Annotated in this window: 53 protein-coding genes, 3 pseudogenes and 1 riboswitch (2 of these 57 only partly in view); of the genes and pseudogenes, 32 read left to right on the forward strand and 24 right to left on the reverse strand. The window is 66.9% G+C overall.

Going from position 1 to position 56,561, the window contains the following annotated elements; translation table 11 throughout:
* Window positions 1-521, reverse strand: partial view of a GAF domain-containing protein gene (locus CJ179_RS11565; protein ID WP_179377564.1) — the 5' end (the start) only. The gene continues 1,351 nt to the left of window position 1, outside the view; the window shows 521 of its 1,872 coding nt (coding positions 1-521); its start codon is at window positions 519-521; its stop codon lies beyond the left edge, outside the window.
* A gap of 105 nt (window positions 522-626) precedes the next feature.
* Between CJ179_RS11565 and CJ179_RS11570 the strand changes: the two genes are divergently transcribed.
* Window positions 627-2,003, forward strand: a complete 1,377-nt coding sequence (locus CJ179_RS11570; protein ID WP_095861699.1) for an FAD-binding oxidoreductase — start codon at window positions 627-629, stop codon at window positions 2,001-2,003.
* A 46-nt stretch (window positions 2,004-2,049) separates the two neighbouring features.
* Here CJ179_RS11570 and metE read toward each other — a convergent pair whose 3' ends face one another.
* Window positions 2,050-4,311 (reverse strand): 5-methyltetrahydropteroyltriglutamate--homocysteine S-methyltransferase, encoded by a 2,262-nt coding sequence (gene metE, locus CJ179_RS11575; RefSeq protein ID WP_095861574.1) that lies wholly within the window; start codon window positions 4,309-4,311, stop codon window positions 2,050-2,052.
* A gap of 135 nt (window positions 4,312-4,446) precedes the next feature.
* Window positions 4,447-4,643, reverse strand: a riboswitch (cobalamin riboswitch).
* A gap of 261 nt (window positions 4,644-4,904) precedes the next feature.
* Here metE and CJ179_RS11580 point away from each other — a divergent pair.
* Window positions 4,905-6,225: pseudogene (locus CJ179_RS11580) on the forward strand (MFS transporter).
* A 14-nt stretch (window positions 6,226-6,239) separates the two neighbouring features.
* On the opposite strand, the gene CJ179_RS11585 reads toward CJ179_RS11580, so the two are convergent.
* On the reverse strand, window positions 6,240-6,713 hold the full coding sequence (locus CJ179_RS11585; protein WP_072946680.1) for an Lrp/AsnC family transcriptional regulator: 474 nt from the start codon (window positions 6,711-6,713) through the stop codon (window positions 6,240-6,242).
* A 169-nt stretch (window positions 6,714-6,882) separates the two neighbouring features.
* On the opposite strand from CJ179_RS11585, the gene pdhA reads away from it, so the two are divergent.
* The 5 genes from pdhA to CJ179_RS11610 all read left to right on the forward strand — a co-directional run bounded on the left by pdhA (window position 6,883) and on the right by CJ179_RS11610 (window position 15,445).
* The gene (gene pdhA / locus CJ179_RS11590; protein ID WP_095861700.1) at window positions 6,883-7,968 is read left to right on the forward strand and encodes a pyruvate dehydrogenase (acetyl-transferring) E1 component subunit alpha; all 1,086 of its coding nucleotides are present in this window, start codon (window positions 6,883-6,885) and stop codon (window positions 7,966-7,968) included.
* The gene (locus CJ179_RS11595) at window positions 7,965-8,966 is read left to right on the forward strand and encodes an alpha-ketoacid dehydrogenase subunit beta (RefSeq protein ID WP_095861575.1); all 1,002 of its coding nucleotides are present in this window, start codon (window positions 7,965-7,967) and stop codon (window positions 8,964-8,966) included. Before pdhA ends, CJ179_RS11595 begins: the two co-directional genes overlap by 4 nt.
* 17 nt (window positions 8,967-8,983) lie before the next feature.
* The gene (locus CJ179_RS11600) at window positions 8,984-10,249 is read left to right on the forward strand and encodes a dihydrolipoamide acetyltransferase family protein (protein ID WP_095861576.1); all 1,266 of its coding nucleotides are present in this window, start codon (window positions 8,984-8,986) and stop codon (window positions 10,247-10,249) included.
* 62 nt (window positions 10,250-10,311) lie between these two features.
* On the forward strand, window positions 10,312-11,688 hold the full coding sequence (gene lpdA, locus CJ179_RS11605) for a dihydrolipoyl dehydrogenase (protein ID WP_072946684.1): 1,377 nt from the start codon (window positions 10,312-10,314) through the stop codon (window positions 11,686-11,688).
* 478 nt (window positions 11,689-12,166) lie between these two features.
* Window positions 12,167-15,445 carry a protein kinase gene (locus tag CJ179_RS11610; RefSeq protein WP_095861577.1) on the forward strand — a complete coding sequence of 1,093 codons (3,279 nt, stop codon included), beginning with the start codon at window positions 12,167-12,169 and terminating at the stop codon, window positions 15,443-15,445.
* A gap of 33 nt (window positions 15,446-15,478) precedes the next feature.
* Here CJ179_RS11610 and CJ179_RS11615 read toward each other — a convergent pair whose 3' ends face one another.
* The 5 genes and pseudogenes from CJ179_RS11615 to CJ179_RS51340 all read right to left on the reverse strand — a co-directional run bounded on the left by CJ179_RS11615 (window position 15,479) and on the right by CJ179_RS51340 (window position 19,221).
* Entirely contained in the window at window positions 15,479-15,784 is a 306-nt protein-coding gene (locus CJ179_RS11615) for a DUF1416 domain-containing protein (RefSeq protein ID WP_072946686.1), read from the reverse strand.
* A 21-nt stretch (window positions 15,785-15,805) separates the two neighbouring features.
* Window positions 15,806-16,639: a sulfurtransferase gene (locus CJ179_RS52670; protein ID WP_072946777.1), complete on the reverse strand. Its 834-nt coding sequence runs from the start codon at window positions 16,637-16,639 to the stop codon at window positions 15,806-15,808.
* A gap of 87 nt (window positions 16,640-16,726) precedes the next feature.
* Window positions 16,727-17,179: pseudogene (locus CJ179_RS52675) on the reverse strand (DUF4395 domain-containing protein); the annotation flags it as partial.
* 296 nt (window positions 17,180-17,475) lie between these two features.
* Entirely contained in the window at window positions 17,476-18,405 is a 930-nt protein-coding gene (locus CJ179_RS11625) for an NADP-dependent oxidoreductase (protein ID WP_095861579.1), read from the reverse strand.
* A 654-nt stretch (window positions 18,406-19,059) separates the two neighbouring features.
* Window positions 19,060-19,221 carry a hypothetical protein gene (locus tag CJ179_RS51340; RefSeq protein ID WP_179377565.1) on the reverse strand — a complete coding sequence of 54 codons (162 nt, stop codon included), beginning with the start codon at window positions 19,219-19,221 and terminating at the stop codon, window positions 19,060-19,062.
* A gap of 224 nt (window positions 19,222-19,445) precedes the next feature.
* Here CJ179_RS51340 and CJ179_RS11630 point away from each other — a divergent pair, with 224 nt between their 5' ends.
* A complete protein-coding gene (locus tag CJ179_RS11630) occupies window positions 19,446-19,715 on the forward strand; it encodes a nuclear transport factor 2 family protein (RefSeq protein WP_257015449.1) in 270 nt (89 codons plus the stop codon).
* Here the strand turns inward: CJ179_RS11630 and CJ179_RS52680 are convergent.
* A pseudogene (locus CJ179_RS52680) lies at window positions 19,640-19,800 on the reverse strand (heat-shock protein HtpX); the annotation flags it as partial. The gene CJ179_RS11630 and the pseudogene CJ179_RS52680 sit on opposite strands and share 76 nt — an antisense overlap.
* A gap of 1,045 nt (window positions 19,801-20,845) precedes the next feature.
* Between CJ179_RS52680 and CJ179_RS11640 the strand changes: the two are divergent.
* Entirely contained in the window at window positions 20,846-21,121 is a 276-nt protein-coding gene (locus CJ179_RS11640) for a response regulator transcription factor (protein ID WP_095861580.1), read from the forward strand.
* 59 nt (window positions 21,122-21,180) lie between these two features.
* Here CJ179_RS11640 and CJ179_RS11645 read toward each other — a convergent pair whose 3' ends face one another.
* Window positions 21,181-21,429 carry a hypothetical protein gene (locus tag CJ179_RS11645; RefSeq protein WP_095861581.1) on the reverse strand — a complete coding sequence of 83 codons (249 nt, stop codon included), beginning with the start codon at window positions 21,427-21,429 and terminating at the stop codon, window positions 21,181-21,183.
* Window positions 21,430-21,688: 259 nt separating this feature from the next.
* Window positions 21,689-22,015, reverse strand: coding sequence for a hypothetical protein (locus CJ179_RS11650; protein WP_072946690.1), 327 nt, complete (start codon window positions 22,013-22,015; stop codon window positions 21,689-21,691).
* A 309-nt stretch (window positions 22,016-22,324) separates the two neighbouring features.
* On the opposite strand from CJ179_RS11650, the gene CJ179_RS11655 reads away from it, so the two are divergent.
* From CJ179_RS11655 to CJ179_RS11665, 3 genes are all read left to right on the forward strand, one after another.
* Window positions 22,325-23,602: an APC family permease gene (locus tag CJ179_RS11655; protein ID WP_095861582.1), complete on the forward strand. Its 1,278-nt coding sequence runs from the start codon at window positions 22,325-22,327 to the stop codon at window positions 23,600-23,602.
* 223 nt (window positions 23,603-23,825) lie between these two features.
* Window positions 23,826-24,080 carry a WhiB family transcriptional regulator gene (locus CJ179_RS11660; RefSeq protein ID WP_095861583.1) on the forward strand — a complete coding sequence of 85 codons (255 nt, stop codon included), beginning with the start codon at window positions 23,826-23,828 and terminating at the stop codon, window positions 24,078-24,080.
* Window positions 24,081-24,087: 7 nt separating this feature from the next.
* A complete protein-coding gene (locus CJ179_RS11665; protein WP_095861584.1) occupies window positions 24,088-24,480 on the forward strand; it encodes a barstar family protein in 393 nt (130 codons plus the stop codon).
* 10 nt (window positions 24,481-24,490) lie between these two features.
* On the opposite strand, the gene CJ179_RS11670 is transcribed toward CJ179_RS11665, so the two are convergent.
* The 4 genes from CJ179_RS11670 to CJ179_RS11685 form a co-directional block, all read right to left on the reverse strand.
* Window positions 24,491-25,021 carry a hypothetical protein gene (locus CJ179_RS11670; RefSeq protein ID WP_095861585.1) on the reverse strand — a complete coding sequence of 177 codons (531 nt, stop codon included), beginning with the start codon at window positions 25,019-25,021 and terminating at the stop codon, window positions 24,491-24,493.
* Window positions 25,022-25,179: 158 nt separating this feature from the next.
* Entirely contained in the window at window positions 25,180-26,127 is a 948-nt protein-coding gene (locus CJ179_RS11675; protein ID WP_072946695.1) for a DUF808 domain-containing protein, read from the reverse strand.
* Window positions 26,128-26,306: 179 nt separating this feature from the next.
* Complete coding sequence (locus tag CJ179_RS11680) at window positions 26,307-26,555, reverse strand: hypothetical protein (protein WP_072946696.1); 249 nt, start codon at window positions 26,553-26,555, stop codon at window positions 26,307-26,309.
* A gap of 133 nt (window positions 26,556-26,688) precedes the next feature.
* Window positions 26,689-26,892, reverse strand: a complete 204-nt coding sequence (locus CJ179_RS11685; RefSeq protein ID WP_143051434.1) for a hypothetical protein — start codon at window positions 26,890-26,892, stop codon at window positions 26,689-26,691.
* Between the two features lie 225 nt (window positions 26,893-27,117).
* Here CJ179_RS11685 and CJ179_RS11690 point away from each other — a divergent pair, with 225 nt between their 5' ends.
* From CJ179_RS11690 to CJ179_RS11720, 7 genes are all read left to right on the forward strand, one after another.
* Window positions 27,118-28,545, forward strand: a complete 1,428-nt coding sequence (locus CJ179_RS11690; protein ID WP_095861586.1) for an MFS transporter — start codon at window positions 27,118-27,120, stop codon at window positions 28,543-28,545.
* Between the two features lie 58 nt (window positions 28,546-28,603).
* Window positions 28,604-29,263, forward strand: coding sequence for a response regulator transcription factor (locus CJ179_RS11695; RefSeq protein WP_095861587.1), 660 nt, complete (start codon window positions 28,604-28,606; stop codon window positions 29,261-29,263).
* Between the two features lie 17 nt (window positions 29,264-29,280).
* Window positions 29,281-30,717: a HAMP domain-containing sensor histidine kinase gene (locus tag CJ179_RS11700; protein ID WP_095861588.1), complete on the forward strand. Its 1,437-nt coding sequence runs from the start codon at window positions 29,281-29,283 to the stop codon at window positions 30,715-30,717.
* Window positions 30,710-31,636: a TAXI family TRAP transporter solute-binding subunit gene (locus CJ179_RS11705; protein WP_095861589.1), complete on the forward strand. Its 927-nt coding sequence runs from the start codon at window positions 30,710-30,712 to the stop codon at window positions 31,634-31,636. The genes CJ179_RS11700 and CJ179_RS11705 overlap by 8 nt, the downstream gene beginning before the upstream one ends.
* Window positions 31,637-31,783: 147 nt before the next feature.
* The gene (locus tag CJ179_RS11710; RefSeq protein WP_095861590.1) at window positions 31,784-32,974 is read left to right on the forward strand and encodes a CaiB/BaiF CoA-transferase family protein; all 1,191 of its coding nucleotides are present in this window, start codon (window positions 31,784-31,786) and stop codon (window positions 32,972-32,974) included.
* A gap of 8 nt (window positions 32,975-32,982) precedes the next feature.
* Complete coding sequence (locus tag CJ179_RS11715; protein WP_257015450.1) at window positions 32,983-33,762, forward strand: alpha/beta fold hydrolase; 780 nt, start codon at window positions 32,983-32,985, stop codon at window positions 33,760-33,762.
* Window positions 33,763-33,848: 86 nt separating this feature from the next.
* Complete coding sequence (locus CJ179_RS11720; RefSeq protein WP_257015451.1) at window positions 33,849-34,127, forward strand: LysR family transcriptional regulator; 279 nt, start codon at window positions 33,849-33,851, stop codon at window positions 34,125-34,127.
* 712 nt (window positions 34,128-34,839) lie between these two features.
* Here the strand turns inward: CJ179_RS11720 and CJ179_RS11725 are convergent.
* Window positions 34,840-36,057, reverse strand: coding sequence for an acyl-CoA desaturase (locus CJ179_RS11725; protein ID WP_095861592.1), 1,218 nt, complete (start codon window positions 36,055-36,057; stop codon window positions 34,840-34,842).
* A 120-nt stretch (window positions 36,058-36,177) separates the two neighbouring features.
* On the opposite strand from CJ179_RS11725, the gene CJ179_RS11730 reads away from it, so the two are divergent.
* Entirely contained in the window at window positions 36,178-36,885 is a 708-nt protein-coding gene (locus CJ179_RS11730; protein WP_095861593.1) for a TetR/AcrR family transcriptional regulator C-terminal domain-containing protein, read from the forward strand.
* A gap of 19 nt (window positions 36,886-36,904) precedes the next feature.
* Here CJ179_RS11730 and CJ179_RS11735 read toward each other — a convergent pair whose 3' ends face one another.
* Window positions 36,905-37,288 (reverse strand): PPOX class F420-dependent oxidoreductase, encoded by a 384-nt coding sequence (locus tag CJ179_RS11735; protein WP_095861594.1) that lies wholly within the window; start codon window positions 37,286-37,288, stop codon window positions 36,905-36,907.
* 180 nt (window positions 37,289-37,468) lie between these two features.
* Here CJ179_RS11735 and CJ179_RS11740 point away from each other — a divergent pair, with 180 nt between their 5' ends.
* Complete coding sequence (locus tag CJ179_RS11740; protein WP_095861595.1) at window positions 37,469-37,921, forward strand: helix-turn-helix domain-containing protein; 453 nt, start codon at window positions 37,469-37,471, stop codon at window positions 37,919-37,921.
* A 43-nt stretch (window positions 37,922-37,964) separates the two neighbouring features.
* On the opposite strand, the gene CJ179_RS11745 is transcribed toward CJ179_RS11740, so the two are convergent.
* The 6 genes from CJ179_RS11745 to CJ179_RS11770 form a co-directional block, all read right to left on the reverse strand.
* Window positions 37,965-39,473: a YdiU family protein gene (locus CJ179_RS11745; RefSeq protein WP_095861596.1), complete on the reverse strand. Its 1,509-nt coding sequence runs from the start codon at window positions 39,471-39,473 to the stop codon at window positions 37,965-37,967.
* Between the two features lie 117 nt (window positions 39,474-39,590).
* Complete coding sequence (locus CJ179_RS11750; protein WP_095861597.1) at window positions 39,591-40,196, reverse strand: TetR/AcrR family transcriptional regulator; 606 nt, start codon at window positions 40,194-40,196, stop codon at window positions 39,591-39,593.
* Window positions 40,189-41,058, reverse strand: a complete 870-nt coding sequence (locus CJ179_RS11755) for an ABC transporter ATP-binding protein (protein ID WP_072946709.1) — start codon at window positions 41,056-41,058, stop codon at window positions 40,189-40,191. The genes CJ179_RS11750 and CJ179_RS11755 overlap by 8 nt, the downstream gene beginning before the upstream one ends.
* Entirely contained in the window at window positions 41,055-41,879 is an 825-nt protein-coding gene (locus tag CJ179_RS11760; protein ID WP_095861598.1) for an ABC transporter ATP-binding protein, read from the reverse strand. The genes CJ179_RS11755 and CJ179_RS11760 overlap by 4 nt, the downstream gene beginning before the upstream one ends.
* Complete coding sequence (locus CJ179_RS11765) at window positions 41,876-42,955, reverse strand: ABC transporter permease (protein ID WP_095861599.1); 1,080 nt, start codon at window positions 42,953-42,955, stop codon at window positions 41,876-41,878. Before CJ179_RS11765 ends, CJ179_RS11760 begins: the two co-directional genes overlap by 4 nt.
* A 78-nt stretch (window positions 42,956-43,033) precedes the next feature.
* Window positions 43,034-43,567, reverse strand: a complete 534-nt coding sequence (locus CJ179_RS11770) for a putative immunity protein (protein ID WP_095861600.1) — start codon at window positions 43,565-43,567, stop codon at window positions 43,034-43,036.
* Window positions 43,568-43,758: 191 nt separating this feature from the next.
* Between CJ179_RS11770 and CJ179_RS11775 the strand changes: the two genes are divergently transcribed.
* The 4 genes from CJ179_RS11775 to CJ179_RS11790 are packed head-to-tail and all read left to right on the forward strand — an operon-like array spanning window position 43,759 to window position 48,127.
* Window positions 43,759-44,136, forward strand: coding sequence for a PEP-utilizing enzyme (locus tag CJ179_RS11775; protein ID WP_072946779.1), 378 nt, complete (start codon window positions 43,759-43,761; stop codon window positions 44,134-44,136).
* Window positions 44,133-45,329 carry a hypothetical protein gene (locus CJ179_RS11780; protein WP_257015452.1) on the forward strand — a complete coding sequence of 399 codons (1,197 nt, stop codon included), beginning with the start codon at window positions 44,133-44,135 and terminating at the stop codon, window positions 45,327-45,329. The genes CJ179_RS11775 and CJ179_RS11780 overlap by 4 nt, the downstream gene beginning before the upstream one ends.
* A gap of 3 nt (window positions 45,330-45,332) precedes the next feature.
* Window positions 45,333-46,958: a PEP-utilizing enzyme gene (locus CJ179_RS11785; RefSeq protein ID WP_095861601.1), complete on the forward strand. Its 1,626-nt coding sequence runs from the start codon at window positions 45,333-45,335 to the stop codon at window positions 46,956-46,958.
* A 23-nt stretch (window positions 46,959-46,981) separates the two neighbouring features.
* Window positions 46,982-48,127: a hypothetical protein gene (locus tag CJ179_RS11790; RefSeq protein ID WP_257015453.1), complete on the forward strand. Its 1,146-nt coding sequence runs from the start codon at window positions 46,982-46,984 to the stop codon at window positions 48,125-48,127.
* Window positions 48,128-48,172: 45 nt separating this feature from the next.
* Here CJ179_RS11790 and CJ179_RS11795 read toward each other — a convergent pair whose 3' ends face one another.
* A complete protein-coding gene (locus CJ179_RS11795; protein WP_095861602.1) occupies window positions 48,173-49,003 on the reverse strand; it encodes a helix-turn-helix transcriptional regulator in 831 nt (276 codons plus the stop codon).
* A gap of 165 nt (window positions 49,004-49,168) precedes the next feature.
* On the opposite strand from CJ179_RS11795, the gene CJ179_RS11800 reads away from it, so the two are divergent.
* The 7 genes in view from CJ179_RS11800 to CJ179_RS11830 are tightly spaced (at most 23 nt apart) and all read left to right on the forward strand, a layout consistent with a single transcriptional unit that may run on beyond the window.
* Complete coding sequence (locus CJ179_RS11800) at window positions 49,169-49,840, forward strand: PEP-utilizing enzyme (RefSeq protein WP_095861703.1); 672 nt, start codon at window positions 49,169-49,171, stop codon at window positions 49,838-49,840.
* Window positions 49,841-49,844: 4 nt separating this feature from the next.
* Window positions 49,845-51,422: a hypothetical protein gene (locus CJ179_RS11805; RefSeq protein ID WP_095861603.1), complete on the forward strand. Its 1,578-nt coding sequence runs from the start codon at window positions 49,845-49,847 to the stop codon at window positions 51,420-51,422.
* A complete protein-coding gene (locus CJ179_RS11810; protein ID WP_095861604.1) occupies window positions 51,409-52,878 on the forward strand; it encodes an AMP-binding protein in 1,470 nt (489 codons plus the stop codon). The genes CJ179_RS11805 and CJ179_RS11810 overlap by 14 nt, the downstream gene beginning before the upstream one ends.
* A 23-nt stretch (window positions 52,879-52,901) precedes the next feature.
* Window positions 52,902-53,510 (forward strand): hypothetical protein, encoded by a 609-nt coding sequence (locus CJ179_RS11815; protein ID WP_095861605.1) that lies wholly within the window; start codon window positions 52,902-52,904, stop codon window positions 53,508-53,510.
* Window positions 53,507-55,246, forward strand: coding sequence for a pyruvate, phosphate dikinase (locus CJ179_RS11820; protein WP_095861606.1), 1,740 nt, complete (start codon window positions 53,507-53,509; stop codon window positions 55,244-55,246). The genes CJ179_RS11815 and CJ179_RS11820 overlap by 4 nt, the downstream gene beginning before the upstream one ends.
* Window positions 55,243-55,746: a biotin/lipoyl-containing protein gene (locus CJ179_RS11825; RefSeq protein ID WP_095861607.1), complete on the forward strand. Its 504-nt coding sequence runs from the start codon at window positions 55,243-55,245 to the stop codon at window positions 55,744-55,746. Before CJ179_RS11820 ends, CJ179_RS11825 begins: the two co-directional genes overlap by 4 nt.
* Window positions 55,739-56,561, forward strand: the 5' portion of a protein-coding gene (locus CJ179_RS11830) for an acetyl/propionyl/methylcrotonyl-CoA carboxylase subunit alpha (RefSeq protein WP_095861608.1). Its footprint extends 587 nt past the window's final position; only the first 823 of its 1,410 coding nucleotides appear in the window; its start codon is at window positions 55,739-55,741; its stop codon lies beyond the right edge, outside the window. Before CJ179_RS11825 ends, CJ179_RS11830 begins: the two co-directional genes overlap by 8 nt.

A 56,561-nucleotide genomic window follows, 5' to 3' on the forward strand; every position in this document is an offset into this window, starting at 1 on the left:
TTCTCCGACCGCGCCGCGCTGTCGGCTCCCGTGATGTGCCGGAAGGCCGGTTCGCTCTGGTAGTCGGGGGTCCACTCCGGTGCGGACCGGCGGACGATCAGGCCCACGAGTCCTTCGTCCAGTGCCAGCCGGATGCCGACGAGATTCGGGGTCAGCGCCCCGCTGGTGACTTCGATGACGAATTCCTCGTCGTAGACCGATCCCATGTAGGCGAGATCCACCCCGAGCAGTTGCCGCGCCTGGTCGACCACCTCCTGCAGCAGCGCCCGGTCGTCGCGGACCGTCGTCAGCCGGACCGCGATGTCGTTGAGCGCCGCCAGTTCCCTGCTGCGCTGCCGGCGCTGGTCGAGCTGTGCCCGCAGCCGCAGCGCGGCGTTGGCCTCCCGTTCGACCGTCGCCCGGTCGGACGGGGTGGAGCCGTCGATCAGCGTGCGCCGGAGGGTCTCGAGTTCGTCGAGGGGTGCGTCGTCGAGCAGCAGTTCCATCCAGCCGCGATCGGCAGTGCTCACTGGCTTCTCCATCCATGGATTCCTGGATTTGATAGATGGAATCTACATTGGCCGAGATTCAGATCACAGCTACGTTTGAACCATCACCTTCTCGCCCGCAAAGGACTGGTTTTCGTCATGTTGATCGATGCATTGTTGGCAGTCCTTCCGGCGGATCGTGTCGTGCGCGACCCCGACGTCGTCGCCCGGTACCAGCACGACGAGGCGGAGTGGGCGCCGTACGCGGCGCCGCTCGCCGTCGTCCGGCCCCGAACGGCGCTCGAAGTCCAGGCCGTCGTGCGCGCCTGCCTCGAGCACGACACCGCCGTCGTCACGCGGGGCGCCGGCACCGGCCTGTCCGGCGGGGCGAACGCGACCGACGGCTGCGTCGTCCTCGCGCTCGAGGGTATGAACGCGATCAAGGAGATCGATCCCCTCGAGCGGTACGCCGTCGTCGAACCCGGCGTGGTGAACGATCATCTCCGGGCCGCCTGCGCCGAACACGGACTCTGGTATCCGCCGGACCCGGCCAGCGCGCCGTGGTCGACGATCGGAGGGAACGTCGCCACCAATGCGGGCGGACTGTGCTGCGTCAAGTACGGCGTCACCCGTGACTACGTGCTCGGAATGCAGATCGTCACCGGCACAGGTGAACTCGTGCGCCTCGGACGCAAGACCGCCAAGGGGGTGGCCGGCTACGACCTGGCGGGTCTGATGGTCGGGTCCGAAGGAACGCTCGGCGTCATCACCGAAATCACGGTCAAGTTGCGCCCGCTGCAAGACCCGCAGCGCACGGTGGCCGGCTACTTCGATTCCATCGTCGACGCGGGCCGGGCCGTCAGCGCGGTGGCCGCGGCGGGGCTCACCCCGTCGGCGCTCGAATTGGTGGACAGGCAGTGCCTCATCGCCGTCGATGCGTGGAAGAAGATGGGACTGTCGGTGGAGGCGAACGTCGTTCTCCTCGGCCGCATCGACACCGCGGGCGTCATCGGCGACCAGGAGGCGGAGAAGATGCTGTCGTGCTTCGACGAGGCCGGAGCCACGTGGTCTGCCGTGTCCACCGACCAGGAGGAGGCGGATGCGTTGTTCGCCGCGCGCCGCCTGGCCTACCCGGCGATGGAGCGGCTCGGACCGGTTCTCACCGAAGACGTGTGCATTCCGAAACGGGCTGTCCCCGAGATGCTTGCACGCATCGAGCAGATCGGCATCGCCCACGAGACCACGATCGCCAACATCGCACACGCCGGCGACGGAAACCTGCACCCGCTGCTCATCACACCCCGCGACGACGAGCCTGCCCGCGCCCGCGCGCAGGCGGCATTCGCGGAAATCATCGACGCCGCGCTCGAACTCGGCGGCACCGTCACCGGCGAACACGGTGTCGGTCTGCTGAAGATGGAAGGTCTTGCCCAGGAACTCGATCCGGTCGTGCTGGACATGCACCGATCGGTGAAGAACGCCCTCGATCCCCACGGAATCCTGAACCCGGGGAAGGTCTTTGCCCCGGGCCCGTGAGTACTTGTTAACCGCCGGCGGTTAACAAGTACTCACAGGGGGTGTGTCAGAGGCCGGCGCGGACCAGCTTCGCGGCGTCGACGAGGTTACGCAGCGACGCCTCCACCTCCACCGGACCGCGGGTCTTCAATCCGCAGTCCGGGTTGACCCACAACCGTTCCGCCGGAACCGCTTCGAGCGCCTCCTTCAGCGAGGCTGCGATCTCCTCCACGCTCGGCACGCGCGGGGAGTGGATGTCGTAGACACCCGGGCCGACGCCGAGATCGAACCCGACGGCGTTCAGGTCACCCAGGACCTCCATGTGCGAGCGGGCCGCCTCGATCGACGTCACATCCGCGTCCAGGTTCGCGATGGCGTCGATGACCTCACCGAACTCCGAGTAGCACAGGTGGGTGTGGATCTGCGTCGAGTCCGCGACCCCCGAGGTCGCGAGCCGGAACGCCCCCACGGACCAGTCCAGGTAGGCGGTCTGCTCGGCTGCCCGCAGCGGCAGGAGTTCGCGCAGTGCGGGCTCGTCGACCTGGACGATCCGGATCCCGGCGCCCTGCAGGTCCACCGTCTCGTCGCGGATGGCGAGCGCCACCTGGTTCGCCGAGTCCGCCAGCGGCTGGTCGTCGCGCACGAACGACCACGCCAGGATGGTCACCGGACCGGTGAGCATGCCTTTGACCGGGCGCTGGGTGAGGGACTGGGCGTAGGTGATCCAGCTGACGGTCATCGGGTTCGGACGGCGCACGTCGCCGTAGAGGATCGGCGGACGGACGCACCGGGACCCGTACGACTGCACCCAGCCGCTCTCGGTGGCGAAGAACCCGTCCAACTGCTCGGCGAAGTACTGCACCATGTCGTTGCGTTCCGGCTCGCCGTGCACGAGGACGTCGAGGCCCAGTTCCTCTTGCAGCGCAACGACATCGGCGATCTCGGCGCGCATCCGGGTCAGGTACTCGGCGTCGTCGATCTCACCCTTGCGCAGCGCGGCTCGCGCCACCCGGATCGCGGTGGTCTGCGGGTAGGAGCCGATGGTGGTGGTCGGCAGCAGCGGCAACTCCAGTGCGGCCTGGGCCGGGCGTCGCTGATCAGCCGGGGAGCGGCCGGGGTCGGAGGACAGGATCGTCTCCAGCCGGGCGCGGATTGCGTTGTCGCGCAGCCGCGGGTCGGTGGTGCGGGTCGAGGCCGCCGCCCGGGCCAGCGCGAACTCCTCGTCCACCGTCTCCCGGCCCTCGGTGAGCGCGGTGGCCAGCGTGACCACCTCGCGGACCTTCTCGGTGCCGAACGCCAGCCACGACCGCAGGGCCTTGTCCACGTTCTTCTCGGCACGCAGGGTGTACGGGACGTGCAGCAGCGAGCAGGAGGTGGACACCGCCAGCGATCCGGTGCTGCCGAGCAGGGTGCCGAGGGTGGTCAGGGCGTTCTCGAGGTCGGTGCGCCAGATGTTGCGCCCGTCCACGACACCGGCGACGACGTGCTTGCGGGTCAGCTCGGGAACCGCGGCGAGGGTGTCGGATCCGGCGACCAGATCGACGGCGATGCCCTCGACCCCGGTCGAAGCGATCGCGGGCAGGGCGTCGCCGAGGCTGCCGAAGTAGGACGCCAGCAGGATCGCGGGACGGGTTTCGACGGCGGACAGCTGGTCGTAGACGCGCTTGGCGGTGGCGATCTCCTCCGGGGTGTGGTCGGCGACCAGGGCCGGTTCGTCGATCTGCACCCACTCGGCGCCGGCGTCGTGGAGCTGGGTCAGCAGATCCGCATACAACGGCACCAGCTCGTCGATCCGGTCCAGCAGCGGCGCGTCCGAGCCGACGGCCTTCGACAGCAGCAGGAACGTCACCGGACCCACGATCACCGGGCGGGCCGCGATGCCGAGTTCGAGGGCCTCACCGAGTTCGTCGAGCACCTTCGACGCATGCAGGGTGAACGTGGTGGACGGGGTGATTTCGGGGACCAGGTAGTGGTAGTTGGTGTCGAACCACTTCGTCATCTCCAGCGGGGTGACGCTGTCGGTGCCGCGGGCAGCGGCGAAGTACCGGTCGAGGTGGTCGTCGATGCCGGCGACACGGTCGGGCAGGGCGCCGAGCAGGACGGCGGTGTCGAGGACCTGGTCGTAGTACGAGAACGTGTTGACCGGGATCGAATCGAGCCCGGCATCGCGCAGGTCGGTCCAGTTCTGCCGGCGCAGGTCGGCGCCGACCGCGGCCAGGGCGGCGGCGTCGGCGCGGCCTGCCCAGTACGCCTCGACGGCCTTCTTGAGTTCGCGGTTCCGACCGATACGCGGTGATCCCAGTACGGTCGCGGTGAAGAGGGTGGTCACGGTGTTTCTCCAGTTGCATGCAGGGAAGGACCACCACCGGCAGAAACGAGTACACCTCTCGAGCCCGAGACAAAGCATGCTGCGACACGAGAAGGCCTACACGCCCATTCCCCGAGGCGGTGGACCGTCGGGCACGGCGTGCCCGACACAGTCGGCAGGTCTTCGGACTCGCGGGCACCCGGTGGCATCCACCGGACCTAGTGGCCGTCGCTTCCCAGGCAAAATGCCCAGTGCATGATGACGGCGGTCGTTCCCACTCACCGCTGCGGGACAGTCCCGGATTCTCACCGGGTTCCCTCTCACACCCCGAGACCCCCGGAGGGATTCGCGGTGCTTCGACGCCTGGTGCGGTCTTCGGGGCTCCTCATGACCGTGCCGGGCGAACCAGCTGCACCGGTCAGCATAGGGGACAACCCCGTCCGGGTGGGACACCACACCGGCTTCCGGGGGAGACGTTCGGCTGAGGATCCCTCCATTCATCGCGGTGTCGCATGTGTGGTTTCTCCATAGTTTCGAGCCGATCCGGCTCATACAGTGGTCCACGTCACGTCGCCCGGTCGGGCGCGCCCACTCTTCAGGAAGCCGAGACATTCATGTCGCCTGTACTGCAGAAACCCGAGATCGAGGCGAGGGTGGTCCGGAAGGTCGCCCGGCGGCTCATCCCGTTCCTCGGCCTGGCCTATTTCGTCAACTACCTCGACCGGACCAATATCGGGCTGGCGAAGTTGACCATGAGCGCGGATGGCCTCCGGGCTGTTCTTCATCGGGTATCTCCTGTTCGAGGTGCCGAGCAATCTCGCGCTGCACAGGTTCGGGGCACGCCGCTGGATCGCCCGGATCATGCTCACGTGGGGGATCATCGCGGCCGCCATGGCCTTCGTGCCCAATGTCGGATCGTTGTACGGGTTGCGCATGCTGCTGGGTATCGCCGAGGCCGGCTTCTTCCCGGGCGTCCTGCTCTACCTGACCCTGTGGTTTCCCCGCGCCTACCGGGTCCGGCTGATGGGCCTGTTCCTTCTCGCGCTCCCGGTGTCGTCGGCGCTCGGGGCACCGTTGTCGAGCGCCATCATCCAATACTGGGACGGCCTGTTCGGACTGTCCGGCTGGCGCGTGATGTTCCTGATCGAGGGGATACCCGCCGTACTGCTCGCGGTGGTCACCTGGTTCTACCTCACGGACCGGCCGTCGCAGGCCACGTGGCTGGATGAGGACGAAAAGGTGTGGCTCACTCGCGAACTCGAATCCGAGGCTTTGGAATCCGGTTCCCACGGGTCGGTGCGCCGGGCGCTGACGGATTCCCGCGTGTGGATGCTGGGCCTCGTCTACTTCGGGATCACCTACGGGCTGTACTCGCTCAGTTTCTTCCTGCCCAGCATCGTCGCCGGTTTCAAGAAGACGTTCGCCACCGATTTCTCGCTGTTCACCACCGGGTTGATCGTCGCGGTTCCGTTCGCGGTCGGCGCCGTCGCAATGGTGTTGTGGAGCAGGCACTCCGACCGGACGGGTGAGCGGATCTGGCACGTCGCCGTCCCCACCCTGATTGGAGCCGTCTCCATCCCGGTCGCCCTGTACATGCAGTCGCCGCTCACGACGATGATCGCGGTCACCGTCAACGCGGTCGGTGTGTTCTGCGCACTGCCCGTGTTCTGGTACCTGCCCAGCACATTCCTGACCGGTGCCGGCGCCGCGGCAGGCATCGCCGTCGTGAACTCGGTGGGCAACCTGAGTGGTTTCGGGGCCCCGTACGTCACCGGGTGGCTGTTCGACGCCACCGGGAACTCGCGCGCCGGCCTGTGGGTCGTGGGGGCGGTCATGCTCGTCGCCGTGATGCTGGTTCTCATCCTCAGATCCCGGGTAAGTGCCACGCGCAGTACCGAAGACGCCGATACCCGCGTGGTCACCGCGAGTCGTTGAGCATGCGCCCGGGGTCAGCGCTCCTCGGCGATCCGCTCGAGCAGTGGGCGGGTCCGGTAGGGGATGGCGTCACGCATGGCGACGGACACCGTGGTGCGCTCGATCCCGGGCACGGCGAGGATGAGGCCGGCGACGCGGTACAGGTCGTCGGCATCGACGGCGACCACGCCGATGTGCAGGTCTGCCGCTCCGGAGATGCCGACGACCTCGACGACCTCGGCGATGTCCCGCAGGTGTTCGATGACGTCCTCGAGGCGGTGCTGGTCGACCACCGCGGTGACGAACGCCTGCAGGGGGTATCCCAGGTCGCGGGGTGACACGCAGCGGTCCACGGGCGCGAGCACGCGCTGCTCCTCCCAGCGAGACATTCGTGCCTGCACGGTATTCCGTGCCATCCCCAGCAGGGTCGCCAGTTGGACGCCGGTTGCGCGGGGGGCGTCGCACAGGGCGAGTAGCAGGCGGGCATCGGTTCGGTCGAGTCTCGTCATGTAGCGCAGTATCCCACACTCTCCGTTCAGGGAGTTGGGCATTCTGCTTAATTTGATAGACAGCACTTGCGCATGCTGGATCCTGATGTTTGCATAAGTGCATCATTCTGACCGAAACGGTCACACGTGGGCGGCGGTGTTTCCCGTTCCATCCCCATTCGGAGGTTTCGTGTTCGATAACGATGATGTGGTGCAGCTGGTCACCGAAACCGGTGCGCGAGTGGATCATCCCGACTACTCCCGGTACGTCGACGACGTGGACGTCGCCGCGGTGCGCGCGCTGTACGAGGACCTCGTCGTGGTGCGGCGCATCGACGCGGAGGCGACCGCGCTGCAGCGTCAGGGCGAACTGGGCCTGTGGGCGCCGCTGCTGGGGCAGGAAGCGGCGCAGGTCGGGTCGGCACGCGCCCTCGATCCCGGCGACTTCGTCTTCGCCAGCTACCGCGAACACGGGGTGGCGTACTGCCGCGGCGTCGATCCCACCCACATGCTCCGGTTCTGGCGGGGGTCGACGCACTCGGGCTGGAACCCGTTCGACTACAACATGACAACCCCGGCGATCATCGTCGGCGCGCAGGCACTGCACGCCACCGGGTATGCGATGGGCCTGCAGTTCGACGGCTCCGACAACGCCGCGATCACCTATTTCGGCGACGGCGCCACCAGTCAGGGCGACATCTCCGAGGCCTTCGGGTTCGCCGCGAGCTTCAACGCCCCGGTGGTGTTCTTCTGCCAGAACAACCAGTGGGCGATCTCCGAACCGGTCAGCCTGCAGTCGCGGGTGAGCATCGCCGCGCGGGGCCGCGGCTTCGGTGTCCCGAGCGTGCGCGTCGACGGCAACGACGTGATCGCCGTGATCGCCGTGACCCGGGCCGCGCTCGAACGGGCACGGGAAGGCAGCGGGCCGACCCTGATCGAGGCCGTCACGTACCGGATGGGCCCGCACACCACGTCCGACGACCCGACCCGGTACCGCCCGGCCGCGCTCGACGAGGAATGGAAACGCAAGGACCCCCTCGACCGCATCCGCGCCCTGCTCGAGTCGGCGGGCGCGATCGACGACGATTACCTCGCCACCGTGCAGCGGCGCGCCGACGACACCGCCGCGGCGCTGCGCCGCGGGTGCCTCGAGACCGTCGAGCCCGAACCGATGTCGTTGTTCGACAACGTCTACGCCGAACCCCATCCCCTCGTCGACGACGAGCGGCGCCAGTTCGCCGCCTACCTCGACAGTTTCGAAGGGACCGACGCATGAGCACAGCCATCGCCGCGGCCGCCCCGACCACGCTTCCGCTCGGCAAGGCCCTCAACGCCGGGTTGCGCCGCGCCCTCGAGAACGACCCGAAGGTCGTGCTCCTGGGTGAGGACATCGGCAAACTCGGCGGCGTCTTCCGCATCACAGACGGTCTGCAGAAGGACTTCGGCCCCAACCGCGTCATCGACACCCCGCTCGCCGAGTCCGGGATCATCGGCACCGCAGTCGGTCTCGCGATGCGCGGCTACCGGCCGGTGTGCGAAATCCAGTTCGACGGGTTCATCTACCCCGGCTTCGACCAGATCGTCTCGCAGGTCGCCAAACTGCACTACCGCACGGGCGGCAACGTCACGATGCCGATCACCATCCGCGTCCCGTACGGCGGCGGCATCGGCGCGATCGAGCATCACTCCGAGTCCCCGGAGGGCTATTTCGCCGCGACCGCGGGTCTTCGCGTCGTCACCTGCAGCACCGCCGCCGACGCGCACACGATGATTCAGCAGGCCATCGCCTCGGACGATCCGGTGCTGTTCTTCGAACCCAAGCGCCGCTACTGGGAGAAGGGGCAGATCGACCCCGCCGCCGAGACGGGGCCACTGCACAAGGCCCGGGTGGTCGCCCCGGGTACCGACGTCACCGTCGTCGCGTACGGGCCGCTCGTGACGACGGCCCTGCAGGCGGCGAAAGTCGCTGCGGATGAGGGTCGTTCGGTCGAAGTGATCGATCTGCGGTCCCTCTCCCCGCTCGACGTCGACACCGTCGCCGCGTCCGTGCAGCGCACCGGACGCCTGGTCGTCACCCACGAGGCGCCCGTGTTCCTCGGCATCGGCGCCGAGATCGCCGCCCGCATCAGCGAGCGCTGCTTCTACCACCTCGAGGCGCCGGTCGCCCGCGTCGGCGGCTTCACCGTCCCCTACCCGCCGGCGAAACTCGAACAGCACTTCCTGCCGGACGTCGACCGCATCCTCGACGCCGTCGACCGCACCTTCACCGCGTAGGACCAGGAGTTCCCCCCATGCCCACTGTCAAGACATTCCTGCTGCCCGACCTCGGCGAGGGCCTCACCGACGCCGAACTGCTGACCTGGCAGGTCGCGGTCGGTGACACCGTGACGCTGAACCAGAACATCGCCGAGGTCGAGACCGCGAAGGCCTCCGTCGAACTCCCATCCCCGTACGCCGGAACGGTGGTCGCGCTGCACGCGGCGGAAGGGAGCACTGTCGACGTCGGCAGTCCGTTCATCGACATCGAGATCGCCGGCGAGGAACCGAAGGCGGACCCCGCGCCCCCGGCCGAGCGGACCCCGGTCCTCGTCGGCTACGGCGTGGCCGAGGACTCGTCCAGCAAGCGCCGCCGCAGGCACACAACCGCCGCGGCCGCTCGCATCGGCGACCTTCCCGCCCCGCATTCGACGCGTCCGCTGGCCTCGCCGCCCGTGCGGTTCGCCGCGAAGCGATCCGGAGTCGACCTCACCGCGGTGGTTGCCACCGGGGTGCACGGTGAGGTCACCAGGGACGACCTCGAACGTCATCGCACCGCCACCCCGGTGACGACGCCGACGGCCACGCCCGTGCCCGACGCCGACGAGGAACGCATCCCGATCAAGGGCGTCCGCAAGCACACTGCGGCGGCGATGGTCCGCAGCGCGTTCACCGCCCCGCACGTCACCGAGTTCGTCACGGTCGACGTCACCCCGACCATCGAACTGCTGGCTCAGCTACGGGACACGAAGCACTTCACCGACGTACGCCTGACACCACTGACGTTGGTGGCCAAGGCCCTGCTCGTGGCGCTGCGCACCAACCCGACCCTGAATTCGTTCTGGGACGAAGGCGCGCAGGAGATCGTGGTCAAACGCTCCGTGAACCTCGGCATCGCGGCCGCCACGCCGCGCGGACTCATGGTTCCCAACATCAAGAACGCACACACCCTCGGTCTGCGCGACCTTGCGATCGCCCTGTCGGATCTGACGACCACCGCCAAGGAGGGGAAGACCGGACCGGCCGACCTGGCGGACGGCACCATCACGATCACCAACGTCGGTGTCTTCGGCATCGACTCGGGCACACCCATCCTCAACCCCGGCGAGGCGGCGATCCTGTGCTTCGGGGCGATCCGCAGGCAGCCGTGGGAATACCGGGGCGAGATCGCGTTGCGGTCGGTGACGACCTTGAGCCTGTCGTTCGACCATCGACTGGTCGACGGCGAGCAGGGATCGCGATTCCTCGCCGCCATCGGCCAGATCCTGTCCGACCCGATGACGTTGATCGCGCTGAGCTGAGCCTCCGTTCGATCCGACCTTCCGGCACGTCCGATGACGTGCCCGACCGAGGGAGATTCCCCATGTCTGACCAACCCGACGTCCTGATTCTCGGCGGAGGATCCGGCGGATACGCCTGCGCCTTCCGTGCCGCGCAATTGGGCAAATCCGTCACCCTGATAGAAGAGGACAAGGTCGGCGGCACCTGCCTGCACCGCGGGTGCATTCCCACCAAGGCGCTCGTGCACGCCGCCGAGGTCGCTGACACCGTCGCCCACGCGTCGGCCCTCGGGATCGGTGCGACACTCGACGGGATCGACCTCGACGGTGTCCACGCGTACAAGAACGCGATCGTCGAACGCCTCTACAAGGGTCTGCAGGGGTTGGTCCGCAGTCACCGGATCGAAGTGGTCCACGGCACCGGTCGCTACGCCGGAGGCCGCACCGTCCACGTCGGTGACCGCACGATCACCGGCGCGGCACTGGTCCTCGCGACCGGTTCGGAGGTCCGGAGTCTCCCCGGACTCGAGATCGGCGGCCGAATCCTCACCAGCGACCAAGCATTGACGTTCCCCGAGCTTCCGCGGCGCGTCGTCGTGCTCGGCGGCGGTGTCATCGGCGTCGAGTTCGCCGGCATCTGGGCGTCCCTGGGCGCGGACGTCACGATCGTCGAGGCGCTGCCCCGGCTGATCGCCGCCGAGGACGAATGGGCCTCGAAGCAACTCACCCGGGCCCTGCGCAAGCGCGCCATCACGGTCATGACCGGCACCCGATTCGCGAAAGCCGTTCAGGACGAGCGGACGGTCAGCGTCACCGTGGAATCGGGCGACACGCTCGAGGCCGACCTGCTGCTCGTCGCGGTCGGCCGCGGACCCCGCACCGCGGGCCTGGGACTCACCGAGCTGGGCGTCGACGTCGACCCCCGCGGATTCGTCACGGTCGACGATTCCCTGCGCACCTCGCAGCCGGACGTGTACGCGGTCGGCGACATCGTCGCCGGACCACAACTCGCGCACCGCGGATTCCAGCAGGGCATCTTCGTCGCCGAAACGATCGCCGGTCTGAGCCCGACCTTGTTGGAGGACAGCGCAATTCCGCGGGTGACGTACTCGAACCCCGAGGTCGCGTCAGTCGGGCTCACCGAAGAACAGGCACGCGAACGCCACGGCGACGTCGCCACCGTCGTCTACGATCTCGCCGGCAACGGCAGAAGCCAGATCCTCGGAACCAGCGGCGGCGTCAAACTCGTCCGCGCCGGAGCCACGGACGGACCGGTCGTCGGTATCCACATGGTCGGAGAACGCGTGGGTGAACTCATCGGCGAGGCGCAATTGATCGTCAACTGGGGTGCCTACCCGAACGAGGTCGCCGCACTCGTTCACGCGCACCCCACCCAGGCCGAGGCGCTCGGCGAGGCGCACCTCGCACTCGCGGGAACCCCGCTGCACAGCCACAGTTGATCGAGAGCATTCAGCTGTGTCCCTTTGGCAGGGTGGAGGAGAGGGGATGGCGTGTGACGGCATGGTGCCGCCCGCAGGCGAGGAAGAGGGGGGCTCCCCGGCCGCGGGCGGCTGTGGCCCTCCAGCCGAGGGGTGACCGGTCAGGGGGCCTCGCTGGTCCGTGGGGCCGCCGGGCCCGCGGATCAGCGTAGGTGGTGGGTACCCGATATGTGCGGGACTATTCACCGCGGGGAGCAACGATTCGTCCGGGTCGATCCTCGAAAACGACTGGGCGAGTGTCCAGTTGTAGCGGAAACCCGAAGTGCCGGCCGATCGAACCGACCGGCCGGTTATCGCGTGCGTCCCCGTCCCACACTCGGGTAGAACGCAAGTCGGCCATCGGAGGGGACGGTCGGCGATATCCTGGGGTACAACGTCGAGAGGTGGGCAGTGTGGCATGCGTCGACCGTGTTTCGAATGGGACGAATCGATGTAGTCGATGACTGATGTCGATCCGTTCGCCACCCAGCGCGACGTGTCCGGTTCGGTCACGGCGGAGTTGGCGGCGGCCGGATTCGAGGACGCTCAGGAGATCGGCCGCGGCGGATTCGGGGTCGTGTACCGCTGCATCCAGACTGCGCTCGACCGCACTGTGGCGGTGAAGGTCCTCACCGCCGACCTCGACGAGGAGAACCGAGCCCGATTCCTGCGGGAGCAGCGTGCTGCGGGCCGGCTGACCGGTCACCCCAACATCGTCAATGTCCTCCACGCCGGCGTCACCGAGAACGGCAGGCCCTACATCGTGATGCCGTACCAGGCGCAGGGCTCGCTCGACGAACGGATCCGCCGCCACGGGCCGCTCCCGCTGGACGAAGCGCTGCGTCTCGGGGTGAAGATGGCAGGCGCCCTGGAGACCGCCCACCGGCTCGGGATCCTCCATCGCGACGTCAAACCCGGGAACATCCTGATCACCGATTACGGCGAGCCCGCACTCACCGACTTCGGCATCGCCCACATCGCGGGCGGGTTCGAGACCAGCGCGGGCATCGTGACGGGGTCGCCGGCGTTCACCGCCCCCGAGGTCGTGGCCGGCGAGGCCCCCAGTCCTGCCGCCGACGTCTACGGGTTCGGCGCCACCTTGTTTGCGGCAATCACCGGTCACGCGGCGTTCGAACGCCGCAGCGGTGAACAGCTGGTGGCGCAGTTCCTGCGGATCGCGTCCGAGCCGGTCCCGAACCCGCGCGAGCACGGCGTATCCGAGGAGATCAGCGCGGTCGTCGAACGTGCCATGTCGTCCGAACCCGGGGCCCGCCCGTCCGCCGTGGAACTGGGCAGGCAACTCCGCGACGCGCAACTGCGTCACGGCTTCCCGGTCGACGAGATGGCGATGTATGCGGGAACAGTTGCAGTGCAAGGCAGCACGTCAGAACCGGGCGCCGGTCCCGGAGGAGAAGGTGCGTGGAGCCGGCCTGCCGGAGCGCCGGCGGACTCGGGCCGGACAGGTGGACTCCCGCTGGAGCTGACCAGCTTCGTCGACCGCCGCACGGAACTGGCGGAGGCGACGAACTTGCTGTCGACGTCGCGGCTGGTGACGTTGACCGGGATCGGAGGGGTGGGGAAGACCCGGCTCGCCATTCGTGCTGCCACCAAAGCGCAACGGAATTTCGCGGACGGCGTGACGCTGGTGGAACTGGGTGAACTACTGGATGATTCGCTGTTGGCGGGAGTGGTGGTCGCTGCCCTGGGGTTGCGGGGTCAGTCGACGCGACACCCCCACGAGATGCTCGTCGAGTTCCTCGCCCCGCGAGACCTGCTGCTCGTGCTGGACAACTGCGAGCAGGTGGTGGCCGCGGCCGCGAAGCTCGCCGAGATCCTGCTTCGCGCATGCCCGCAATTGCGGATTCTCGCGACGAGTCGCGAACCGCTCGGGATCGGCGGGGAAGCGGCGCTGCTGATCCCTCCGCTGCCTGTCCCGGATCCCGACCATCTCCCGAAAGGGCTGCCCCGCAACGACGCAGTCACCCTGTTCGTCGAACGCGGTGTCGCCGCCGTCCCCGGGTTCGAACTCACCGAGGACAACAAGGTCACCATCGCCCGTATCTGTCAGCGGCTGGACGGCTTGCCGCTGCCGATCGAGTTGGCTGCGGCCCGGCTCCGTGCGATGACACCCGACCAGATCCTGCAGCGCCTGACCGATCGGTACCTGCTGCTGACCCGCGGCAGCCGGGACGCGCCCTCGCGGCAGCAGACACTGCGGATGTGCATCGACTGGAGCTACGACCTGTGTACTCCTGTGGAACAACGGATGTGGGCGCAGCTGTCCGTGTTCGCGGGCACATTCGAACTCGAGGCGGCCGAACAGGTCTGCGACGGTGACGACGTCGACGATCTTCTCGACACGGTGACCTTCCTCGTCGACAAGTCGATCCTGACGCGAGAGGAGTCGGGCGCCGCGGTGCGGTTCCGGATGCTCGAGACCGTGCGAGCCTACGGGCGCGAAAAGGCGCAGGAGAGTGGCGTGTACACCGAACTGCGCTGTCGGCACCGGGACTGGTGTGACCGCCTCGCGGTCGAAGCGGAATCCGAATGGATCAGCTCCCGGCAACTTCCGTTGATCGCCAAATTGTCACGGGAACTGCCGAATATCCGTGAAGCGCTGGACTTCTGCGTGTCCGACAGCCCGGGCATCGGAGTTCGGATCGCGGCCGCACTGTACCCGTACTGGCTGGCCCGGGGGCTGTTCGTCGAGGGGCGACGGTGGCTCGATCGCCTCCTTGCGCGGCAGGTCTCCGAGCCCACGATCGATCGGGCCAAGGCGCTCTACGGCGCTGCCGTGCTGGCCGGAGTGCAGGGCGACATTTCGGTGTCGGACACCCTGGCGGAGGAAGCGCGGGCGCTCGCCGCCCGGACGCCCGACCCGGAGGTGCGCGCGCACCTCGACCACGCAATCGGATACGCAGCCTTGTTCGCGGGCCGCCTCCCCGAGGGGCGCGCGCATCTCGAGAAGGCCGTCCTTGTGTTCACGGCACGCAACGACGTCTTCGAGGTGGCCGCGGTCGTGGGTCTCGGCATGATGTACGACCTGTTGAACGACACGGAACGTGCCGTCGAATGCCACGAGCGCATCCTCGCGATCACCGAAGCTCAGGGCGAATCGGTGTACCGGTCGTATTCGATGTGGGCGCTGGCCGTCGCCGTGTGGCAGAAGGGGGAGAGAGCCCGAGCGGTGCGACTCCTCGGGCGAGCGCTCCAGGTGGATCGCCGGGTGAACGACCGGCTCAATTCCAGTGTGTGCCTGCAGGCCCTCGCGTGGATCGCCGCCGAGGAGCAGAACATGGAGCGGGCCGTCGTGTTGATGGGGGCGGCCGAGGCGCTCACCCGGTCGGTGGGCAGTTCGGCGGTGCTGGTGCCTGGACTGAGCGTGTACCAGGACGAGTGCGAACGCGCGACCCGGCAGGCGATGACCGAACCCGCGTTCGCCGCCGCCCGACGAAAGGGCGAGTCGCTCGGTTTCGACGCAGCCGTCGCCTACGCACTGGGCGAGCAGGTCTCGGCCTCGTCTACCTCCGCCGGCCAGTCCCCCAAACCGACGAAGCGGGAGCGTGAAGTTGCCGCCCTGATCGTCGAGGGACTGACCAACAAGGAGATCGCCGCCCGGCTCGTCATCTCGCCCCGCACCGCGCAGGGGCACGTGGAGCACCTCCTGACGAAACTGGGGTTCAACTCACGCGCGCAGATCGCGGCGTGGGTCGTGGAATCGCAGGGTGAGGGCTCTTGAGCTGGGCTTGTTGGGGTGTTCGGAGGCGAAATGCTATGCGGTCAAGGTGATGTCCACGGTGTGGATGCCGCTGGTCGTGGGCTTCACCGATGCCGTGCCGTTGCCGACCGGCGAGAGAGCCCGCACGGTCCAGTCGCCCGGTGCGACGAAGAAACGGAAGTCTCCGCTGCCGGAGGCGACGATCTCGGCGGTGAACGTGCCTGTGCCGTCGAGGAGTCGAACGAAGGCGCCACCGACAGGTTCTCCGTCGCCCGTGACGACCTTGCCGGTGATGGCCGTTTCCCTGCCGAGGTCGACGCCGGCGGGGATGGTGTGGGTTTGCGTTGATGCTGCGCTCATGTGCTTGTTCCCCGCGGTCCGCTACTTGCCCAGCTCGATCGGCACGCCGACGAGCGAGCCGTATTCGGTCCAGCTGCCGTCGTAGTTCTTGACATTCTTGTGGCCGAGCAGTTCCTTGAGGACGAACCAGGTGTGGCTGGAGCGCTCGCCGATCCGGCAGTAGGCGATGGTGTCCCGGGAGCCGTCGAGACCGGCTGCGCCGTAGATCGCGGTGAGTTCCTCGTCGGACTTGAACGTGCCGTCCTCGTTCGCCGCCTTGCTCCACGGAACGTTGAGTGCACCCGGGATGTGGCCGGGACGCTGGCTCTGCTCCTGCGGCAGGTGCGCCGGCGCGAGGATCTTGCCCGTGAACTCGTCGGGCGATCGGACGTCGACGAGGTTCAGCACACCGATCGCGTCGACGGCCTCGTCGCGGAACGCGCGGATCGACAGGTCGGGCTCGGCCGCCCGGTAGGTGGTGGACGGGCGGGTGACGGTGTCCTCGGAGAGGGGGCGTTGCTCGAGTTCCCACTTCTTGCGCCCGCCGTCGAGCAGCTTGACGTTGTCGTGGCCGTAGAGCTTGAAGTACCAGTAGGCGTACGCCGCGAACCAGTTGTTGTTGCCTCCGTAGAGGACGACCTCGTCGTCGTTGGCGACGCCGCGTGTCGACAGCAGATCGGAGAACTGCTCACGGTCGAGGAAGTCACGGCGGACCTGATCTTGCAGATCCTTCTTCCAGTCGAGCTTGATGGCGCCCTCGATGTGGCCGCCGTCGTAGGCGGACGTGTCTTCGTCGACTTCGACGAACACGATGGTGGGCGCGTTCAGATTCTGCTGAGCCCAGTCGGTGGAGACCAGGACGTCGGAGCGAGCCATGTTCTTTCCTTCACTGAGAACTTGCCGGGGTTTTCCATTGGGGGTCGGGTGGTCGGCGGAGGCGGACGATCGGAATCGGGCGACCAACGGATAGATCTGGCAGCCGAGGCAGATTCCGAAGGCCGCGTTGAGGAACGCCGCGAACAGTGCGAAGCCGGTGAAGACGGCACCGACGACGGGCGCGCTCAACGCGAATCCGACCAGACCTGCCGCCGCGAAGATGAAGCCGACCAGTTGGGCGAAGCGCAGCGGCGCGGTTGGTTCACGCTCGCTCGGCGGGCTGATGTGTGGGGCGACCAGCTTTCCGAAGATCTGGCCGTACGGGCTGCGCCGCGGCCCGACGACGGCGGCGACGGCGAACACGACGGTCTGAACCGCCAGGATCACACCGGCGACGACGGTCGAGAAGGACGCCGAGAGCAGGACGGCGACGAGAACCGCCGTAGTGATCCAGGCGGCGAACCGGGGACCGCGGACGTCGACCTGGTCGACGGCCGCGGTCGGGGTGGTGGTGTGTGTTGTTGCTGGTGTGGTGGACATTGACTGTGCTCCACAGAATGTGTCGGATGGCCGAGGGAATGCGATGGAACGCGATCGAGTCGATCACCGAAAAGGCAGGGAAGTCAGCACGTGACCGCAGGGCGAATCGAAAATGACACAGAAGCGCGGTCAGCGACGCCAAAGGCAACAGCAACCGCCGACGCGACACAGGTCGACTGTGCGGCGACGGGTGAGCAGCAGCTCGCGGCAGGTCTGCACCCGCCAAATTCTACGCGCCGCACCCTGCGCTGAAGACGGACAATTCGAGTCTCCGCGCAGGGGCGTGGTCCCGCGTCTCATGGGATCAGGATGAACTTCCCCGCGGGGTGGGGTTGCGCGAGTTCGCTGTGGGCCTGCGCGGCATCGATCAGGGGAAACGTCTTGGCGATGGTGACCGTCAGATGTCCGGCGCCGGCTTGCTCGACCAGTTCGGCGCGCGCCTTCAGCCGGGCTTCGGCGCTTGCCGGGTTGCCGCCGCCGACCGACGCAAAGCCGTCCTCTTGCGCCCGACCGAAAGCGGCGATGGTCACGATCCGGGTCTTGTCCTTGACCAATGCCAGCGACACGTCGACGGCCTCGTCGGTTCCGACGGTGTCGAGGGCCGCGTCGATGCCCTGGGGTGCGACCTCCAGCACCCGCTCCTCGAGTCCGTCTCCGTAGACGACGGGAGTTGCTCCGAGGTTCCGGACGTAGTCCTGATTCGCCGCTCCCGCGGTGCCGACGACCGTCGCGCCGCGGGCGACGGCGAGTTGCACGGCGAGGGCACCGACGCCGCCGGAGGCGCCGTGGATCAGGACGGTGTCGCCGGAACCGACCCCAATGGTGTCCAGGGCGTCGACCGCGGTGCCGCCCACCAGCAGCAGACCGGCGGCCTGTTCCCAGCCGAGGCTGGCAGGTTTGGGGGTGATTGCGGAGACGGGAACGACCACTTTCTCGGCGTAGAGACCGGTGCCGGGGCTGACAATCACCTCGTCGCCCACCGCGATCTCCGTGATTCCGGCCCCGACGGCCGCGACCACGCCGGCGGCCTCGCCGCCGACCCTGACCGGCAGCTTGTCGGGATCGTCACCGAAGGCGCCGCTGTAGAGCTTGTAGTCGATGGGATTGACGCCGATCGCCTTGACGTCGACGAGCACCTCCCCCGATGCGGGCGGCGGAACCTCCGCATCGACCACGGTCAGGGCCTCGGGTGTTCCGTATGATTGCGCAACAACAGATTTGGTCATGTGTGACGCAACCTCCCTCGAAGAGCTGCTATTCCTGTTGTGCGAGATTTACTCTCACGGATCCGAACACTTGCTCGGTGGAGTACCGATGTCACGCTCTCCCACAGGATCAGGAGGGCCCGGCGTGTGTGCAGTGCGCCGAGCAACAGGTAGAAGGCGACACCGAAGTGGGTCCCCTCCCGTATGCAGGCGATGAGGCCGAAAGCGCAAAGAACGAAGGGTGCCCACGGCATCGTTGCTCGAAACCACCGATACACGATCGCCGGAACCATCGTTTGTCGGCGGGGGCCGCGCCCACGCGCGAGGGTCGGCGCTTGCCTGGGCGGCGAAGAGTTTCGGGCGAGCATGATGGGAGGTCCGTCCTCGAGGGTCCACAATCGCGAATGTTGCAATGGCCGGCCGAGGCGCGGCTGGTGCGCAGGTTATCGGTCGCATCGACGTGCGCCCAAGGGTTGCGATCCGACTGCGTCGAAGCAGAAATCGCTCCACCCACCGCGACCCTCCGGCAGAGGTAGCGGGGTGACCACAACGAGGGCATCGGCCGGGCCGCTCCGCAACCAGCTCGCCGACATCTGACCAGTGCACGGATGCCAGACTGCTGAGCCGCCGGCGGATCGACAACACTTTGGCGCACACAGAATCGTGGGTGGGGACCTATTCCGATGTGGGTGACAGTCGATCGATGTGTTCGAGCAATTCGATGAGTTCGCCGATGGTGAGTTCAACGGTGCCGAACATTGGATCACCGTTCTTGGCGGCGCGGGCGACGGCCTGTCCGATGCGGTCGGTGAGCTGTTCGATCAGTGGGTCGGCCATGACTGCGAATTCTCCTGGAAAGCGGGAACGTTGTCTTCCGGATCTGAAGGTTCTCGTTCGCCCCTGACCTGGCCGTCGGCGGTGAGGGAATCCTGCGGGCAGTCGCGAACGCCAAGCATTTCCGGCCGCGGGCGGGAGAAGGTGTGTCACTGTTGTGAGTGACCGACGCTCGCGGCCACGTGGAGGCGGAATGAACGCCGGTGTGACAAAGAGAATCCTCGGCGTTGCCGCCGCCCGGTGACCGCGACACGATCGAATCGATCCTCGGTCCCGACTTCAAACACATCACCAGCGAGGGCCAACTCCTCGGTCGCGACGAGGAGATCGCGAGCATCGTCCCGGTGGCGTTCACGATGAACGCCACCGAGCAGACCGTCGACATCGTCGACGACACCGCCGAGATCCACGGTGTCAACACCCTTACCGAGTCCGGCATCGGTCGTACGGCGTCGACGCCTTTGCTTGCCGGATCGTCGAGCGCCCAGTCCCGGTAGCTTTGACAGTCTCGGCCGGGGCGGACCTGGCGGAGCGGACCTCGATCCGGTCACCGGCGAGGTGGGTGAGGAATCCGGCGGCCATCTAGGAGCGGCCGATGTAGCCGCAAGCCTCTGATTCGACATGTATCGCGATATTGACAGATGTCGAATCAAGCTGCCATGCGGAACACGGCCGCGAGGGCCGCCTGCCGAGCATAGGACGGGTATCGATCGACGAAATACGTTGTGCTACTTCCCTGGCTCGCGCGCATCACTCACGTCGGACAGATAAACGCTGACGTGGTCGGCAAGGCTGGGTGGGTCTCCGACAGGTCGCGTTCGCGGTAAATCGAAATATCGTCGGTGCCCCGCATCGTGTTCGGCCGCGACCTGCTCTTGCCAGTACACGCCCGATCGACTCTGCGAAAACCCCGATATATTCATGCTGAAACGACCCCTTCGACCCATGGGGAGCGCACTCCCTCACGCGGTCACACCCGTTTGTGGCTCGTGGTGCCCTGCGGCGACGAGCCCTGACCTCCATTTCCGTTTTAGCGGATCAGCTCGCAGGTGTCACGGACCGACCAGTCCCTATGAAACAGCGGTTCAGCTGCGTTGATCCCGAATCACGAAACCCGCGTACGAATTCGGGTCGCTCGAGAATGCTGATTTACAACGTATTTGTTCCACCCTGGAAGCGGCGTGTGCCTGGTATCGAATCGACCGTTGAGGTCCGTCCGGCGACGCCTTAATCTGGAAGGTGCGGGCCGTATCCCGTCGGGTCGAGATTTGACAGTCCGGGATACGACTCGCCGGAGGGGCTTGTCGCGGACACTTCCGGCTCGGACTGCGGTCCCGGTCGGAGCAGTGTCGGGAGGGTCGCTGCCACATTTTCGCCGGTGACCTGGCTTTGTCTGCGCGCTGTCGCAACAACGTCGCCTACCAGGCGCCGGTCGACGACTTCCTCGAGCGAGCCCATGAGCAATGGCGGCGCAACCAATCTCCACCACGTGCGTTCGCGACGGCACGTCCACAAACCGGCTTCAGGTACGGTTTGTTCACCGCGGTAAACAGCGTGCGTGCTGCGTCGGACGACAGGTGTGTGGCGTCAGGTAGCACCCACTGCGACTGGAGAAGGTGAGATGGCTATGACTTCCGGCACGGGCCCGCTGCCCGACTCCATCGCTGGGCCGCAGCGGATGCCCGCGCTGTCGCCGCGGGAGCTGGAAATCCTTCGCCTGTGGCTGCGGAGTGAATCGAAAACGGCTGCCGCATCCGACCTGGGAATCAGCATGGGCACGATCAACACCCACCTGGCCCGGATCCGAGCGAAGTACGCCGCCGTCGGACGCCCCATCACCGACAAGTCCGGACTGTTGGTCCGGGCACTTCAGGACGGTCTGGTGTCTCTCGCCGAGCTCTGACGGGCGGGTTGACACTTCCCCCGTGGGACCGCCCGGTACTGCGGTCGGCGGTGTCTCGTCTACGAGAGCCGGGACCGGGGCAGATCGTCGAGCCGGGCCGCGCGGGCATTCTCGTGGGCGACGATTGCCTCCTGCCAGTCCCGATCGGTCACGCCGAGCCCGTCGCGGAAGGCTGGAGGTGGAACCGCGAGATCCGTGGCGATGTGCGCCCACGACCTGCCCGCCTGGAGGGCCTCGATCACCGCGCGGGCGAGGCGATCGTCGGTCTGGTCGCCATCAAAGAACGCATCAGCGCTGTCAGCGGCCACGGGAAGGTTGTCCGGTCTGGTGCGCTCGATGAGCGCGGAGTCGCATTTGCATCCATGCGACTCTATCGGTTGCAGTGAAATGATGATATGGCGCTCCGGTGAGTTCGATGGTGGCGCGAAGACGTCCCTGACCGTGCAGGTGCGGCACGGTCACCATCGGACGAGTTCATCACCCGACTCGATAGCAGTGATGTGCTCGCCTACGGAACCCGGGGCCCTGCCGCTTATCCTCCTCGGGCGGCCTCAGGCCGGGTCCTTACTACTCGGAGCGTCCGGACGGGAAATGCACCGACCCGTCGTTGCCGATGCAACCCCCCTGCACCGGGCCGCTGCCGAAGAAGACGCCATTGAGTTGCCCGCTGCCTCCAGGAGAGTTCGATCCGACACCGGCACCCCCGACGCCGATCGCCCCGCACTGGTAGCTGTTCATGTCGTTCGGGGTGTCGTTGTGGACGTGGAGTTGCGTACCGGGTGTGTTCGGGTCTCCATGAAATGCCGGTGCCGACGCCGCGATGCCGGAGCCGAGTGCAAAAGCGGTGGCGATCGCGGCCGATGTAACCGCCGTGCGCAATGCGAACGTGTTCATCTGATGTCACCTTTGATTCGATTGTCGCCCGGCTTTCACCGGCCGATGATTCTCGGGTTACAAGCAATCTTCGGGCTATCTATCCCGATGGAACAATTATGGTCCGAGCCGTCGGCGAAAATCACCCCTTCGCGTGGTTACCGGCAATTCGAATGCGCAGTCCACACCGGCCGTCGCGGCCCTGCTCGCAGCCCCGAGCGTGCCGCAGTGTCGAAACCGTGTGACCCCGTGGAGTTCACGTCTGTGTACCGGAGGGCGCTAGCGTTGGGCTGCCCGACATCCGCACGTTCGAAGGAGAAACTGCCTCGCATGGCCGGTGACGAGATTTCGGACGGCGAGAACGCGCACCCGGACGCGACGCCGCAGTTGCGCCGGCGGCTGGGGGTGTTCGACTCGGTGATGATCGGCCTCGGGTCCATGATCGGGGCGGGGATCTTCGCCGCGCTGGGGCCTGCCGCGTCCGCCGCGGGCGGTGCATTGCTCGTCGGGTTGGCCGTGGCCGCGGTGATCGCTTACTGCAATGCCAACTCCTCCGCCCGGCTCGCCGCGTTGTATCCGCAATCCGGTGGCACCTATGTCTACGGGCGTGAACGCCTGGGACCGTTCTTCGGGTATCTGGCGGGCTGGGGCTTCGTGGTCGGCAAGACCGCCTCGTGTGGCGCGATGGCCCTAACGGTCGGCGCCTACGCCTGGCCCGGCCGCGAGCATCTCGTCGCGGTGGTCGCCGTCGTCGCCATCACCGCCGTGAACTACTTCGGTGTGCAGAAGTCGGCCCTGGTCACCCGGGTCATCGTGTTCACGGTCCTCGCCGTCCTCGCCGTGGTCGTCATCGTGTGCCTGAACGGACCCGATACCGGGTTCGGTGGCCTGGAGATCGCCTCCGGCCACGGCGTGACCGGGGTCCTGCAGGCCGCCGGTCTGCTGTTCTTCGCGTTCGCCGGGTACGCCAGGATCGCCACGCTCGGCGAGGAGGTGAAGGATCCGGCCCGGACAATCTCCCGGGCGATTCCCCTCGCCCTGGCCATCACCCTCGTCGTGTACCTGTGCGTCGCGGTCGCAGTCCTGAACGCGCTCGGTGCCGACACTCTCGCGGCCGCGACGGATCCGCTCGCGCAGGCGGTGGCCGCTGCGGGATTCGAGGGTCTCGAGCCGGTCGTCCGGGTGGCCGCGGTGATCGCCGCACTCGGCTCGTTGCTCGCCCTGATCCTCGGGGTCTCGCGGACGACATTCGCGATGGCGCGCGACGGCCACCTGCCACGTCTGCTCGACGCCGTCCACCCCCGGTTCGCGGTGCCCTACCGGGCCGAGTTGGCGGTGGGGGTGGTGGTGGCGCTCCTCGCCGCGACGGCGGACCTGCGCGGCGTCATCGGGTTCTCCTCGTTCGCGGTGCTGTTCTATTACCTGATCGCCAACGCGTCCGCCTGGACCCTGTCCGCGAAACCGTGGCCGCGCCTGGTGGCGGTCGTCGGCGCCATCGGTTGCATCGTCCTCGCCGCATTCCTTCCCCTGGCCTCGGTGATTCCGGGTGTGATCGTCCTCGGGCTCGGGGCCGTGATCTACGCGATCCGCTCGTCCCGTCGTCCCTGATCCGCGAGGAGGGGTACCTCTGTCCACCCGGGCGGGCTTCGACGCGCGATCGGCACGGGGTGCAGCTAATCTGTCATCGGTGCGATTGTCTCGTGCCTCGTCGCCGGAGCCGTTGTGTTGCGAAAACCTGTCCGCAGCTGGATCTTTCACATGCTTCATCGGGCTGTGCCCGCATTCCCAGTGCCCTGACCGTGTTCGGTGTTCGAGAGGGGAATGACTCCACATGTCGGAACTCCACTGGATCACGCGAGGTCGGTGCCGAGACGGTGATCCGGATCAGCTGTTCGTGAGCGGCGCCGCGCAGCGCAAGGCCGCCGCGCTGTGCCGGCACTGCCCGGTGCTGATGGAATGCGGCGCGTATGCGCTCGACAATCGCGTCGAATTCGGCATCTGGGGTGGGATGACCGAACGTCAGCGCCGGGCACTGCTCGAAGCGCACCCCCGAGTCCGCTGGTCCGATCTCTTCGAGGGGAAATGATCAAACCATGACCGGAGAACCCGTGACGTACGTGATCGACGGTGCACGTATTCGCACGCTCGACGACGTCTTCACGTTGGCGGGAGAAGCAGTGCGCGGCGAAGGCGGCTATTTCGGGCGCAACCTGGATGCCTTCGCCGATTGCCTCACGGGCGGATACGGCACGCCCGAGGACGGTCGTTTCTACTTCGTGTGGGAGAACAGCAGTAAATCCCGCGAGGCACTCGGTTACACGGAGACTGCGCGGCAACTGGGGCGGAGGCTCGAGCGGTGCCACCCGACGAACCGGGACAGGGTGCGCGCCGATCTCGAACGCGCTGTGCGGAAGGACGGTCCCACGGCGTTCGACTGGGTCGTCGACATCTTCGAATTCCGGGAAGTGCGACTCAACCTCCGGTAGGTGGTGGCGCTCACTCGGTGAGGTAGAGAACCACCCGGAAGTACCGGGAATCCCGACGGAAGGTCGGTGTGGCGACACCGTACCGCTCGAAGAATTCGTGCTGCTCGATGAACCGGAGGTCGCCGGTGGTGCCGGGTACCGAACATTGCAGATTCGGCATGCGCCACGTGCCCGTGTCGGGCACGCACCACATCTGCACGGTGCCGGGCAACAATTTCCAGCCGTCGTCCGTGCTCAGTGCGAGGTTCGCGACGACCTCGATCGACGCGACCACTCCGCGCACGGACGCTACGTGCGCGGTCGATGACCCCGGGTACCTGTCGACGTAGAAGGCTCCTCTGCCGTAACCGTTCGGTCCCTCTTCGGCTAGTGATCGGATCTCGGCGGGAAGATGCTGTTCGTCGAGCCACGAGAGTGTGGTGGTCACGGTGTCAGCGGGGTGCCAGAGACGGTGCGCGGGGACGGGTTCGTCGTCGACGAAGACCGTGAGTGTCTGCTGCGAGCCGGGTTCGGGTGTGCGTCGTTGTTGGTCGGCGAGCATTGTCGTACCCCGCGCAGTAGGCGGGCCGATGGACGAAGCGATCGGGCGCGGGGTTACCTTGCCGCAGACGATACGCCGCTGCCACAGTGATTGCGGCAGCGGCGTTGTGTCCGGGGGGTCAGTACGGCAGCGAGGAGCAGCTGGGGCGGCCACCTCGGTCAGGCGGCGCGCTTCTTCCGTTTCGGGATCAGGTGCATGATCAGGACGACGATCGCGCCGACGACGAGCCCGACGAGTGCGGATACCACGGTCCCGGCAGTCCAGGACAGAACACCGCCGAGGCCGCCGTGGACGAGATCGCCGAACCAGTGTTCGAGATCGTGGAGGCGATCGGCCGGCCAGTGGAATCCGGCCTCGCCGATGTTGACGAGCAGGATGTGGCCGCCGACCCAGAGCATCGCGGCGATCCCGACCACGGTGAGCACTGCCATGACCTTCGGCATCGCCGCGACGAGTCCTCGACCGATCCGCTGACTGAACGCGGACTCGCGTTGGGCGAGCGCCAGGCCTACGTCGTCCATCTTCACGATCAGGGCGACCACTCCGTACACCAGGACGGTGATGAGGATCGCGACGACGACGAGCACCAGCAGCCGGGTGAGGAACGGTTCGTCCTCGACCGAGGACAGTGAGATCACCATGATCTCGGCGGACAGGATCAGGTCGGTGCGGATCGCGCCGCTGACCATGGTCTTCTCGAATTCGGGTCCGCTCTGCCCTTCGGTTGCGCCCGCGGCCTCGTGGTGATTCCCGGTGAGTGCTTCGTAGACCTTCTCGGCTCCCTCGAAGCACAGGAACAGACCACCGGCGATCAGCAGGTACGGCAGTGCCTGGGGCAGGAACTCGCTCAGGATCATCGCCACCGGCAGGATGATCAGGAGTTTGTTGCGGATCGACCCGATTGCGATTTTGCGGATGATGGGCAGTTCGCGATTGGGGGAGAACCCGTGCACGTAGCGGGGGGTGACGGCGGTGTCGTCGACGACCACTCCCGCTGCCTTGACGCTGGCCTTGCCGGCCGCGGCTCCGATGTCGTCGATGGATGCCGCGGCCGCTTTCGCGAGTGCCGCGACGTCGTCCAACAGGGCGACGAGTCCACCAGCCACGAAAAACCTCCCACAGTTCGGATGTGTGCCGATCCAATGACCCGCGGTCGCGGGTCGACACGAACGGTACCGAATCGGTGGCCCTGCACAACCGGTAGTGCCGTGGGGTTACCTTGCCGCAGACGATACGCCGCCGCCGCAGTGACTGCGGCAGCGGCGTTGTGTCACCTCGATCGGGGTCAGTACGGCAGCGAGGAGCAGCTGGGGTGGTTTACGACGGCTTGACCCTCACACATTGCGCCCTGCGCGTCGTCGTCGAAACGGTCGCGCCGATCCCGGTCGCGGTTGTCGCGGTCCGACTGCGAGGTGACGGCGACGTCACCGCCCGTCGAGGCGGGCATGGCGTGCGCGATTCCGGCCGCGCCGGTGACGGAGAATGCGACTGCGGCGAACATCAGGCCGGCGCGAATGGCGGTGTGGCGAAACATGCGGAGTCCTTGCTGGTGTGGGGTCGAGTGTTCCTTGACCACACCAACATTGCCCCCGGAACGAGCCGGTCGACAGCCACCCAAGGGTGCTCATTACCCACCCCCTGTTCGGAAGCTCACCGGCTGGTCGACGTCAGCGCATGACGAACGGGGTGCCGGACGGGGCACCGGTGTTGACCCACACGGTTCCCGACTGGATCGCCTCGGTCATGCGGAATGCCCGGGCCGAGCCACCGAGCACCGCGCGGGCGCCGTCCTGCTCGGCCAGGTCGATGTATTCGAGTACCTTCGCGAACTGCTGCCGGGTGGTGATCGGGCTGTTTTGTGATGGGATCATGACGATCCGGCATGCGCCCTCGGGCCGTGGCATTTTGCTCGGTCCTCGGCCGGGAAACGGCCGCGACCGGGGCGAATGCGCGCGCGGCACCGTTCTGCGGCACGCGCCGCGGTGTCGTCTAAAGCGAATGTAAGGAAAGCCGCTCATCCCTTCCCTCGCGCTGTGGTGACGGCCACATTGGTTCCAGTGGCTACGCACGATCACAGCATTCGAGGAAGGGACATCATGCGACACACGACTTCGAACCCAGCGTCGTCGACCGGCGAGAGGCGGGTTGTAGCGAATGTGGTTCGCGGCTGCATCGGCAACCTCGTGGAGTGGTACGACTGGTTCGTCTATGCAGCGTTCAGTGTGTTCTTCGCGGCATCGTTCTTCCCGAAGAGCAGCACGACCGCCCAGCTGCTTTCCACGGCACTGGTTTTCGCCGTCGGATTCCTGATGCGCCCGATCGGTGGCTATATCCTGGGCCGGTACGCGGACCGCTACGGGCGCAAGAACGCGCTGACGCTGTCGGTGCTCATGATGGCAGCAGGCTCGCTGATCATCGCCGCGACACCGAGTTTCGAGGCGATCGGGATGCTCGCCCCGGCGCTGCTGGTGACGGCGCGACTGATCCAGGGACTGTCCGTGGGAGGCGAATTCGCCTCAAGCGCCACGTATCTGTCCGAGGTCGCGACTCCCGGCCGCCGCGGCTTCTACTCGAGCTTCCAATACGTGTCGATCATCCTGGGTCAGCTCGCCGCACTCGGCGTCCAGATCATTCTGCTGCAGCTTCTCACCCTCGATCAGATGCACTCCTGGGGCTGGCGTGTTCCGTTCGTGATCGGCGCCATCGCCGCCGTGACTGTGATGCTGTTCCGGCGCGGCATGGACGAGTCGGACCAGTACAAGGACGAGGCGGCCCGGATCGCGGCCGAGAAGGCGTCCGGCACGACGCCGTCGGCCAAGCGTGGCACCCTGCGTCTGCTGCTGCAGTACCCGAAGCAGCTCGCGATGGTCTTCGGCCTCGCGATCGGCGGCACGGTCGCGTTCTACACGTACACCACGTACCTGCAGAAGTACATGATCAACACCTCGGGCATCGCCCCGGAAACGGTGGCGTGGATCAACTTTGCCGCACTGTTCGTGTACATGCTGCTGCAGCCCGTGGCCGGCCTCGTCTCCGACCGCATCGGCCGCCGCAAGGTCATGCTGTTCTTCGGTATCGGCTCGACCGTGCTGACCGTGCCGATCCTCACTCTTCTCGGCAACACCACCAACGCGTTCGTCGCGTTCGGCCTGATGATGACCGGATTGGTCATCGTGACCGCCTACAGCGCGCTGAGCGCGATCGTCAAGGCGGAACTGTTCCCGACGAAGGTGCGCGCACTCGGTGTCGGCCTGCCGCACGCGATCACCGCAGCCCTGTTCAGCGGTACCGCCGAGCCGCTCGCGCTCGCTCTCAAGCAGGCCGGACACGAGTCGGCGTTCTTCTACTACGTCGTCGGCTGCTCCGCGCTGACCCTCGTCGCGGCACTGTTCATGCCCAAGGGCAAGGGCGGCACCACCCTCGATCCCGCGACGGACAGCCCCACCCTCGATCCCGCGACGGACAGCCCCGCCCGCGACGGCCGCGAGGACGACCGCGACGGCCGCGAACTCGAGCGTGTCTGATCCCTCCGCCTCCGGCATTGTTCCCCCGGCCCACCGTGGCCGGGGGACAATGCCGGTTATGCGCATCGCGGTGGTCGAGGACGACGACGGCGTCGGCAACGCACTCGTCGCGGGGCTGACCCGGCAGGCGCACCAGCCTGTGCGGATGAAGTTCGGGTCGGAACTGCTGCTGCACCACGGCGAGGTGGACTTCGTGCTGCTCGATCTCGGGTTACCGGACCGCGACGGCCTCGAGGTGCTGCGCCAGCTGCGCCAGGTCAGCGGCGTCCCCGTCATCATCCTCACCGCACGCGACGACGAGCGGTCGGTGGTGCGCGGGCTGCGCGGCGGCGCCGACGACTACCTGGTCAAGCCGGCCCGGATGTCGGAGCTCTTCGCGCGCATCGAGGTGGTGCGCCGGCGAAGCCTGGCCGTCGAAGGCGGCGCACCGCGGGAAGTGGCCACCGGGGATGTGCGCGTCGACCTCGATTCCCGCACCGTCACCGTGGCGGGCACCGAAGTGGACCTGACGTCGAAGGAGTTCTCCCTCCTGGAGATTCTGCTCGAGAACCCGGGTGCCGCGGTCAGTCGTCAGCAATTGATGGATCGGGTCTGGGGTGACGCGTTCGTCGCGGTCTCACGCTCGCTCGACGTCCACATCGGTACCCTGCGGGCCAAGCTGGACCGGCCCGGGCTGATCAGCACCATCCGTGGTTTCGGCTACCGCTGGGTGTGCTGACCGGAGGTCGAAACGATATGCGCCGACGGCTACTGCTCATCCTCGCGATCCTCGGATCCTGCGCGGTCGCGAGTTTCGCGATCCCCCTGGCGATCGCGACCGCCGACTCACGGACACAGGAGTTCACCCTCGGCCGCGAGGGCGACATCCAACGGTTCGCCGTCCTCGCCGAGGAATACGTCCGGACCGGCGACCCCGCCAGGATCGAAGGCGAGGTGGACGCGTACGACGACGTGTACGGCGAGGGCGTTCTGGTGGTCTCCACCCGCGGTGTGCCCACCCTCGGTGTGGGCCTCGACGGCAGCGAACCCGGAATCGAGGCCGCGATTCGCAGCGGACTGCGCAACGAGCGGGTCTCCACCGTCGACCGGCTGTTCCCGTGGAGCGACGACGACGCCCTGTTCGTCAAACCCGTGGGGTCGGGCGCTCAGGTGAACGGCACCATCGTGCTGCGCGCCTCGACGGCCGAGGCGCGCTCCGACATCCTCCGGCAGTGGGCCGTGATCGCGGCAGGCGCGGTGCTGGCGTTGGTCGCGTTCGGTGTGCTCGCGATCGCCTTGAGCCGGTGGGTACTCGGACCGCTCGCGAACCTGTCCACCGGAATCGTGCAACTCATCCGCCGCATGCCCGACGCGAGGACGCCGCCGGCGTCCGAGCCTCCGCCGTCCGTCCTGCCCGCCACGGCCGCGGGCGGACCTCCCGAGGTGCGCAGGCTCGCGCATTCGTTCGACGTGATGTCCTCGGCGGTGCTGCGGGCGGCGGACGCGCAGCAGCGTCTCATCGCGGATACCGCGCACCAGCTGCGGAACCCGCTTGCGGCGTTGCAGTTTCGCCTCGACCTCCTCGACGACGGGATACCGGACGACGCGCGCGAGGACTATTACAGCGTCACCGAGGAGGCCAAACGTCTGCAGACGATCCTCGACAGCCTGCTCTCCCTCGCCTCCGCCGAAACGCCGCGCTTCGGAGCCGAGACCGTCTGCGACGCCCTTTCGGTGGTCGCCGACCGGGTCGACTTCTGGTCGGTGACGGCCCGGGAACGTGGTGCGCGACTGACGACCGTCGCGGCACCCGGCGTCGACCGTGTACCGGTCGCGATCGCCGAGAACGATCTGTCCCAGGTGCTCGACGTGCTGATCGACAACGCCTCCCGGTACGCGGGCCCCCACCCCACCATCGAGATCGGCGTCGGGGTGGAGCGCCCACAGGACCACCCGCAGGTGTGCGTGTGGGTGGCCGACGACGGCCCGGGCGTCCCGGCGGAACTGCGCGGCAAACTCACCGACCGCTTCTTCCGGGCCAGCGATCAGGCCGGGACGGGACTCGGCCTGTCCATCGTCGAGGTGGTCGCCGCCGCGTACGGCGGCCGACTCGCCATCGACGAGGCCCCGGCCGGTGGTCTGCGCGTACGCTTGTGGCTCGAACCGCACGTGGAGACGCCCGACGATGATTAACCGGCGACAGTTCCTCGGCGGTGTGGCCGCGGCGGTCGCACTGTCCGGGTGTGCCCGGACCCAGCCGTCGGGGACGTACGAGATCGCGTCCGGTGAACGCGACGGTTTCCAGTCCGAATTCGCCGAGTTGCTTGCGGACGCGCCGTCCGCCTCGGGTGGCGATCTCCGGTTCACGGTGCGGTACACCACCGGTTCGCTGGAGAATCTGTCGCTGCTGGCGTCGGGGGAGGTCCTGATCGGGCTCACGTTGGCCGATTCGGCCGTGCTGTCGGACACCCCGATGCTGGCCATCGGCCGGGTGTACGAGAACTATCTCCAGTGCGCGGTGCCCGCGCGCTCACCGGTCCGGTCGATGAAAGATCTTCGCGGGCAGACGATCAGCCTCGGTTCCCCGGGTTCGGGTACCGCGCAGACCGGGCGGCGGGTGCTCGAGGCGAGCGGACTGTCCGTCGACGACGTGACGGTGCGCCCGGTCTCGCTCACCACCGTCCTCGACTCCCTCGCCGACGGCACGATCGCGGCCGCGCTGTGGGCCGGGGGTGTGCCGACTCCGGCGGCGGTGCCGCGGCCCGGGCACGGTCCGGACGGCGGGATCCGGCTACTCGACCTGTCCGCCGAGTACGCGGAGATGCGCAGGGTCTACGGGCCGATGTACGAACCGGTTTCGGTGCCGGCCCGGACGTACGGTGACACCGCCGAGACCGCGACGGTGGGCGTCCCCAGCCTGCTCGTCGCGTCCCCCCAACTGCCGGACGCCGTGGCCGGTGCGCTCGTGGACCTTCTCGTCGACCGGGCGCAGGACCTCATCCCTCCCGACACCGTCGGAGCCCAGTTCCTCGACGTCCGGTCGCTGATCCAGACGGCGGGCGTCCCGCGTCATCCGGGGGCGGTCGCGGCATACCGGCGCCACCACGGCTGACGGCCATCATGTACGGCCATAACGGCCGGGCGTCGCGGGTCGGCACCGCCGCCAACCTCAACTGCATGTAAAACTCCGGGCCCACGCGGTTGACTACTGCCCGCATCGGCTGCAAAATGGCCGTACATTTCCAGGAAGGCTGGCTCCATGGCATCGCAGACCGCCCTACCGCTCGCAGGGATTACCGTCGTGAGCATCGAACAAGCCGTCGCCGCGCCCTTCGCGACCCGGCAACTGGCCGACCTCGGTGCCCGGGTGATCAAGGTGGAACGTCCCGATGCCGGCGACTTCGCACGACGGTACGACGAGACCGTGCACGGCGAATCGAGCTACTTCGTCTGGCTCAACCGCTCCAAGGAGTCCCTGACACTGGACCTGAAATCCGACGAGGGCCGCGGCATCCTCGAAAAGCTGTTGTCCACAGCGGACGTCTTCGTGCAGAATCTGGCCCCCGGCGCCGCGGCCCGGATGAACCTCGACGCGCAGTCACTCCAGCAGCGGTACCCCACGCTGATTCCGTGCGACGTGTCCGGCTACGGCAACACCGGCCCCTGGTCGGGCCGCAAGGCCTACGACATGCTCGTCCAGGGCGAATCCGGCCTGATGTCGCTGACCGGCCCCGACGAGTGCCCGTCCAAGGTCGGAGTGTCGATCGCCGACATCGCGGCCGGCATGTACGCGTACAGCGGAATCCTGTCCGCGCTGTACACGCGCGCCACCACCGGCACGGCCCACGCCGTCGAGGTCGCCCTGTTCGAGGCGCTCGGCGAATGGATGGGCTCACCCGCCTACTACACCGAATACGGGGGCCGGCAGCCGAGCCGCGTCGGAGCGGAACACGCGACGATCGCCCCGTACGGTCCGTTCCCCACCGCCGACGGCACGGTCCTGCTGTCGATCCAGAACGACCGCGAATGGTCCGCGTTCTGCGCGGAGGTGCTCGGCGACGCGTCGATCGCCACCGACCCGCGCTTCTGCCGCAACTCCTCGCGGGTGGAGCACCGCGAGGAGTGCAACGCGATGATCTCCGAGCGGACGCGTGTGCTCAGCACCGACGACGCCCTCGCGCTGCTCGACAAGGTGTCGATCGCCAACGGGCGGCTGGGCACGGTGTCGGACTTCCTGTCCCACCCGTCCCTGGCCGGCCGCGATCGTTGGCGGGAGGTGCAGACCCCGGGTGGCCCGGCGCGGGCGCTGCTGCCGCCGGCGAACCTCGGTGGTGTGGAACCGCGATTCGATCCGGTCCCGGCCCTGGGCGCGCACACCGATGCCATCCTGGGAGAACTCGGCTACACCGATGCCGCGATCTCCGAACTCCGCACGGCAGAGACGGTCTGAGGTCCGCAGTGCCCCATGCTGTGGCGTCCGACGGAACACCGATCGCGTACCAGGAGTCCGGCACCGGGCCGTCGCTGCTGCTGCTCGCCGGTCAGGCCAACAACCATCACTGGTGGGACCGCGTTCGCATGGACTTCGACAGGCATTTCCACACCGTCACGATCGACTACCGCGGAACCGGATCCAGCGGAAAACCCGAGACCGATTACAGCACAGAACTGTTCGCCGAGGACGCGATGTTCGTGCTGGACGCGCTCGGCATCGAGACGGCGCACGTCTACGGCACCTCGATGGGAGGCCGGGTGGCGCAGTGGTTCGCGGTGCGTCATCCCCGGCGCGTCCGCGCCCTGATCCTCGGCTGCACCTCCCCGGGCGGAACCCATGCGGTGGAGCGAAGCCGCGAAGTGCGCGCGAACTTGGCACACCCCGATCCCGAACGGTCGCGGAGCGCCCTGCTGGAGTTGATGTATACCCGGGAGTGGCTCGGTCGAAATCCAGCCCCCTACAACACCCTCGGGGATGCAGGCATGCCCGCGCACGCCCGGCTCGCACACCTGCGGGCAAGCAACGGGCACGACGCGTGGGATGCGTTGCCGTCGATCAGCGCGCCGACCCTCGTTCTGCACGGGACCGACGACCTGCTCTCCCCGGTCGACAACGCGCCACTACTCGCCGAACGGATCCCGGACGCGCGCGTGCAATTGCTTCCCGGCGCACGGCACGCCTACTTCGAGGAAGAACGCGAAGTCGCGAGCACCGCGGCGATCAGCTTCCTCGCCGGGCACTGACATTCTTCCTTGTTATCGAAGTCGCCGTCAGATGTCGCGTGCTGATGGTGCGGGGCGGCGAGTAGCCCGGGAAGGTGGGTCGTCCAGTGGACGTCAAGCAGTTGACTGCACTCGTTGCGGTGGCCGACGCCGGGAGCGTGACCCGCGCAGCCGAACTCCTCCATCTCGTTCAGCCGACGGTGACACGCCAAATCCACACGCTGGAGCAGGAACTGGGTGTTTCCCGTTTCGAGCGCAGCCGTCCCGGAATGGAATTGACCGAGCCCGGCCGGCTCATGCTCGAACGCGCGCGGAGAGTGCTGGCCGAACTCGAGCGTGCCCGGGCCGAGATCCGCCCGAATCCGGAGTGCTGCAGGGAATCGTGACGGTCGGGCTGCTGGCATCCACGTCCGAACTGCTCGCCGAACAACTGGTCGCGGCGGTATTGCGGGAGCATCCCGCGGTCCGGTTGCGGATTGTGTCGGCCGGTCCCGGCTCGTCGTCGGCACCGGAGCTTCGGTTCTCGGTCCGATTGGTGGGAGAGGACTTTCTCCTCTACCCGCCCCGATGCCTGAATAGGCACACTGGGGATGACCGGGAGGGGTGCCGCCGCCGTGGCCGCTCCGCTCGGTCCACCGACGTGCGACTGAGAGTATTCACATGACCCGCCTGCAAGCTTCGTCCGTGAGCGCACCGCATCACTCGATTCCCACCCGCCGGGTACTGAGCACACCGGAGATCTTGCATCGGATTCAGGCGATGTTTGCCGATCGCGATGACCCCGGTTCCGCCGCCCCCGAAGAGAACCCGTCGTCCACCTGACATGCACTATTCCTGCCCGCCGCCGCGACCCGACACGCAGGTGTCGCCGGTGCACGCCACCGAATCCGACGAACGTCCCTCGACCACAGCCTCGCCCCAGAGCCACTCTCGCGGCCACGCCGACGATGAGCCGATCCGGTGGCCCGATCCCAGTCCGCTCGACTCGTGGTGGCGGCGGGTGATGTCCGACCGACACGGGCAGGCGCGCACGAGGTCAGAACGTACGCCTGAGGCTGATGGGCCGCGATGACGGCCAGCGCGCGTAGCCGATGGGCCTCAATGCCTTTTCGTTCGAGAGCGGGCCTCGCGCAACGCGGTGCGCAGTCCCGTTCGGCGTCCGGTGCCTGCGTCGGATGGCGCGGTGAGGGGAATGCGGAATTTCAGTTCGGACGCGGTCTCGGGAGCGTCGTCGGCGGTCGCGGACAGAAACCGGTCCGGGAACGCCAGCTTGTGGATGGTGCGCAGGGTCAGGAAGTATTGCTTGGCAAGCGAACCCGTGGTGTAGGGCAGATCGTATTTCTCACACAGGGCGCGGACCCTCGTTGCGATTTCCGCGTAGCGGTTGCTGGGAAGGTCGGGGAAGAGGTGGTGCTCGATCTGGTAGCAGAGGTTGCCGCTCAGGAATGCCAGCACCGCACCGGCCCGGAAGTTGGCGGTGCCCAGCATCTGGCGTAGATACCACTCCGCCCGGGTCTCGTGTTCCAGTTCCGCGGGCGTGAACTTCTCTGCGCCGTCGGGAAAGTGTCCACAGAAGATCACGACGTACGCCCACAGGTTTCGCAGCAGGTTTGCCGAGAGGTTCGCCGTCAGCGTCCGTCGCCACCGCCGCCCGCTGACGGCGGGGAAGAGTACGTAGTCCTTGCCGGCCTGGCGAACGATCTTGCCGAGCAGTGCCCGGGTGTGGGCACTCTTCTCGGCGGCGGTGTCGACGCGGTCCCGTTCGGAATACAGGCCGTGCAGGGCGATGCCCCATTCGAATGTGGACGCCAACAACAGGTTCCGCAGCGGCTGCAGCAGATTGTCGGGTTTCCATGGCTGGTCGCGGGTGATGCGGATGACGCCGAACCCGAGGTCGTCGTCCATCCCGACCACGTTGCTGAACACGTGGTGACGATAATTGTGCGAGTACTGCCACTGGGACGACACCCCCGCCATGTCCCACTCCCACGTGCTGGAGTGGATTTCCGGGTCGTTCATCCAGTCCCACTGCCCGTGAGACACGTTGTGCCCGATCTCCATGTTCTCCACGCTCTTGGCCACGGCCAGGGCCGCCGTCCCGAGGATCCACCCGATCCGTGTCCGGCTGCAGTGGATCACCAGGCGTGCAGCGGCGTCCAGCACACGCTGGAACGCGATCGTGCGACGGATGTACTTGGCGTCGCGCTCACCGAGCGAATCGGTGACGTCCCGCCGGATGGCGTCGAGTTCGGAGCGGAGCGACTCGACATCCTCTTCGGTGAGATGTGCGTATTCCTTGATGTCGGATATCGCCATTCTCAACTCCCGATTTCCCGACGTGCTCCGTGCCTCACCCTGAAGTGAACGCCGCATTTTGCAGACTGTCAACACTGTAGATCTACAGTTCAGGCCTACAGTGTTGGTGGAGGTGTCGTGATGGCCGATGAGCCCGAACGTCGTTCGACCCACTCCGACGGCGGCCCGATCACCCGGGAGCGGATACTCGAAGCAGCGCTCGCGATCGTCGACCGGGACGGAATCGACGGGCTGTCCATGCGTCGCCTCGGTAAGGCGCTCGGCCGCGACCCGATGGCGCTGTACCGCCACGCCCCGAACAAGGCCGCGTTGCTCGACGGTCTCGCCGAGCGAGTACTCGACGAACTGGAGGTCGATACCGGCGACGGCGACTGGGCCACCCAACTGCGGGAGGTCGCGCGGGGCTTCCGCCGACTGGCCCTCGCCCATCCACAGGTGGTGCCGCTCCTGGTCACCCGGCCGCTGTCGACGCCGCTCGGGCTCAGGCCGCTCGGCACCCTGCGCCCCCTCGAGGACATCCTGACCCTGCTGACCCGGGCGGGTTTCACCGACGCCGACGCCCTGCACGTCTATCGGGCGTTGTTCGGTTTCCTCTATGGCCACATCCTCAACGAACTGCAGGAAGTCGTCGAGCGGCCCGACGAATCCGACGACCTCCTGCGCCTCGGACTGCACCGTCTGCCGATCGGTGAATTCCCGCTCCTGCGAGGTCTGGCGCCGGTGCTGGCGTCCTACGACGGCGCCGCCGAACTCGAACGCGGGGTCGACATTCTTCTGGCGGGCCTGAAGGCGACGCTGAAGCGCCGGGACGGCTCACCACCGGAATGAGCGAGCATCGGTGATCGGCTCAGCCGACGCCGACGGTCTGTCGCTCGGGCTCGATCACGGCCACGACGCGCTCTTCCTCTCGGGGGTACGGCGCACCCGTGTACTTCGTGGACAGCTCGTCGATGATCTCCCACGCGGCATCGCCGTCGAGCCATTCGACCACCCGCCCGCGGACGACGACGGGCTTGAACGGGTTGTCCACGGGCGCGATGGACAGCGCCGCCCGCGGGTCGCGGCGCAGGTTGCGTGCCTTGCGTGAGCCGGGACCGGTGAGGAAGACGATTCGGTCGCCGTGCGCGCCGATCCAGACGGGAACGGTATGAGGCGAGCCGTCGGGGAGGGTGGTGGCGAGGTGAGCGATCGAGGTGCCGTCGAGGATGCGGCGCACGTCGGGGTCAAGCATGGATCTACTCCTTCATCTGAGGTTGCCGGCGCGAGGCCGACGTCGTGGGGGCGCGCAGGTTGCGAGGCCGGCTTCCCCGTCTGCGGCCAGGACTCCGTTCCTTTCGGGGTTCCTTCAGGAGACTCCATGAGCGTAGCAGTGTGAGTTCCTTGAGGGAACCCCGATTGATAGACTGGTTCCATGCAACGCACAGATTTCGGTGGGATGGCGTGCTCGATCGCGCGAACGCTCGACGTCATCGGGGAGCCCTGGTCGCCGCTGATCCTGCGTGACGTGTGGGCCGGATTCACCCGATTCGAGCAGATTCAGGCCGACCTCGGCATCTCGCGCAAGGTCCTGACCGAACGACTCAACTACCTCGTGGAGCGCGGAGTGCTCGAGCGCCGGCCCTACGACCGACGGCCGCGGTACGAATACGTCCTGACGGAGAAGGGCATCCAACTCCTCGACGTTCTGATGGCAATGGCCACCTGGGGCGACACCTGGCTCGCGGGGGAGGCGGGCCCGCCGGTCCTCTATCGCCACCACGCGTGCGGCGAGATCAGCACAGCCGACCTGCGCTGCGCACACTGCGGCGAGTCGATGCACGCCGGCGACGTCGACCTACTTCAAGGGCCCGGCGCCGCCGTGTGAACGGTGCGGTCCTGTCGGATTGCGAGTGTATTCGTTCTAGTGGTTATGTGCCGCAGAAGGTTTGGAATGTTTGGCTGAATGACGGCGGGGCGGGTGTGGTGTAGCCGGACCATTCGTCGCGGCGGTCGAACGGATGGGTGACGACCTCCAGTAGCTTCTCGAATGGGGCGAGTTCACCGTCGGTCGCGGCCCGCAAGGCAGCGTCGAGTTGATGGTTGCGTGGGATGTAGAGCGGGTTGACGCGGTCCATCGCGTCCGCGGTCTCCGCTGCCCCGCGCCCGTGGTGTGTCAGGGCGCTGCGCCAGCGTTGCAACCACGGCTCGGTGTGCTCGCGCGGTGCGAGGCTGTCGAGAGGTGCCGAATTTCCGCGTAGTTCGTCCGCGAGGGCACGGAAACCGCTTGTCCAGTCGACGCCGTGATCTTTCATCATCGTCAATAGGTCGTCGATCAGTGCCGGGTCGAGGGGTGTGCCGGCCATACCGAGCTTGGCCGCCATGCCGGCAGCGTAATGGCCGTCGTAACGCTCGTCGAAGGTGTCGAGGACTGCCGATGCCGCGGTGATCGCGTCATCGGGCGCCTGGTCGATCAGCGTGAGCAGCGTTTCGGCGAAGCGCGCCAGATTCCATTTCAGGACGGCGGGTTGGTTGCCGAACGCATAGCGGCCGCTGTGGTCGATCGAACTGAACACTGCCGTCGGGTCGTAGGTGTCGAGGAAGGCGCACGGACCGTAGTCGATGGTCTCCCCGGAGATGGTCGTGTTGTCGGTGTTGATCACCCCGTGCACGAAACCGGTGAGCATCCACCGTGCCACCAGTGACGCTTGCGCCTCGACGACGGCCTCGAGGAATGTCAGGTAGCGGTTGCCGTCACCGTTCGCCGGCAGTTCGATCAGCTTCGGGTAGTGGCGGGCGATCGCGTAGTCGGCGAGCGGTTGCAGCAGATCGCCTTGCCGCGCTGCGTATTCGAACGTGCCCACCCGTAGGTGGCTGGCCGCGACTCGGGCGAGCACGGCGCCGGGCTCGGTACCGTTTCTGTGAACGGGCCGGCCCGTCGCGATCACCGACAGTGCGCGGGTGGTGGGGATGCCGAGGGCGTACATGGCCTCGCTGACGAGGTATTCACGCAGCATGGGGCCGATGACCGCGAAGCCGTCGCCGCCCCGGGAGAACGGTGTTCGCCCCGAGCCCTTGAGGTGCAGATCCACGTGCTGACCGTCACTAGTGGTCAGTTCGCCGAGCAGCAACGCCCGACCATCTCCGAGGAGCGGTACGTATCCGCCGAACTGATGGCCCGCATATGCCATCGCTACCGGTTTTGCCCCGGTCGGTGCCGCCGATCCGGACAGGACGCCGACCCCGTCCTCGCTTCGCAGTGCGTGGATGTCCAACCTCAACGCCGCCGCGAGCTGCTCGTTGAGCACGAGCATGGTGGGGTCCGGCACAGGGGCGCCCTGCCACGGCACCGTCAGGGCGCCCAGCTCGTCGGCGAACGTGCTCGCGAGGCCGGGCACCGCGGTGTTCGTGCGCACGGTGGAATCGGGGATTGCAGCCATCAGCTCAGGGTAATCGCCGCATGACCGGCGGTTGCCTCGCCCAGGGCACAGCCAGTTGGCGCCGGACTCGAGCGAGCGCCGGGGAGCTCGATCGAACACCCCGGCAGCCGCGAACAGTTACCCGTCGAAGTCGCTGAATAGGTAGTTGTCGATGTTCGGCCCCACTCGCCGAGCCAGAATTTCTATGGAGGCATTTGCGACGTCGGGGAGCAGGAGGATGTACTTCGATATCGCCAGCCCGGCGGTTTGGCTGACCACCAGTGCGTAGCGCTCGTCCTGGTGATCGCTGCGGACGACATCGCCGAGTGCGCGCTGCACGAGTCCGAGGAAGAAATCTCGTACTCGCATGGCGATCTCGTCGTGCGTGACGGCGACTCGCAGCAGCGCGATTGCCCGTGCTCGCTGCTGTGGGTTCGTCTCCCAGAATTCGAGTACGCGTCGGACGAAGATCTCACCGGGCGCGTCGGTCTCGGGGGTGATTCCGGAGAATACGGTCTTCGCGTCGACCTCCGGCTGCAGGGCGGCCACCAGCAGCGCGTTCTTGTTGCCGAAGTAGTGATGGATGAGCGCCGGGTCGACTCCGGCCTCTTTGGCGATGGCGCGCATGGTCGTTCGGTCGAAGCCGCGATCGGAGAACAGCTCTCGTGCCGACCGCAGAATGGTGTCGCGCTTGTCGGCGGAGTCGGCGACGACCTTCGGCCGGCCGGGAGCGCGACTATCCATGTGCTCCGGCACGCGCGAGGACCAGCATGCGCTCTTCGATGGTGGCGCGCACGGGCCGGATGTCGGCGGCGATGCCGGCTGAGTCCAGTACGGAATCGATCGTCGCCGGATCGGTGTCCGGGACTCGGATCGCACGGCCGTCCAGGATCACGGGGATTCCGGCATCGTTCAGTGCCGCGAATGCCTGCGCCCATTCCGGAGTGTGCACCGCGACCGCGCGGGTGTCGCCGATGATGTCGTCCTCGCTGCCGGCGCCGACGAGTTGCCCGGACGACATCAGCAACAGGCGATCACACTGCTGCGCTTCTTCCATGTAATGGGTGGTCACCAGGACGCCGACGCCGTTGTCGGCCTGCTGCCGGATCGTGTCCCACAGTCTTGCCCGGGACAGTGCGTCCACGCCGGAGGTCGGCTCGTCCAACACCAGCACGTTGGGTTCGTGTGCCAGGGCCACGACGAACGCCACCTGTCGTTGCGAGCCCAGGGCCAGTTCGCGGACGAGGGTGTTGCGCGCGTCGTGGAGTTCGGCAGGAACACCGGGCACGGGGACACCGTAGGCCTCCGCGCTGAAGGCCAGGTTCTCTTCGACGGTCAGATCGCGGTAGAGACCGAGGTTCTGGGGCACGTAACCCATGCGCGCCCTCCGTGTTCGGTCCGGCGGACCGCCGAGCAACTCGACCGCACCTTCCGTCGCGGCGAGCAGACCCAGGAGCATCCGGATCAGCGTGGTCTTCCCGGCCCCGTTGGCGCCGAGAAGACCGACCACCTCGCCGGGGGCGACGGTCATCGACATCGAGTCGACGGCCGTGAAGTCACCGAACTTCCGGGTCACCGAGCGTGCCCGTAGTACCTCACCGGTCATGATGCCCCGACCTCCCGCCGACGTGTCAGCGACAACGCGATGACGATGTCTTCGAGGTCGGGCGTCACGGTCTCCGCGTCGGTGCCGGGGTGTCCGTCCTCCCAGTACTCGTGACGTTCCCGGCCGCGGCGCCACGACCACTCCGGTCGTACCGGTTCCGCTGCCGAGGTGATGGCGCCGGTGAATCCGGCGCGCACCTCGTCGTAGGAGCCCTGGGTCAGGATCCGGCCGGAGTCGAGAACGACGAGATGCCCGGCTCGCTCGGCCTCATCGAGGTACGTCGTCGACATCACCACGGCTGCCCCGTCAGCGGCGGCTTCCGAGATCAATCGCCACAGGTCGATGCGGCTCACGGGGTCGACGCCGGTGCTCGGTTCGTCGAGGATCAGCATCTTGGGTCGGTGCAGCATGGCCATCGCCGTGCCCAGTTTGCGCCGCATCCCTCCGGACAACGCCGAGGCGAGTCGGTCCGCCGCGTCACCCAGCCCAGCCCGGTCGATGAGTTCCTCGCGCCGCTCGGCCAATTCGTTGCCGCTCAGGCCATAGATGCCGCCGACGAAATCCATGTTCTGCCGGACCGTCAGGGCCGCCCAGCTCCCCGGGCCCGCGCAGAGGAACCCGATTTCGTGCTTGCCGGGGGCGTGAACGGTCCCACTGTCGGGGCGGACCTCCCCTACGAACGTCCGCAACAGGGTCGACTTTCCCGCCCCGTCTCCTCCGACCAAGGCCACCACCTGGCCGGCAGGCACGTCGATGCTCACTCCGTCGAGGGCTGTCCGGTCGCCGAACCGGACGACGACGGACTCGGTCGCGGCGATCACGAGGCGTCCGCACCGGTCGGATCGACCGATTTCGACCCCTCGGGCTTACTCGCCTTCGAGACGTCCGGCGCGAGATCTCGCCGGAAACGAAGCGTCGACCCGGTGAAGACCACGATCGCCATCACGGCCAACACGACCAGCGGCAACCACAACGACGAGATCGGCGCATCACGCAACATCACGCCCTGCGAGATCATCGTGAAATAGGTCAGCGGAAGCAGATAGCCGATCCAGCGAACCCCTGCCGCCATTGCATCGAGCGGAAAAATCATGCCGGACAACAAAATCTGTGGCATCAGAAACAGGAATGCCGTTTGGATCGCCTGTCCGGTGGTCTGCGAGATCGTCGATATCAGCACACCGAGACCGAGGACGACGAACAGGAAGAGCGCGGCGCCCAGCGCGAACACCAGTACGTTGCCGTTGAACGGCACCCCGAACAGCACCATGCCCAGCACCGTCACGACGGTCATGTCCAGTGCGGCGAGCAGAAAATAGGGCACGATCTTGCCCAGGATCACTTGACTCGGCCGGATCGGCATGACCGCGAGTTGTTCGAGGGTCCCGGCCTCGCGTTCCCGGACCAGACCGATGCTGGTGACGATCGTGCCGATGAAAGTGAGGATCAGGCCGATGATCGCCGGCACCATCACCCACGACGTCTTCAGGTCGGGATTGAACAACACCTCGGTGCGGACCTGGTCGCCGAGTTTGTTCAGGATCGACACCGTCGACTGGGCAGCGAACAGATTCGAGCCGTCCACCAGTGCCGTCGACTGCTCGGTCGGGGTCGAGCCGGTCACCACGACGACGTCGACCTTGTTCTCCCGCAACAGATCTGTCGCCTGGGCGGTCGAACCGTCGACGTCTGTCTGCGTCACGTCGAAGAACGGCGGCAACGACGTGCTCACCTGCTGAGCCGAGGGGCCCATGACTGCCGTCTCGACCGAGGACACATAGAAGTTGGCCGCGTAGCCGAAGATGACGAGCAGGAGAAGCGGCAGCGCGATCAACATCGCCAATGTGCGGGGGTCCCGCCGAAGTTCGCGAAATTCCTTGAGAATCATGGCGCGCATATTCGATGCTAGGCACGCCGAGCGACCTGGGTCAACGGTTGATGAATTACACGCTTTGTCGGGGATCCGCCGCGTCTGTCACTGGCGAAGGGCGGCGTCCAGCATGCGGATCAACTCGCCGACCCGTCCGCCGCCACCCGGTGCCGCCGGAAAGCGTCCGAGTACGTCGACGACGACTGGTGCCGCACGCTGGACCGCCAGCCCGACGTGTTCGGCCCCGAGGGTCCGATCGTCCCCGGCGACGAGTTCGGTCGCTCTCGCCGCGTACGCGGCCGCTCCGAGAATGTGCTTGACCTGGGTGGCCTTCGCCAAGGGATGCAGGTAGGCGGCACCCGCCGCAGCCATCGCAGCCCACGCCGCCTCGCGCGCCGCCTCGGTGTCCGTGCCCTTGGCAGCCGCGAGCGCCGCCCACGCCGCGTCGCGCAGAGGTTTCCCGCGCTCACCACCCCGAGCGAAATCCCACGCGGTAGTGATCGCGTCGCGAGGGCGTGCGTCGTCCGGCTGATCGTCCTCGAATATCTCGAGTACCCCCTCCGCGCACCCCGCGGCGAACGCGGTGACCTCACGAAGATCCTGAATAGTCAGAACGATTTCCGTTGCTTCCCCTGCCATGGATCCATTTTCGACCATCGGCCACAGCTGCGAGGAATTCGGTGGGCGTACCGCCGCTGTGACCGGTATCGAGACTGTCCCCCAAAGTGGACTGTGGCGCACGACACAGCCACTCGTAGCCTTCCTGACACCGACGAAAGTGCGTGTTCAAGACAATCCCACGCCCACGAATGGGCCGAACGGAGTATGTGATGAGCGGAGACCTGAACGAGGTCGGGACCGGTGTCAACCTATTCACCGCAGGGGAGGTTCGCGGTACCGCGAGGTGGTTCAACGACACGGCCGACGTGCTGTCGATCGACGACGACGATCTCGAGGACACGATCGCGTTCGTCAGCAAGGGTGGGATGACCTTCCTGTCGCCGATCCTGCCCGATCTGCGCGCGATCGTCTGTACAGCCGGTAGCCGGGAATCGCACCTCGCGATCCTGTCGCGAGAGTCCGACGTGCCCTGCGTGCTCGCCGCCGAACTGACCGGAACCATCGCAGACGGCGACACTGTGGTGCTGGACCTGTCCGATACCGAGACCGCCCGCGTGGCCGTCGCTGCAGGGGCGGTGACGGCGTGACCGCGCAACTGACCACTCCCGTGAACGTGGAGGCTCTGTACACAGACCCGGCCTACGAGCCCACACTCGAGGAGTGGAACTGGCTCGTGCACGCCGCGGGTGCGGCCTACAAGTCCGAACTGTCCGCGCGGACCGTGTTCGAGTCGGAACTGTTCGGCATGAACACCTACATCCTGATGTCGATGATGGAGGACTACCTCAGGGTGCCGGAGCGCATCCGCACCATCCGGCAGCACGCCACCCCCACCGAACTGGTGCGCAAGGCTCTGCCCATCGGCAACAAGCGCAGCTTCATCAACCTCGCGGCCACCCCGCTGCACTATCTCACCGGTCGTGAGCTGTTCGTCGACCTCGGAGAGAACACCCTGTCGGACGGTCTGGAGGATCAGCTCGAGGTTCTCCGATTCTGGCGCGAGGCGACCATCGCGATGCGCACCGACAACGTCCTGTTCAACATGGACGCGGAGCCGGAGAACAGTTCTCATGTCATCGACGACGACGTGCTGGCGGAGATCCGGTCCCATCTGGTCCCCGCCGACGACGAGGTCAAGGCGGGGATTCGCAAATTCGGTGCGCGGCTGACCGCGTACGCATTCCTGGAGAACTGCGACGCACGCACCGCGGTGTGCGACACCGGGCCCTATCAACTCGAGGACGGCACGTTCCTTGCGCTGCGCGAGACCTGCACGGACGGTGACGGAGACTTCCCCTGGGTCGACGGCATCCGCGAAACGCTGCCCTACCATCATTTCGTCATCGCCTACCGACTGCCTGCCACGGTGAAGATGGACAACAACGTCTGGGGCACTGCCTGGTTCACACCCAGCGACTATCAGGCCGACATCATCGAAACCCGAGTGTTCTGCACCGACGACGGCACCCTCCGCCCACTCGGTGCCGACGAGGTCGAGGAGGCCACCAAAGCGATCCGCAAGGCGCACCGAGCGCTGTACCAGCGGTTGGCCGAAACCGATGCCGAGGAACGCAACCTGTACGCCACCGAGATGTACGCGTGGAAGCTCAAGGCGTGGGCACGACTCGCCGGCTGCTACGACGAGATCGATTGGGCCATAACGCCGCGGATTGCCGAATCCTTCCAGAAGTTCAGCGATCCCGACCTCGCGCTGCAGTTGATCGGCGGCGTCTTCGTTCCGCAGGACCGCGACGGTTGCTTCCGGCCCCTGGGAGGTTAGACGATGTCAATTCTCGGAAAGGGAAATCCGTCGTACGCCTTTGCGCCGGTCACCGGTACAGTGCGACATTTCCGGTCGCCGGACGACGTGATCGCCTCCCTCGACAGCGACCTCGAGTCCACGATCGCTCTCGTCGCGTCGGGCGGCACGACATTCCTCTCACCGATCCTGGGCCGGCTCGGGGGAATCGTCTGTCTGGATGGAACACTCCGCTCACACCTGGCGATCGTGTCACGAGAGTTCGAGGTCCCGTGTCTGGTCGGTACCGAACTGTCCGAGGACATCCCCGACGGCACCGAAATCACACTTCGTATCGAGGAGCAGACGGGGGTCGTTGCTTCCCCGGAAGCTGACACCGCATCGGACCCGTCCGCGGATGTGAGCGCCGCGTGGTGGGAATACATCCGGCGTGTGGGAGACGAGATCGCAGTCAAGGACTTCACGGTCGGCGTCTCGGGCGCTGCGCTCGAGGCACTCATCTCCGAGGAACTCACCGACGACCGCCTCGACGATCTCGTCCAGCACATGGGCCGGGCATTCAAACCTGAATTGACCCGCCGCTCCGGGTTTACGTCCGAACTGTTTCCCATGCTGCCCTATATGTCGCTGTCGGTCATCGAGGATTTCCACAGCTACGTGGATCGGATTCGCGTGATCGACGCGGCTGTGCCGGCGGAAGAGTTGGGTCGCCGGTTGCGTGAGGGGCCGAACAAGGTCAGCCCGCTGTGGATCTGGATGATCGGCTACCACTTTCTCTGCGGTCGAGAGTGCCTGATCCAGATGGGCACCATCGAGCCCGGTGACCACCGGGAGGACATTCGCACCGTCGTGGACTTCTGGCGCCGGCTCACCCTGGCGCATCGTGGTGACGGCACACTCGACTACAAGGACGCCGGATTCACCAACCGGTACCTGTCGACGGCCGTTGTCGACGAGCTGGTCGGCGCGGCAACGGCGTTGGATACGACCACCGCGAAGAGCCTGAAGCGGCTGAACGCCACGGTCTCGGGATACTCGTTCCTGTATTTCTGTGATTCACGGGTCGGCATCTGTGACTCCGGTCCGTATCCGCGGCCGACGGGAAACCGGCAGACGATCGTGCGGGACTATCTCTCCCTCGGCCCCAGTGCATGGGCGTATCCGTGGGCGGGCGATCTGGACCCGCCCTACACCGGATTGACGATGGTCCTGACGTTCGACCGCTCGAAGTTCACCGAGTTCGAAATCAACGACTGGGGAACGACGTTTACCGAACCGGATCAACTTCTCGCCGTCGTCGACGAAGCTGCCGTGTACGGGTATCGCGCCGACGGCACCCGTGAGCTGATCGCGCCGGAAGACTGGCCGGGTGTTGCGGCGGATCTCAGCCGATGCCACATGGGCCTGTATCAGAAATTCGCCACCATGGACCGGAGCGACCGAATCATGGCCGCCACCACCATGTACACCTCAGGGCTTCGCCCCTTTGCCGCCCAGGCCGGGGTGACGGATCAGGTCGACTGGGCGATGTCGCCGAAGACCCTTGCGCTCTATCCTGATCCGTTCGACGACGACGACCGGGCTGCGGCCATATTCGGTGGAGCGTTGTTGGCACACGATATGCCCGGATCCTTCTCACCCATTCGCTGAACCACTCGAGAGGAGGCGCTCACATGCGCCAATCGATGCAGAAACTCATCCACGCCGACGAGCTGTTGTGTCATCAGACGCCCGAAACCTTCGCGACCATCAGCCATGCCGACACGTCCTGGACGGAGAAGCTCTGGTCTTCGCTCTTCGCTCGTGACGGGTCCATCCAGGTCGACATCGGCCTCGGAAAATACCACAACCGGAACGTGATGGACATGTTCGCCGGCGTCTCGCGGGGGAAGGAGCAGCTGACGGTTCGAGCCAGTCGCCAACTCGACCTCGACGGCGAGCGAATCGGTGTCGGACCGCTGGACTACGAGGTCATCGAGCCGCTCCGTCAGGTGCGCTGGGTCCTGCAGGAGAACGACGTGGTCCCACTGCGATTCGACCTCACCGTCACCGGAGTGCTGCCGCCGTTCCTCGAACAGAAGGATGCCCAGCGTGAGTCGCAGGGCCTCCGGGTGCAGTCCGACCTCCTCCGGTACCACCAGGCATCGACGGTCAGCGGTGAGATCTGGCTCGACGGCGAGCGCATCGAGGTCCGCGACGAGGAGTGGTTCGGCTTCCGCGACCACTCCTGGGGAGTGCGGATGGACGTCGGCGAGCCCGCACCGGATGTCTTCAAACCTCAGCGGCTCGATGGCGACTTCATTCTCACCTGGAGTCCGATGTGGATGCAGCGTCCCGACGGGTCCAGCTACGAGATCCACCACTATCTGCAATGGGTCGACGGTGCGGTGACCTACTTCTCGGGCTTCGAGAATCTTCCCGACGGAACCCAGCGCCCGCTGCAAGGATTGAGAGACGATCTCAAGTACGACCCCGACAACAGGCGACTCCTCGGTGGGACGCTGACCTTCGATGCGGGGTGGGGCGAGACGCGCACCCTCGAGATCGAACCGGTCAGTGACACCGGGTTCCACCTCGGCACGGGACTGTACTTCGGGTTCAAGGGCCAGCGGCACGGGCAATGGCAGGGACCCGAACACCTCGACGGTGAACGGTACGCGGACGTTTCCGATGCCGACACCGCAAGAGAGGTACACCAGTTGCGGGACTGCGTAATCCGTTGCCGCGAAGGCGACGCCGTCGGGTACGGCATCTTCGAATCGATGGTGATCGGTGAACATCCCCGCTACGGGCTGACGAAGGAGACGTCCTTCCTCTGACCGGAGCGTGACGGGGCCGCGGACGAATAGTCCGCGGCCCCTTTCTCATATCCGCTGCGCCCGCGCCAGCAGCGCCAGTTCCATCCGTGACTGGCAACCGGTGGTCGTGAGGATTCGGGTGACGTACTTCTTCACGCTGTCCTCGGCAAGGGAGAGGATCTCGGCGATCTGCGCATTCGACAATCCGTCCGCGACGAGCCGGACGACCTGCCGCTGCCGCACGGAGAGCCGTGCAAGGGCGGCCTGCGACTTCGACGCGGGCAGTCCGCGAGCCATGGCGGACATCTGCTGGCTCAGCAGGCGCAGCGTGGCCGCCTCGGAGGCGCCGATCTTGCCGGGTTCCGGGTCGAACATCCCCAGCAATGCCGTGTGTCCCGCGCTCAACTCCAGGCGCAATGCGGCAGCGGTCTGCATGCGCCACGTGGAGGAGAGGAAGTATCTGACGTAGGCGTCCGCCGCCGCCGGCAACTGGCCCATCGACTGCAGTTCGTCCAATGACGACACCCCGCTGGAGACGAGTTGCCGCATCGCCGCCGGCGTGCCGAAGATGTCGTAGCGGGCCCACCGGTCTTGGTACTCGGGCAGCATCTTGGCGGTTTTGCCCGCTGTCAGGGGTGCCGAGTCCTCGAACACGGTGTGGAAGGTCGCGCCGGCGAAGAACGAGACATGTCTCAGGGCGAAATGCTCACTGATCGCCTCGACGGCCCGTTCCTTGAAGTCGGGAAGGCAGGCCGCACCGGAGCACTGTTCGAGGATGTCGAAGGCGCGCTCGTAGTCGGCCTTGCTCAGGTTGGCTCGGAACGGGGAGCGGTTTCGGGACGAGGACTTTGCACTCGGCGTTGTCCCGGAAGTGTCCCCCAACGTGGACTGGGTCACACCACGGAGCGTAACTAGTTTTAGGTCACAACGCCAAGAAGCCGGAGAAAAAATACCAGGTAGCCACCTGTTTCCGGCCGCGTAGGCGGCTGCGTCCGTCCCGAGGAAACGTGAGGTGACATGTCCGACTCCGTGGTTACGCCCCCGAAATGGGGATCGACCGAAATGCTCCCATTGCCGGGCCGCTTCAACACCGCTGTGCGGTCGTTGGCGGCACAACGATTCTCCGCCACCGGCGAGCGGTGGAAAGACAGCGTGTTCGAACGCCAGTTCGAGATCTTCTCGGTGGAGGATGCGCGAGCGATCGAGCAGGAGGCCCTGGATTCCGGGTACCGGTTCGAGTACTCCGCGACGGTCTCGCTCGAATCCGAGCCGCACAAGTACAAGCGAACCGACCGAGAGGCGCGGGAGTTCTCGGAAGACCGGGACTCGGACGGTCGCCGTCACGTGGGTATCGGCGACAACGTGATCAAGAAGTCCCAGACGGTCATCGGACCGGTCGCGTTGATCTCCGCCGTCGAGCAGGTCATGGAATTCCTCACCGACGGCATCCCGCCCGGCACGATCGCCGTGATCGACGACTCGGGCGGCACCTTGACCGCACCGATCATCGAAGGGTTCGCCGGCGTCATCTGCCTCGGCGGCACCGTGCGCTCGCACCTGGGCATCCTCGCCCGTGAGTACGACGTCCCCACACTGATGAATTGCAAGATCAACGACCTGAAGAACGGCGACCTGGTCGAACTCGAAGTGACCGCGGCGCCCCCGGCAGCGGATGCATACGAGACGGGTGACACCGGGCATGCCCGGATCTGGCTGATCGAAAGCGAGAGCTGAGACCATGGCGAATCTGAACTACCGGACCCTGCTGGAGACCAACAACTACCTCCGGAGTCTGTCCGACACCACCTACTGGCTGTGCATCACGCGGACGGTGCAGGAGTCGAAGCTGTTCCCGATGAACCCGTATATGCTGGTGAGCTATCTCAACAGCTTCTACCGGTTGCCGACCCTGTTGCGCGAGATCGACGCGGCGACGCCCGCCGAGGAACTCGGAGACCGCGCCCGCGAGGTCAGCCTGAAGGTGGACACGGTCAACGCGGCGTGGGGCATGCCCGCGTTCTACCTCATCGGCCGCGAGATGCTGATGAACTGGGGCCTGCTGCGGCCCACCGACGCGGTCGACGACGTCGTCGACGTGCTCGACTTCTCCCGGCGGTTCAATCTGGCCTACCACCGCAACGACGGACACCTGACGAACAAGGAATTCGGCGACCGCAGCCAGTTCCTGCCCGAACGCACCCTGCAGGTCTTCGAGTCCGATCTGCACGGTGTGGTGCCCGGTGACCGGCTGCACACCGCCGCAACCAAACTCGTCGCCCAACTGTCGCAGTACGCGTTCCTCGCGCACTGCGAGTGCCGCATCGGTCTGCACAACAGCGGCCCCTACGACTTCGGCAACAACCGGCAGATGATCATGCGGGACTTCTTCGACCTCACCGAAGGCGATTACCCGTGGCTCGACGGCATCGCCACCCAATTGCCGTTCAACAACCTCACGATCCCGATCGTCTTCAAGGGCACCAACTTCCACTTGATGGACGACTGGGCGTCCTTCGAGGCCGAACCCGGATACAACGCCGCCAACATCGAAGCGGTCGGGATGTACACCTCGGATGCGTTGACCGACGGCTACATTCCGGTCGGCATGGACGACGCCGACACACTGGCCGACACCATGGAGCAGTACCGGGAGATCCTCAACGAGGCGACCACCGACCTGTGGAAGCGGATCGCGACCTGGTCACGCGAGCAGATGATCGACGCCGGCGCCCTGGTCTACTCCTCGGTCGGCAAGGACTTCGCGCATCTCGCCGGAACCTACCGGCAGGACGACTGGTTCCAGGTCGACGAACGAGTGCAGCGGTTCAAGCCCCTGCTCAACGACGAATACGGACGCGACAACCTCGGCGAGATGGTGGGCCTGCTGGGATTGCCCCACCAGACGAGCAACGAGTACACCATGGCCCGCTACTCCGACCTGAACCGCAACATGCTCACCGGCATCCCCTACTCGGTGCTCAGCGACGACGACTACGCACCGACCGCCGGTGACCGGTTCGCCGGCTCGTCGAGCCTGCCCGGCAAGACCGGCTTGTGGGCCACTAGCGTCGGACGCATCGACATCGACGACTACAACACGCGCGCAAAGGGATTCACTCCCGCCGTGCTCGACGGCGGCAACCGCTACCTCGACGAGGAATGGGTGAAGTGGAACCACGGGACCCCGCAGGCGGACGAGTTGTACCGCCTCGCGCAGCGAGGCTCACGGAACATCGAGGGCCGCGGATCCGGGCTGCGTCGGGCCGACCTGCCCGCCACGGACGAGACGAAGGGGTCTGGCGATGCAGATCGGTGACCTGATCCGCCGCGCCGGGCGGCAGTACGGTGCCGCGCCCGCGCTGATCGACGGCGACCGAGTGGTCAGCTTTGCCGAGTTCGACGAACTCACCGACCGGCTCGGCCACGCACTGCTGGCCCGCGGCCTCGATGCCGGTGACCGTGTCGCGGTGCTCATGCCGAACGGTATCGACGGCGTCGTCGTCTATTACGCGCTCGCGAAGGCCGGGCTGGTCCGGGTCCCGCTCAACGTGCGCGAGACGGCCCACGAGCACGCCTACAAGATCGAGGATTCGCAGGCGCGAGCCCTGGTCTACGCAGGGGATCCCCCTGCCCGGGTCGAGTTGATGATCACCGCCGACGAGCTGCCCGGACTCGTCGCCGGCGCGCCCGACGGCCCGTGTGACGTCTGGCGCGACCAGGACGAACCGCTGCGGTTGGCCTACACCGGCGGCACGACCGGCAAGCCCAAGGCGGTGGTCCTCACCACGCGCAGCGAGCTTGCCGAAGTGGCGAATTTCCTGGTCGACCTGCTGCCCAACCTCCGACCGGACTCGGTGATGCTGCACGCCGCCCCGATCACCCACGGCAGCGGCGCGTTCTTCCTTCCGCACCTGGTCAAGGGCGCCCCGAACGTCATCGTGTCGAAGTTCTCGCCCGGCGCCTTCCTCGAGGCCGCGCAGAAGTATCGGGCCACGTCGACGTTCATGGTGCCGACGATGATCGCGATGCTGCTCGAGGATCCCGCCACGGCAACAGCGGATCTCGCCCTCGAGCGCTTGTGCTACGGCGGAGCCCCGATCGCGACCAGCGTGCTCCAACGCGGAATCGACATCCTCGGACCGGTTTTCGCGCAGCTCTACGGTCAGGCGGAGGCCCCGCTGGCGATCACCTGCCTGCAGCCGTGGGAGCACACACCGGAACGGCTGACCTCCGCCGGTAAGCCCTACACCTTCGTCGAGGTGCAGGTCCGGGCCGCCGACGGCACCGTCCTCGGACCGGACGAGGTCGGGGAGGTCCTGACCCGGGGGCCGCACACGATGAGCCGGTACTGGCGTCGCCCGGACGCCACCGCCGAGACGATCGAACCGGACGGCTGGCTGCACACCGGCGACATCGGACGCTGGGACGACGACGGGTACCTGCACCTGCTCGACCGCAGGCACGACGTCATCATCTCGGGCGGCTTCAACGTCTACCCCCGCGAGGTCGAAGACGCCCTGCTGACCCACCCTGCCGTCGTCGAGGCCGCCGTCGTCGGCCTGCCCGACGACAAGTGGGGCGAACGGGTCGCCGCCGCCGTCGTCACCCGCTCCACCGCCGAGCCCGACGAGATCCTCGAGTTCTGCGCCGATCGACTCGCCGGATTCAAACGACCTCGCTCCCTGGAAATCTGGCCGAACATCCCCACCAGTCCGGTCGGGAAATCCCTGCGCCGCGAAGTGCGCGACCGCATGGTCGCCGCGCAGGTGTGACCCCGACACCGAAAGGACCCATCATGCTCGACCCCAACGAACTCACCATTCACACCCTGACCCTGCGTCAGCTCGGATCCGCCGAGCAGCTCGCCGAGATCAACGCCCTCCCGATCGCCGACGTCGAGGCGGCGCTGGAGAAGGCCGTCGCGGATGGGGCGGTGATGGCCGCACGCGGCAACTACATGATCACCCCGGCCGGCCGCGAATTCCTCGACGACGTGTACGCCCGCGCCTTCGCCGGTCTGCGCGCGGACCCGGCCGTCACCGACGCGATGGACTCCTTCGAGACCGGTGTCAACAAGCAGGTCCTCACCCTGACCACCGATTGGCAGACCATCGAGGTCGACGGCGCCCGCGTCAGCAACGATCACGCCGACGCCGACTACGACGCCAGGATCGTCGAGAAGCTCGGCCGCGTGCACGAGAAGACCCAGAAGGTCCTTCAGCCCCTGGCCCAGCAGAACCCGCTGGTCGATCGATTCCTCGACCGGATCGGCGCGGCGCTGATCCGCGCAGAGGGCGGCGAGACCGACTACGTCAGCGGCGTCCGCGTCGACTCGGTCCACACCGTGTGGTTCCAGATGCACGAACACATCCTCCGCCTCACCGGACGGGAGCGCCCCGAATGAGCACCGCAACAGGTCTTCGCTGGCTGGTCGTCCCCGACGAGAACGCCGCCGAGCCGAGTCGCGATCTGGTCGGCGGGAAGGCATGGAGCCTGTGGCGGATGCGGTCACTGGGTCTGCGGGTGCCACCGGCGTTCGTCGTCACCACCGCGGCCTGCGCGGCCTACTTCGCCGACGGCGGCCTGCCCGAGGGGCTGGCCGACGAACTGATCACCGGAATCCGCTTGCTGGAGAAGCAACTCGGCCGCACGTTCGGCGGCACCGAACGCCCGCTGCTGGTGTCGGTGCGCTCCGGCGCCGCGATCAGCATGCCCGGCATGATGGACACCATCCTCGACCTCGGCTGCAACGACGACGTCGAGGCCGCCCTGGCCGCCGAAAGCGGCGACCGCGACTTCGCCGCCGAGGTGCACCGCCGCTTCACCGGCTTCTACGGCCGACTCGTCCTCGGCTGCACCGAGGAACTCGAAGACCTGCCCGATACCGCGTCGGTCCGGGCGGCGATCTCCTCCGACGTCGGTGATGCCGTGCCGGCCGACCCGTGGGAGCAGCTACGCGCCGCGGTGGCCGCGGTGTTCGCATCGAGTCGATCTCGGCGTGCCCTCGCCTACCGCAAGCACTACGGCATCCCGGACGATCTCGGCACCGCGGTCACCGTGCAGGCGATGGTGTTCGGCAACCTCGACGACGATTCCGGCACCGGGGTGCTGTTCACCCGTAACCCGGTGGACGGCTCCCGCGAACCGTACGGCGAATATCTGCAGCGCGGGCAGGGCGAGGACGTCGTGTCCGGCCGGGTCACCCCGAAACCCCTGACCGACCTGGAGGAGCGCTGGCCGGCCGTGCACGCCGAATTGCTCGACGCCGCCGAGCAACTCGACCGGGAGGGACGCGACGCGCAGGACGTCGAGTTCACGGTGCAGAGTGGCGAGCTGTTCCTGCTGCAGTCCCGCCCGGCGAAGCGCACCGCCCGTGCCGCCCTGCGGATCGCCGTCGAACTCGTCGACGAGGGTGTTCTCGAACCAGGGGAAGCCCTGTCCCGGGTCACCGCCGAGCAGATCCGCACGCTGCTGCGCCCGGAGATCGCACCTGGCGCCGCCGGCACCGCTGAGGTACTGGTGACCGGGGTGGCCGCCAGCCCGGGTGTCGCCACCGGTGTGGTCGTGGATACTCCCGAAGCGGCACAGGCGAACCCGGGAAGCATCCTGGTCCGCAAATCGACCAGCCCGGACGACGTTCACGGCATGATCGCGGCCGCCGCCGTCGTCACCGAGCAGGGCGGCGCAACCTCACACGCCGCCGTGGTCAGCCGGGCCCTGGACACCCCCTGCGTCGTCGGCTGCGGCACCGACACCGTGGCAAGCCTGGTCGGCCGCACCGTCACGGTCGATGCGACCACCGGCCGGGTCTACGCCGGCGAACTGCCGACCTCGGCGGTCGACGAGAGCGAGGACGAGGATCTGCGCCGCCTCACCGAGTGGGCGAGCAGTGCCACCTCTTTGCGAGTGGGTCCCGACGTGGCGGCGGAGCCGGTGTTCGATGCCGACTCCCTTGCAGCCGAAGAGATCGGTGAGCACATACCCGACATCCCACCCGGAACCAAAACCGTTTGTGGAGCGGTGTTCTGCGCTCCGGACGGAGTCCGGGCAGCCCTCGACGCCGGGGTCGAAGCGGTTGTCACCACCCATCGGCTGCCGGTGCTTCTTGCAGCCATCGCACACCAGAGGAGCACGTCATGACCACGGCGGATCGTGTGACCCATCGCGAGGTGCAGGAGATTCTCCGTACCTTCCAAGAGTCGGGATGGGCTTCGATGACCCTCGAACTCGACGGTATTCGCGTCACCGTCGGCAAGGACGGCCCGCCGGCACCGGCTCCGACCGCTGTGGCTCTATCCGCGCCGGCGGCTCCTGCCCCTGCTCCTACCCCTGTGGCAGCGTCGTCTGCGGCCGCGCCCACCCCGGCGGCGCCGCCTGCCGTCGACACCACCGGCTGCATCGAGGTGCGAGCCCAGACCGTCGGCGCCTTCTGGGTGGCCCCCGGCCCCGGCGAGCCGCCGTTCGTCCAGGTCGGGCAGGCCGTCGAGGCAGGGCAGCAGATCGCCATCGTCGAGGTCATGAAGTTGATGAACCCGGTGGTCACTCCACAAGGCGGAGAGATCGTGCAGATCTGCGCCACCAACGCGGACCTGGTCGAATTCGACCAGCCGCTGTTCCTGATCAGGCCGACCGATGGCTAGCCCGTCGACCCTGTCCACCGAATCACCGCGCCGCACGCCGCTCCGGCGGGTCCTGGTCGCCAACCGCGGGGAGATCGCGGTCCGCGTGATCAAGGCCTGCCGGGCCCTCGGCATCGAAACGGTAGCCGTGACCTCGATCGTGGATCGCGACGGGCTCGCCGCCCGGATGGCCGACCGCGCCGTGTGCATCGGCCCCGCCCCGGCATCGCAGAGCTACCTGGCGATCCCCGCGGTGCTCAGCGCCGCCCTCGGCGCCGGGTGCGACGCCGTCCATCCCGGCTACGGGTTCCTGTCGGAGAACCCGGAATTCGCCGCCGCCTGCGTCGCCGAGGGACTCACTTTCGTCGGACCGCGGCCGGAAGCGGTCGCGCAGGCCGGCGACAAGGCCCGCGCCCGTGAACTCGCCCGCTCGGCCGGCATCCCGGTGCTGTCGGGATCGCCGGTGGTCGACTCCACCGAGGCCGCGGTCGCCGCGGCCACCGAGCTCGGCTATCCCGTCCTGGTCAAGGCCGCCGCCGGTGGCGGCGGCCGGGGAATGTCAGTGGTCGAGAACGAGTCCGAGCTGAGGGCCCGCTGGTCGTCGGCTGCGGCCGAGGCCCAGTCGGCGTTCGGCGACGGACGACTGTACGTCGAGCGATTCATCCGCAACGCCCGCCACATCGAAGTCCAGGTGCTCGGGGACAAACACGGCAACGTCATCCACCTCGGTGAGCGCGACTGCACCCTGCAACGGCGTCACCAGAAGGTCGTCGAGGAATCGCCCGCTCCGAATCTGCCCGAGAAGATTCGTCAGGACATCCGACGCAGCGGGGTTC

Origin of the sequence: Rhodococcus sp. ACS1, assembly GCF_002300155.1 — a bacterium.
Lineage (GTDB): Bacteria > Actinomycetota > Actinomycetes > Mycobacteriales > Mycobacteriaceae > Rhodococcus_F > Rhodococcus_F koreensis.

Excerpts from the sequence above, each read along its gene's own strand:
- CJ179_RS51340 (WP_179377565.1), bottom strand. The coding sequence starts at position 19,221 with ATGGCCGACCCACTGATCGAACAGCTCACCGACCGCATCGGACAGGCC.
- CJ179_RS11770 (WP_095861600.1), bottom strand. The coding sequence starts at position 43,567 with ATGGCAGGGGAAGCAACGGAAATCGTTCTGACTATTCAGGATCTTCGT.
- CJ179_RS11595 (WP_095861575.1), top strand. The coding sequence starts at position 7,965 with ATGAGCACAGCCATCGCCGCGGCCGCCCCGACCACGCTTCCGCTCGGC.
- CJ179_RS11585 (WP_072946680.1), bottom strand. The coding sequence starts at position 6,713 with ATGACGAGACTCGACCGAACCGATGCCCGCCTGCTACTCGCCCTGTGC.
- CJ179_RS11570 (WP_095861699.1), top strand. The coding sequence starts at position 627 with ATGTTGATCGATGCATTGTTGGCAGTCCTTCCGGCGGATCGTGTCGTG.
- CJ179_RS11680 (WP_072946696.1), bottom strand. The coding sequence starts at position 26,555 with ATGTTTCGCCACACCGCCATTCGCGCCGGCCTGATGTTCGCCGCAGTC.
- CJ179_RS11625 (WP_095861579.1), bottom strand. The coding sequence starts at position 18,405 with ATGACCAAATCTGTTGTTGCGCAATCATACGGAACACCCGAGGCCCTG.
- CJ179_RS11815 (WP_095861605.1), top strand. The coding sequence starts at position 52,902 with ATGCTCGACCCCAACGAACTCACCATTCACACCCTGACCCTGCGTCAG.
- CJ179_RS11775 (WP_072946779.1), top strand. The coding sequence starts at position 43,759 with ATGAGCGGAGACCTGAACGAGGTCGGGACCGGTGTCAACCTATTCACC.
- CJ179_RS11610 (WP_095861577.1), top strand. The coding sequence starts at position 12,167 with ATGACTGATGTCGATCCGTTCGCCACCCAGCGCGACGTGTCCGGTTCG.
- CJ179_RS11655 (WP_095861582.1), top strand. The coding sequence starts at position 22,325 with ATGGCCGGTGACGAGATTTCGGACGGCGAGAACGCGCACCCGGACGCG.
- CJ179_RS11825 (WP_095861607.1), top strand. The coding sequence starts at position 55,243 with ATGACCACGGCGGATCGTGTGACCCATCGCGAGGTGCAGGAGATTCTC.
- CJ179_RS11725 (WP_095861592.1), bottom strand. The coding sequence starts at position 36,057 with ATGGCGATATCCGACATCAAGGAATACGCACATCTCACCGAAGAGGAT.
- CJ179_RS11755 (WP_072946709.1), bottom strand. The coding sequence starts at position 41,058 with ATGACCGGTGAGGTACTACGGGCACGCTCGGTGACCCGGAAGTTCGGT.
- CJ179_RS52670 (WP_072946777.1), bottom strand. The coding sequence starts at position 16,639 with ATGGCTCGCTCCGACGTCCTGGTCTCCACCGACTGGGCTCAGCAGAAT.
- CJ179_RS11810 (WP_095861604.1), top strand. The coding sequence starts at position 51,409 with ATGCAGATCGGTGACCTGATCCGCCGCGCCGGGCGGCAGTACGGTGCC.
- CJ179_RS11820 (WP_095861606.1), top strand. The coding sequence starts at position 53,507 with ATGAGCACCGCAACAGGTCTTCGCTGGCTGGTCGTCCCCGACGAGAAC.
- CJ179_RS11600 (WP_095861576.1), top strand. The coding sequence starts at position 8,984 with ATGCCCACTGTCAAGACATTCCTGCTGCCCGACCTCGGCGAGGGCCTC.
- CJ179_RS11800 (WP_095861703.1), top strand. The coding sequence starts at position 49,169 with ATGCTCCCATTGCCGGGCCGCTTCAACACCGCTGTGCGGTCGTTGGCG.
- CJ179_RS11790 (WP_257015453.1), top strand. The coding sequence starts at position 46,982 with ATGCGCCAATCGATGCAGAAACTCATCCACGCCGACGAGCTGTTGTGT.
- CJ179_RS11690 (WP_095861586.1), top strand. The coding sequence starts at position 27,118 with ATGCGACACACGACTTCGAACCCAGCGTCGTCGACCGGCGAGAGGCGG.
- CJ179_RS11805 (WP_095861603.1), top strand. The coding sequence starts at position 49,845 with ATGGCGAATCTGAACTACCGGACCCTGCTGGAGACCAACAACTACCTC.
- lpdA (WP_072946684.1), top strand. The coding sequence starts at position 10,312 with ATGTCTGACCAACCCGACGTCCTGATTCTCGGCGGAGGATCCGGCGGA.
- CJ179_RS11615 (WP_072946686.1), bottom strand. The coding sequence starts at position 15,784 with ATGAGCGCAGCATCAACGCAAACCCACACCATCCCCGCCGGCGTCGAC.
- CJ179_RS11765 (WP_095861599.1), bottom strand. The coding sequence starts at position 42,955 with ATGCGCGCCATGATTCTCAAGGAATTTCGCGAACTTCGGCGGGACCCC.
- CJ179_RS11745 (WP_095861596.1), bottom strand. The coding sequence starts at position 39,473 with ATGGCTGCAATCCCCGATTCCACCGTGCGCACGAACACCGCGGTGCCC.
- CJ179_RS11665 (WP_095861584.1), top strand. The coding sequence starts at position 24,088 with ATGACCGGAGAACCCGTGACGTACGTGATCGACGGTGCACGTATTCGC.
- CJ179_RS11700 (WP_095861588.1), top strand. The coding sequence starts at position 29,281 with ATGCGCCGACGGCTACTGCTCATCCTCGCGATCCTCGGATCCTGCGCG.
- CJ179_RS11730 (WP_095861593.1), top strand. The coding sequence starts at position 36,178 with ATGGCCGATGAGCCCGAACGTCGTTCGACCCACTCCGACGGCGGCCCG.
- CJ179_RS11695 (WP_095861587.1), top strand. The coding sequence starts at position 28,604 with ATGCGCATCGCGGTGGTCGAGGACGACGACGGCGTCGGCAACGCACTC.
- CJ179_RS11660 (WP_095861583.1), top strand. The coding sequence starts at position 23,826 with ATGTCGGAACTCCACTGGATCACGCGAGGTCGGTGCCGAGACGGTGAT.
- CJ179_RS11750 (WP_095861597.1), bottom strand. The coding sequence starts at position 40,196 with ATGGATAGTCGCGCTCCCGGCCGGCCGAAGGTCGTCGCCGACTCCGCC.
- CJ179_RS11685 (WP_143051434.1), bottom strand. The coding sequence starts at position 26,892 with ATGATCCCATCACAAAACAGCCCGATCACCACCCGGCAGCAGTTCGCG.
- CJ179_RS11785 (WP_095861601.1), top strand. The coding sequence starts at position 45,333 with ATGTCAATTCTCGGAAAGGGAAATCCGTCGTACGCCTTTGCGCCGGTC.
- CJ179_RS11740 (WP_095861595.1), top strand. The coding sequence starts at position 37,469 with ATGCAACGCACAGATTTCGGTGGGATGGCGTGCTCGATCGCGCGAACG.
- CJ179_RS11670 (WP_095861585.1), bottom strand. The coding sequence starts at position 25,021 with ATGCTCGCCGACCAACAACGACGCACACCCGAACCCGGCTCGCAGCAG.
- CJ179_RS11650 (WP_072946690.1), bottom strand. The coding sequence starts at position 22,015 with ATGAACACGTTCGCATTGCGCACGGCGGTTACATCGGCCGCGATCGCC.
- CJ179_RS11710 (WP_095861590.1), top strand. The coding sequence starts at position 31,784 with ATGGCATCGCAGACCGCCCTACCGCTCGCAGGGATTACCGTCGTGAGC.
- CJ179_RS11735 (WP_095861594.1), bottom strand. The coding sequence starts at position 37,288 with ATGCTTGACCCCGACGTGCGCCGCATCCTCGACGGCACCTCGATCGCT.
- CJ179_RS11640 (WP_095861580.1), top strand. The coding sequence starts at position 20,846 with ATGACTTCCGGCACGGGCCCGCTGCCCGACTCCATCGCTGGGCCGCAG.
- CJ179_RS11705 (WP_095861589.1), top strand. The coding sequence starts at position 30,710 with ATGATTAACCGGCGACAGTTCCTCGGCGGTGTGGCCGCGGCGGTCGCA.